Source organism: Spirillospora sp. NPDC000708 (assembly GCF_040299565.1).
Lineage (GTDB): Bacteria > Actinomycetota > Actinomycetes > Streptosporangiales > Streptosporangiaceae > Spirillospora.
Map to the genome: position 1 here is coordinate 4,145 of NZ_JBEPCJ010000066.1, position 53,567 is coordinate 57,711.

57 protein-coding genes and 2 tRNA genes are annotated in these 53,567 nt (G+C 72.6%); 22 read left to right on the forward strand and 37 right to left on the reverse strand.

All coding sequences use genetic code 11. The annotated features are described in order from the left end of the window. Positions 1-112: 112 nt before the first annotated feature. From ABT299_RS35625 to ABT299_RS35640, 4 genes are all read right to left on the reverse strand, one after another. Entirely contained in the window at positions 113-1,528 is a 1,416-nt protein-coding gene (locus tag ABT299_RS35625; protein WP_500253413.1) for an MFS transporter, read from the reverse strand. A 72-nt stretch (positions 1,529-1,600) separates the two neighbouring features. Beyond that, on the reverse strand, positions 1,601-2,200 hold the full coding sequence (locus ABT299_RS35630) for a TetR/AcrR family transcriptional regulator (protein ID WP_387021950.1): 600 nt from the start codon (positions 2,198-2,200) through the stop codon (positions 1,601-1,603). A 95-nt stretch (positions 2,201-2,295) separates the two neighbouring features. After that, entirely contained in the window at positions 2,296-2,880 is a 585-nt protein-coding gene (locus tag ABT299_RS35635) for a TMEM165/GDT1 family protein (RefSeq protein ID WP_500253414.1), read from the reverse strand. Positions 2,881-3,045: 165 nt separating this feature from the next. Further along, the gene (locus ABT299_RS35640; RefSeq protein ID WP_500253415.1) at positions 3,046-6,738 is read right to left on the reverse strand and encodes a tetratricopeptide repeat protein; all 3,693 of its coding nucleotides are present in this window, start codon (positions 6,736-6,738) and stop codon (positions 3,046-3,048) included. A 146-nt stretch (positions 6,739-6,884) separates the two neighbouring features. On the opposite strand from ABT299_RS35640, the gene ABT299_RS35645 reads away from it, so the two are divergent. Beyond that, positions 6,885-7,121, forward strand: a complete 237-nt coding sequence (locus tag ABT299_RS35645) for a hypothetical protein (protein ID WP_500253416.1) — start codon at positions 6,885-6,887, stop codon at positions 7,119-7,121. Here the strand turns inward: ABT299_RS35645 and ABT299_RS35650 are convergent. The 7 genes from ABT299_RS35650 to ABT299_RS35680 form a co-directional block, all read right to left on the reverse strand. Further along, positions 7,111-8,178, reverse strand: coding sequence for a UDP-N-acetylmuramate dehydrogenase (locus ABT299_RS35650; RefSeq protein ID WP_387022257.1), 1,068 nt, complete (start codon positions 8,176-8,178; stop codon positions 7,111-7,113). The two genes, ABT299_RS35645 and ABT299_RS35650, sit on opposite strands and share 11 nt — an antisense overlap. 72 nt (positions 8,179-8,250) lie before the next feature. Next, on the reverse strand, positions 8,251-8,676 hold the full coding sequence (locus ABT299_RS35655; RefSeq protein WP_190863936.1) for a MaoC family dehydratase: 426 nt from the start codon (positions 8,674-8,676) through the stop codon (positions 8,251-8,253). Next, positions 8,676-9,113, reverse strand: coding sequence for a MaoC family dehydratase N-terminal domain-containing protein (locus ABT299_RS35660; RefSeq protein ID WP_190863934.1), 438 nt, complete (start codon positions 9,111-9,113; stop codon positions 8,676-8,678). Before ABT299_RS35660 ends, ABT299_RS35655 begins: the two co-directional genes overlap by 1 nt. 391 nt (positions 9,114-9,504) lie before the next feature. Further along, positions 9,505-9,669 (reverse strand): 50S ribosomal protein L33, encoded by a 165-nt coding sequence (gene rpmG, locus ABT299_RS35665; protein ID WP_026404241.1) that lies wholly within the window; start codon positions 9,667-9,669, stop codon positions 9,505-9,507. A 117-nt stretch (positions 9,670-9,786) separates the two neighbouring features. Then, positions 9,787-9,860 (reverse strand) — tRNA-Met (locus ABT299_RS35670). 319 nt (positions 9,861-10,179) lie between these two features. Beyond that, positions 10,180-10,252: transfer RNA gene (locus ABT299_RS35675), tRNA-Thr, on the reverse strand. Between the two features lie 92 nt (positions 10,253-10,344). Next, positions 10,345-11,472: an acyl-CoA dehydrogenase family protein gene (locus tag ABT299_RS35680; RefSeq protein ID WP_500253417.1), complete on the reverse strand. Its 1,128-nt coding sequence runs from the start codon at positions 11,470-11,472 to the stop codon at positions 10,345-10,347. Positions 11,473-11,538: 66 nt separating this feature from the next. Between ABT299_RS35680 and ABT299_RS35685 the strand changes: the two genes are divergently transcribed. Beyond that, complete coding sequence (locus ABT299_RS35685; protein WP_500253418.1) at positions 11,539-12,573, forward strand: hypothetical protein; 1,035 nt, start codon at positions 11,539-11,541, stop codon at positions 12,571-12,573. 79 nt (positions 12,574-12,652) lie between these two features. Here ABT299_RS35685 and ABT299_RS35690 read toward each other — a convergent pair whose 3' ends face one another. The 4 genes from ABT299_RS35690 to ABT299_RS35705 all read right to left on the reverse strand — a co-directional run bounded on the left by ABT299_RS35690 (position 12,653) and on the right by ABT299_RS35705 (position 16,035). Next, positions 12,653-13,393 carry a protein phosphatase 2C domain-containing protein gene (locus ABT299_RS35690; RefSeq protein ID WP_500253419.1) on the reverse strand — a complete coding sequence of 247 codons (741 nt, stop codon included), beginning with the start codon at positions 13,391-13,393 and terminating at the stop codon, positions 12,653-12,655. A gap of 90 nt (positions 13,394-13,483) precedes the next feature. Further along, a complete protein-coding gene (locus ABT299_RS35695; protein ID WP_500253420.1) occupies positions 13,484-15,181 on the reverse strand; it encodes a TerD family protein in 1,698 nt (565 codons plus the stop codon). 111 nt (positions 15,182-15,292) lie between these two features. Beyond that, positions 15,293-15,658: a hypothetical protein gene (locus ABT299_RS35700; protein ID WP_500253421.1), complete on the reverse strand. Its 366-nt coding sequence runs from the start codon at positions 15,656-15,658 to the stop codon at positions 15,293-15,295. Then, the gene (locus ABT299_RS35705; RefSeq protein WP_500253422.1) at positions 15,637-16,035 is read right to left on the reverse strand and encodes an ATP-binding protein; all 399 of its coding nucleotides are present in this window, start codon (positions 16,033-16,035) and stop codon (positions 15,637-15,639) included. Before ABT299_RS35705 ends, ABT299_RS35700 begins: the two co-directional genes overlap by 22 nt. 202 nt (positions 16,036-16,237) lie before the next feature. On the opposite strand from ABT299_RS35705, the gene ABT299_RS35710 reads away from it, so the two are divergent. The 5 genes from ABT299_RS35710 to ABT299_RS35730 all read left to right on the forward strand — a co-directional run bounded on the left by ABT299_RS35710 (position 16,238) and on the right by ABT299_RS35730 (position 19,174). Continuing rightward, positions 16,238-17,032: a helix-turn-helix domain-containing protein gene (locus ABT299_RS35710; RefSeq protein ID WP_500253423.1), complete on the forward strand. Its 795-nt coding sequence runs from the start codon at positions 16,238-16,240 to the stop codon at positions 17,030-17,032. A gap of 5 nt (positions 17,033-17,037) precedes the next feature. Further along, a complete protein-coding gene (locus ABT299_RS35715) occupies positions 17,038-17,208 on the forward strand; it encodes a DUF397 domain-containing protein (RefSeq protein ID WP_500253424.1) in 171 nt (56 codons plus the stop codon). Between the two features lie 114 nt (positions 17,209-17,322). Next, the gene (locus ABT299_RS35720) at positions 17,323-17,742 is read left to right on the forward strand and encodes a DUF397 domain-containing protein (protein WP_500253425.1); all 420 of its coding nucleotides are present in this window, start codon (positions 17,323-17,325) and stop codon (positions 17,740-17,742) included. Positions 17,743-17,836: 94 nt separating this feature from the next. Beyond that, positions 17,837-18,670 carry an SDR family NAD(P)-dependent oxidoreductase gene (locus ABT299_RS35725; protein ID WP_500253426.1) on the forward strand — a complete coding sequence of 278 codons (834 nt, stop codon included), beginning with the start codon at positions 17,837-17,839 and terminating at the stop codon, positions 18,668-18,670. Positions 18,671-18,748: 78 nt separating this feature from the next. Next, positions 18,749-19,174, forward strand: a complete 426-nt coding sequence (locus tag ABT299_RS35730) for a cupin domain-containing protein (RefSeq protein WP_387021989.1) — start codon at positions 18,749-18,751, stop codon at positions 19,172-19,174. Here ABT299_RS35730 and ABT299_RS35735 read toward each other — a convergent pair. Both ABT299_RS35735 and ABT299_RS35740 read right to left on the reverse strand, forming a co-directional pair. Beyond that, complete coding sequence (locus ABT299_RS35735; RefSeq protein WP_500253427.1) at positions 19,171-19,584, reverse strand: nuclear transport factor 2 family protein; 414 nt, start codon at positions 19,582-19,584, stop codon at positions 19,171-19,173. The genes ABT299_RS35730 and ABT299_RS35735 overlap by 4 nt on opposite strands. An 89-nt stretch (positions 19,585-19,673) precedes the next feature. Then, positions 19,674-20,051: a MerR family transcriptional regulator gene (locus tag ABT299_RS35740; RefSeq protein WP_500253428.1), complete on the reverse strand. Its 378-nt coding sequence runs from the start codon at positions 20,049-20,051 to the stop codon at positions 19,674-19,676. 65 nt (positions 20,052-20,116) lie between these two features. Here ABT299_RS35740 and ABT299_RS35745 point away from each other — a divergent pair, with 65 nt between their 5' ends. After that, the gene (locus ABT299_RS35745; RefSeq protein ID WP_500253429.1) at positions 20,117-21,337 is read left to right on the forward strand and encodes an MFS transporter; all 1,221 of its coding nucleotides are present in this window, start codon (positions 20,117-20,119) and stop codon (positions 21,335-21,337) included. 72 nt (positions 21,338-21,409) lie between these two features. Here the strand turns inward: ABT299_RS35745 and ABT299_RS35750 are convergent, their stop codons facing one another. The 4 genes from ABT299_RS35750 to ABT299_RS35765 form a co-directional block, all read right to left on the reverse strand. Then, the gene (locus ABT299_RS35750; RefSeq protein ID WP_190863905.1) at positions 21,410-21,889 is read right to left on the reverse strand and encodes a VOC family protein; all 480 of its coding nucleotides are present in this window, start codon (positions 21,887-21,889) and stop codon (positions 21,410-21,412) included. 86 nt (positions 21,890-21,975) lie between these two features. Then, entirely contained in the window at positions 21,976-22,215 is a 240-nt protein-coding gene (locus tag ABT299_RS35755) for a hypothetical protein (protein ID WP_500253430.1), read from the reverse strand. Positions 22,216-22,274: 59 nt separating this feature from the next. After that, positions 22,275-22,799, reverse strand: coding sequence for a hypothetical protein (locus tag ABT299_RS35760; protein ID WP_500253431.1), 525 nt, complete (start codon positions 22,797-22,799; stop codon positions 22,275-22,277). A gap of 152 nt (positions 22,800-22,951) precedes the next feature. Then, positions 22,952-25,270 (reverse strand): MMPL family transporter, encoded by a 2,319-nt coding sequence (locus ABT299_RS35765; protein WP_387022003.1) that lies wholly within the window; start codon positions 25,268-25,270, stop codon positions 22,952-22,954. 72 nt (positions 25,271-25,342) lie between these two features. Here ABT299_RS35765 and ABT299_RS35770 point away from each other — a divergent pair, with 72 nt between their 5' ends. Next, the gene (locus ABT299_RS35770; RefSeq protein ID WP_500253432.1) at positions 25,343-25,978 is read left to right on the forward strand and encodes a TetR family transcriptional regulator; all 636 of its coding nucleotides are present in this window, start codon (positions 25,343-25,345) and stop codon (positions 25,976-25,978) included. 49 nt (positions 25,979-26,027) lie between these two features. On the opposite strand, the gene ABT299_RS35775 is transcribed toward ABT299_RS35770, so the two are convergent. The 4 genes from ABT299_RS35775 to ABT299_RS35790 all read right to left on the reverse strand — a co-directional run bounded on the left by ABT299_RS35775 (position 26,028) and on the right by ABT299_RS35790 (position 28,303). Next, entirely contained in the window at positions 26,028-26,762 is a 735-nt protein-coding gene (locus tag ABT299_RS35775; protein ID WP_190863892.1) for an alanyl-tRNA editing protein, read from the reverse strand. 41 nt (positions 26,763-26,803) lie between these two features. Beyond that, positions 26,804-27,169, reverse strand: coding sequence for a DUF2516 family protein (locus ABT299_RS35780; RefSeq protein WP_194737415.1), 366 nt, complete (start codon positions 27,167-27,169; stop codon positions 26,804-26,806). Positions 27,170-27,428: 259 nt separating this feature from the next. Then, the gene (locus ABT299_RS35785) at positions 27,429-27,899 is read right to left on the reverse strand and encodes a hypothetical protein (protein ID WP_190863890.1); all 471 of its coding nucleotides are present in this window, start codon (positions 27,897-27,899) and stop codon (positions 27,429-27,431) included. Continuing rightward, positions 27,896-28,303 (reverse strand): helix-turn-helix domain-containing protein, encoded by a 408-nt coding sequence (locus ABT299_RS35790; protein WP_151540435.1) that lies wholly within the window; start codon positions 28,301-28,303, stop codon positions 27,896-27,898. Before ABT299_RS35790 ends, ABT299_RS35785 begins: the two co-directional genes overlap by 4 nt. 966 nt (positions 28,304-29,269) lie before the next feature. Here ABT299_RS35790 and ABT299_RS35795 point away from each other — a divergent pair. After that, entirely contained in the window at positions 29,270-30,907 is a 1,638-nt protein-coding gene (locus ABT299_RS35795; RefSeq protein ID WP_500253433.1) for a helix-turn-helix domain-containing protein, read from the forward strand. Positions 30,908-31,088: 181 nt separating this feature from the next. Next, the gene (locus tag ABT299_RS35800) at positions 31,089-31,328 is read left to right on the forward strand and encodes a DUF397 domain-containing protein (RefSeq protein ID WP_500253434.1); all 240 of its coding nucleotides are present in this window, start codon (positions 31,089-31,091) and stop codon (positions 31,326-31,328) included. A 77-nt stretch (positions 31,329-31,405) separates the two neighbouring features. Here the strand turns inward: ABT299_RS35800 and ABT299_RS35805 are convergent, their stop codons facing one another. Next, the gene (locus ABT299_RS35805) at positions 31,406-31,702 is read right to left on the reverse strand and encodes a YiaA/YiaB family inner membrane protein (RefSeq protein WP_190863882.1); all 297 of its coding nucleotides are present in this window, start codon (positions 31,700-31,702) and stop codon (positions 31,406-31,408) included. Between the two features lie 106 nt (positions 31,703-31,808). Next, complete coding sequence (locus tag ABT299_RS35810; protein WP_387022021.1) at positions 31,809-32,768, reverse strand: neutral zinc metallopeptidase; 960 nt, start codon at positions 32,766-32,768, stop codon at positions 31,809-31,811. 42 nt (positions 32,769-32,810) lie between these two features. On the opposite strand from ABT299_RS35810, the gene ABT299_RS35815 reads away from it, so the two are divergent. Then, positions 32,811-34,580 (forward strand): DUF2207 domain-containing protein, encoded by a 1,770-nt coding sequence (locus ABT299_RS35815; RefSeq protein ID WP_500253435.1) that lies wholly within the window; start codon positions 32,811-32,813, stop codon positions 34,578-34,580. A gap of 204 nt (positions 34,581-34,784) precedes the next feature. Here the strand turns inward: ABT299_RS35815 and ABT299_RS35820 are convergent, their stop codons facing one another. Continuing rightward, positions 34,785-35,198, reverse strand: coding sequence for a hypothetical protein (locus ABT299_RS35820; RefSeq protein ID WP_387022027.1), 414 nt, complete (start codon positions 35,196-35,198; stop codon positions 34,785-34,787). Positions 35,199-35,410: 212 nt separating this feature from the next. Here ABT299_RS35820 and ABT299_RS35825 point away from each other — a divergent pair, with 212 nt between their 5' ends. From ABT299_RS35825 to ABT299_RS35835, 3 genes are read left to right on the forward strand one after another with little or no spacing between them, the layout of a single operon-like run. Further along, complete coding sequence (locus tag ABT299_RS35825) at positions 35,411-36,121, forward strand: FadR/GntR family transcriptional regulator (RefSeq protein WP_500253436.1); 711 nt, start codon at positions 35,411-35,413, stop codon at positions 36,119-36,121. Next, positions 36,118-37,347: an MFS transporter gene (locus ABT299_RS35830; RefSeq protein WP_190863871.1), complete on the forward strand. Its 1,230-nt coding sequence runs from the start codon at positions 36,118-36,120 to the stop codon at positions 37,345-37,347. The genes ABT299_RS35825 and ABT299_RS35830 overlap by 4 nt, the downstream gene beginning before the upstream one ends. 41 nt (positions 37,348-37,388) lie before the next feature. Beyond that, entirely contained in the window at positions 37,389-37,808 is a 420-nt protein-coding gene (locus ABT299_RS35835; protein ID WP_433142236.1) for a hypothetical protein, read from the forward strand. A gap of 769 nt (positions 37,809-38,577) precedes the next feature. On the opposite strand, the gene ABT299_RS35840 is transcribed toward ABT299_RS35835, so the two are convergent. Both ABT299_RS35840 and ABT299_RS35845 read right to left on the reverse strand, forming a co-directional pair. Continuing rightward, positions 38,578-39,555: an asparaginase gene (locus tag ABT299_RS35840; RefSeq protein WP_433142239.1), complete on the reverse strand. Its 978-nt coding sequence runs from the start codon at positions 39,553-39,555 to the stop codon at positions 38,578-38,580. Between the two features lie 156 nt (positions 39,556-39,711). Next, positions 39,712-40,539, reverse strand: a complete 828-nt coding sequence (locus tag ABT299_RS35845) for a beta-keto acid cleavage family enzyme (protein ID WP_500253437.1) — start codon at positions 40,537-40,539, stop codon at positions 39,712-39,714. Between the two features lie 20 nt (positions 40,540-40,559). Between ABT299_RS35845 and dtd the strand changes: the two genes are divergently transcribed. After that, a complete protein-coding gene (gene dtd, locus ABT299_RS35850) occupies positions 40,560-40,985 on the forward strand; it encodes a D-aminoacyl-tRNA deacylase (protein ID WP_190863862.1) in 426 nt (141 codons plus the stop codon). A 106-nt stretch (positions 40,986-41,091) separates the two neighbouring features. Here the strand turns inward: dtd and ABT299_RS35855 are convergent, their stop codons facing one another. From ABT299_RS35855 to ABT299_RS35870, 4 genes are all read right to left on the reverse strand, one after another. Next, positions 41,092-41,589, reverse strand: a complete 498-nt coding sequence (locus ABT299_RS35855) for a hypothetical protein (protein ID WP_500253438.1) — start codon at positions 41,587-41,589, stop codon at positions 41,092-41,094. An 80-nt stretch (positions 41,590-41,669) separates the two neighbouring features. Continuing rightward, the gene (ygfZ, locus tag ABT299_RS35860) at positions 41,670-42,650 is read right to left on the reverse strand and encodes a CAF17-like 4Fe-4S cluster assembly/insertion protein YgfZ (RefSeq protein WP_500253439.1); all 981 of its coding nucleotides are present in this window, start codon (positions 42,648-42,650) and stop codon (positions 41,670-41,672) included. A gap of 9 nt (positions 42,651-42,659) precedes the next feature. Further along, on the reverse strand, positions 42,660-43,076 hold the full coding sequence (locus ABT299_RS35865; protein ID WP_500253440.1) for a Fur family transcriptional regulator: 417 nt from the start codon (positions 43,074-43,076) through the stop codon (positions 42,660-42,662). Positions 43,077-43,493: 417 nt separating this feature from the next. Next, positions 43,494-43,979, reverse strand: coding sequence for a heme-binding beta-barrel domain-containing protein (locus ABT299_RS35870; protein ID WP_190863853.1), 486 nt, complete (start codon positions 43,977-43,979; stop codon positions 43,494-43,496). A 159-nt stretch (positions 43,980-44,138) separates the two neighbouring features. On the opposite strand from ABT299_RS35870, the gene ABT299_RS35875 reads away from it, so the two are divergent. The 4 genes from ABT299_RS35875 (at position 44,139) to ABT299_RS35890 (ending at position 48,284) form a co-directional block, all read left to right on the forward strand. Continuing rightward, positions 44,139-44,501: a DsrE family protein gene (locus tag ABT299_RS35875; protein ID WP_190863851.1), complete on the forward strand. Its 363-nt coding sequence runs from the start codon at positions 44,139-44,141 to the stop codon at positions 44,499-44,501. A gap of 311 nt (positions 44,502-44,812) precedes the next feature. Then, positions 44,813-46,258 (forward strand): MFS transporter, encoded by a 1,446-nt coding sequence (locus ABT299_RS35880; protein ID WP_500253441.1) that lies wholly within the window; start codon positions 44,813-44,815, stop codon positions 46,256-46,258. After that, on the forward strand, positions 46,255-46,812 hold the full coding sequence (locus ABT299_RS35885) for a cysteine hydrolase family protein (RefSeq protein WP_500253442.1): 558 nt from the start codon (positions 46,255-46,257) through the stop codon (positions 46,810-46,812). The genes ABT299_RS35880 and ABT299_RS35885 overlap by 4 nt, the downstream gene beginning before the upstream one ends. A 152-nt stretch (positions 46,813-46,964) precedes the next feature. Next, positions 46,965-48,284, forward strand: a complete 1,320-nt coding sequence (locus ABT299_RS35890) for a hypothetical protein (RefSeq protein WP_500253443.1) — start codon at positions 46,965-46,967, stop codon at positions 48,282-48,284. Between the two features lie 11 nt (positions 48,285-48,295). On the opposite strand, the gene ABT299_RS35895 is transcribed toward ABT299_RS35890, so the two are convergent. Further along, positions 48,296-48,961, reverse strand: coding sequence for a helix-turn-helix domain-containing protein (locus tag ABT299_RS35895; protein WP_500253444.1), 666 nt, complete (start codon positions 48,959-48,961; stop codon positions 48,296-48,298). A 51-nt stretch (positions 48,962-49,012) separates the two neighbouring features. Between ABT299_RS35895 and ABT299_RS35900 the strand changes: the two genes are divergently transcribed. Continuing rightward, on the forward strand, positions 49,013-50,266 hold the full coding sequence (locus ABT299_RS35900; RefSeq protein ID WP_500253445.1) for an alpha/beta hydrolase family protein: 1,254 nt from the start codon (positions 49,013-49,015) through the stop codon (positions 50,264-50,266). Here the strand turns inward: ABT299_RS35900 and ABT299_RS35905 are convergent. Beyond that, on the reverse strand, positions 50,263-50,898 hold the full coding sequence (locus ABT299_RS35905) for a MarR family winged helix-turn-helix transcriptional regulator (protein ID WP_500253446.1): 636 nt from the start codon (positions 50,896-50,898) through the stop codon (positions 50,263-50,265). The genes ABT299_RS35900 and ABT299_RS35905 overlap by 4 nt on opposite strands. Positions 50,899-50,991: 93 nt before the next feature. Between ABT299_RS35905 and ABT299_RS35910 the strand changes: the two genes are divergently transcribed. Continuing rightward, positions 50,992-52,221, forward strand: coding sequence for an MFS transporter (locus ABT299_RS35910; protein ID WP_500253447.1), 1,230 nt, complete (start codon positions 50,992-50,994; stop codon positions 52,219-52,221). Here the strand turns inward: ABT299_RS35910 and ABT299_RS35915 are convergent. Further along, positions 52,165-53,463 (reverse strand): APC family permease, encoded by a 1,299-nt coding sequence (locus ABT299_RS35915; RefSeq protein ID WP_500253448.1) that lies wholly within the window; start codon positions 53,461-53,463, stop codon positions 52,165-52,167. The genes ABT299_RS35910 and ABT299_RS35915 overlap by 57 nt on opposite strands. Between the last annotated feature and the right edge of the window lie 104 nt (positions 53,464-53,567).

A 53,567-nucleotide genomic window follows, 5' to 3' on the forward strand; every position in this document is an offset into this window, starting at 1 on the left:
GCGGGGTGGGGGGGGGGGGGGGGGGGGGGGGGGGGGTTGGGTTCTGTGTCTTCGTGGGGGGCCGCCCCCCCCCCCCCCCCGCCCCCCCCCCCCCCCCCCGCGCCGGCGGGGTTCAGGCGGGCGTCTCGGCGGGCTCGGGGGCCTTGACCGGGACCTGCTCGGCGTGGGCGGGGAGTGCGGGGACGAGGAGCGCGGCGGCGGTTCCGGCGGCGAGGGCGGCGACGGCGAGCCAGAGGGCGGGCTGGAGGCCGTCGGTGAACGCCTGCGGGGTGGTGAAGTCGCCCCGGGCGGCGAAGACGGCGCCGAGGACCGCGATGCCGAGAACGGTGCCGAACTGGCGCAGCGAGTTGCTCACGCCGGACGCGACGCCGGCCAGTTCGGGCGGGGCGAAGCCGAGGACGGCGCGGGCGATGGGCGGGAAGAACAGTCCCATCCCGATGCCGGCGAGGACGAACGCGGGGACCATCTCGCCGTAGGAGGCGGTCGGCGACAGGACGGCGGCGAGCCAGCCGAGGCCGGCGGTCTGGAACGCCAGCGCGAGGGCCAGCACGTTGCGGACGCCGATGCGGGCGATGAGCGGCGCGGTCAGCGGGGCGACGAGCAGCGGCATGCCGGTCCACGGCAGGGAGCGGACGCCGGCGTCGAGCGGGCTCATCCGCAGGACGCCCTGCATGAACTGGATGAGCAGGAACGTGGCGCCGAACATGGCGAACGACATGATCAGCGAGAGGACGTTGACGAGGCTGAACCCGCGGCTGCAGAACATCCGCATCGGCAGGACCGGCTCGGCGGTGCGCAGTTCGCGGACGATGAAGGCGGCCACCAGCACGCCCCCGCCGATCAGGGAGCCGAGGACCTGCGCGCTCGTCCAGCCGTGCTCGTTGGCGCGGACGAGGCCGAGGACGAGGCCGAGGACGCCGCCCGCGATGAGCACGGTGCCGGCGAGGTCGAGGCGCTTGGCGGCGCCGCGGCTCTCGGTGAGGAACCCGGGGGCGAGGGCGAGCAGCACGGCGCCGACGGGGACGTTGATCCAGAAGATCCACTGCCAGGTGGCGGCCTGGGTGACGGCGCCGCCGAGGACGGGGCCGAGCGCGACGCCGAGGCCGCTCATCATGCTCCAGGCGGCGAGCGCGACGCCGCGCCGGGCGGGCGGCACGGCGGCGGCGAGCAGGGTGAGGGTGAGCGGCAGGACGATCGCGCCGCCGGCGCCCTGGACGGCGCGCGCCGCGATGAGCGTGCCGATGTTGGGCGCGAGCGCCGCGGCGGCGGACGCGGCGGTGAAGACGGCGAGGCCGGCGATGAACATCCGGCGGCGTCCCCACCGGTCGGCGATCGCGGCGGCGGGCAGCAGCAGGACGGCGAACGTGAGCGTGTAGGCGTTGACCGTCCATTCGAGGCCTTCGAGGCCGGTGCCGAGGTCGGTGCGGATGTCGGGGAGGGCGTTGGTGACGATGAGGTTGTCGAGCGCCACCATGAACAGCGCGATGCCGGTGACGATGAAGGTGCGGAGGGGGTGCGGCCGGTTCATTAGTTATCACTCACTAACTTCAGTGGGCAAGAAAAAGGGGATGGGGACGGCGGGTCGCCGATGCCGTCCCTCCTACGACTCCTCCTCCGGGACCGTGGCCGTCGCACCGAGATCGGCCCCGCGCAGACTCTCCGCCCAGTCGCGCAGCGACTCGGGGAGCAGGTGCTCGCCGGGGACGTACGGGACCTTGAACGCGGTGAGCACGTTGATCAGCATCCCGATGGACATGAAACGGGTGACCACCTCCGGCTCCGTGCCGGACACGTCGGCGACCAGCCGCCACAGGCGCGCCCACCGGGCGTGCCCGATCCGGCTGATCTCCTCGTCCTCCACGGCGGCGGCGTAGAGCTGCAACTGGAAGCGCAGGAGGTGCGGGTCCTCCTTGAGGAGGCCCCGGTAGGCGTCGGCCATCGCGGCGGTCGCGTCCTTGCCGCGGCGGCCGCCGGCCGCCTCCCGGAGCAGTTCCTCCAGGTCGGCGAAGCAGCGGTCGGCCGCGGCCAGGAACAGGGCGCGCTTGGTCGGGAACAGCCGGAACATGTACGGCTGCGAGACGCCGACACGCTCGGCGATGGAGGCGGTGGACGTGCCCTCGTAGCCGCCGCGCGCGAACTCGGCCATCGCGGCCTTGATCGCCATCTCGCGGCGCTCGCCGGCGCTCATCCTCGGGCTCATGGAGAGAAAGTTAGTGTCCAATCACTAACTTCGTCAAGGGGTGCCCCGAGAGAATGTCGCGGGAGAGTGTCGCGGGTCCCCCTGGGGACGCGGGCTCAGCCGGCGATGCCCTCGACCAGCAACAGCACGCCGAAGATCGCGAACCCGGCCGCCGCGCCGTATTTGATGACCCGCTCGGGCAGCCGCTTGCCCAGCATCTGCCCGACCACGATGGCCAGCGCGTCCGCCACGACCATCCCGACCGTAGAGCCGAGCCAGATGCCGGTCAGCCCGAGCAGGCCGCCGTGGTCGGCGGCGAGGGTGATCGTCGCCAGCATCGTCTTGTCGCCCAGCTCGGCGAGGAAGAACGCGGTGCCGACGGCCAGGATCGCCGAGCCGCTCGCCTTGCGGGCCTTGTCGCGCTCCTCGTCGTCCAGCTCATCGCCGCGCAGCGTCCACAGCGCGAAGCCGAGGAACGCCAGCCCCGCGAGGATCGAGATGGGACGGGTCGGCAGCGCGGCGCCGAGCACCGCGCCGACCACCACGCTCGCCAGGTGCACCAGCGCGGTCGCGGCGGTGATGCCGATCAGCACGGGCATCGCGCGGAAGCGCGTCGCGAACGTCATGGCCATGAGCTGGCTCTTGTCGCCGAGCTCCGCGACGAAGATCACGGCCAGGCTGACGATGAATGCGGTGACCACCGGGTCCCTCTCGCTCGGATGCCGGGCGGAGGGCGGGGGAGCCGTTTCGGGCGCACGACCTCGGCCCGGCATGGCTGCCGGGCCGAAGGTCTCGTCCGCCTCCTGCGGAGGCCCGCGCGACCAGGCGCCACCTGCGGCGCCAGCATGTCGATCACGCGATTGGGACTACTCCCCCTCGACGTCTCGCAGGCTATCAACCGCCCCGCCGACGACGTCAAAGCGAGGGCTCACGGCCTTCCGCCCTGCTCCCCCGCCTTCTGCCCTGCTCTTCGGCCTTCCGCCCTGCTCCCCCGCCTTCCGGCGGGCCTCGGCGAAGCCTTCGCGGACGCGGGCGGTGGTCCGGTGATCGGGCCCGAGGACCCGCTCGGCCTCGCCGAGGACCCGTTCGTACAGCGGCAGCGCCTCGTCGAGCCGCCCGGCGTCGCGGTAGAGGGCCGCGAGGTGGTTGCGCGCCGCCAGCGTTTTCGGGTGCGTCGCTCCCAGTGCCTCTTCGAGGTCGGTGAGAGTCCCTTCCAGGACGGAGATCGCCTCGGTCGCCCTGCCCGCCTCCTCGTACCCCGTGGCCAGGGTGGCGCGCAGGTGCAGCGTGACGGGGTGCGTTTCGCCCAGCGCGCGCGTGCTCTCGGGGAGGTTCCGTTGAAGGAGCGCGATCGCGTCAGCGCTCCGGCCCGCCTGTGCGTAGGCGGCGGCGAGGTTCGCGCAAGCGGTGAAGGTCTCGGGGTGCGCGCGGTCGAGCGCTGCGGTGCGTTCGGCGAGGGCCTGCTCAAAGAGCGCGACCGCCTGCTCCTTGCGCTCGGCGCGCAGGTAGGCGGCCGCGAGGTTGTTGCGGACGGTCAGCGTCTCCGGGTGCGTCTCCCCCAGCATCCGTTCGACGTCCGCGAGCGTGCGCTCCATCAGCGGGATCGCCTCGTCCGTCCGGTCCGCCTCCACGTACGCCGCGGCGAGGTCGTTGCGGACGCGCAGCATGTCCGGGTGCGCGTCGCCCAGCAGCCGTTCGCCGTCGGCGACGAGCCGCTCGCCCGGTTCGAGCGCCCGCACGGCCTCACCGTTCTCCAGCAGGCACCGCAACGCCCAGGCCCGCAGGCCGAGCATGCTTTCGGCGAGGCTCCGGTCCTCATCGCCGAGGTGAGGCGTCAGGTGCTCGTCGAGTGCGAACGCGTGCCGGGCGATGGCCGCGGCCTGCGGCCCCTGGAACAGAGGTTCGGGCAGGGTCGCGGCGGCGGCCCGCAGCATGTCGCAGGCCGCTCCCCCGAGGACGGTCATTCCGCCCTCGCGCGCGAGCCACTCCCGGACGGCCCGCCTGACCACCGGATGCGCGGTCACGACAGGAGCGCCGTGGTCGCAGTCCAGCAGGGCGGCGTCCGCCAGCCGCCGGATCGCGTCGTCGACCGCTCGCGGAGGGACGGCGTCAGCGGAGAACACGCCCTTCGATCCGGCGAGGTGGAGGAGTTCGCGGGGAACGCCCTCACCGGACGCCAGCGCGAGCACGCCCATCACGCGGACGCACAGGTCCGTGACGCCCGCCGTCGCCGCGGCGTCCAGGGACAGCAGGATCACCTGGCCCGCGCCGCTCAGGTACGGCTCCGGGTCTTCGTCCCCGCGGTCGTCCAGCCGGGCGAGGAACGCGCCGCCCTCGGTCCGCCACGCGTCCACGGCGAAGGCGCGCAGGCGTTGCTCCCTGAGCGTGTCGCCCGTTTCGGCCAGCTGCGTCATGAGCTGCGTGATGGCGTCGAACCGGCCGGCGCGCGCCGCGTCCCGGCACCACCCCCGCAGATCCAGAGCCTTGCCGCGGCCCATGAGGAAGACGGCCAGCGCGAGCAGATCATCCATCTGGCCATGGGCGGCGGCCCGCCGCAGGAGCTCCTCGGCCTCGGCGAGGTCGCCCCGTGCCGCGCGGAGAAGGCCGAGGTAGCGGATGGCGTTCAACGGGCCGCAGCGCTCCTCGACATAGTCGCCCGTGATCCACGAGAGTTTCGTCTCGTACGGTCCGAGCTCGAAGCGGAGGGTGGGGGCGAGCAGCGTCCGCCTCGCTTCTATCGGCCCGCTGTCCGCCGCCTTCCGGTACCACCGTTCGGCTTCGTCGAGGTCGCCCCTCTCCTCGTGGAACTCGCCGAGGCGGGCCATGGACTCGCCGTCCCCGAGCTCGGCCCCCCGCCGGGCCCAGCGTTCCGCCGCCGCCGCGTCCTCCAGCAGGTCGAACATGATCCACAGGTTCCGCGCGGCGTCGGGACGGCCGGCGCCGGCGGCGCGGACGAGCCAGGGCTCGGCGTCGGCCGCGCGCTCGGGGAACCGGTCGCCGGGGCCGTCGAAGAGGAAGAACGAGCCGGTCAGCGCCCACACCGCCGGGTCGTCCACGGACTCGGCCCAGCGCGCCTGCATCCGCCGGAAGACGTCCTCCCGGCCCGCTCTGCGCGCGGCCAGGGCGACGAGGTTGAGTTCTCGCGGGTCGAACCCGTCCAGCAGGGCGGTCCAGACGGCGTCCGGGACCGGTCCGAGGTCGTCGGCCCGGTCACGGGAGTCGGCCAGGTAGTCGAACGCCTTGTAGCGGCCGCCCTCGTGGCCGACCAGGCAGGAGCTCGCGCCGCGGACGCTCTCGGTCGCCCAGGCGAGGCCGTCCGCGACGCTCGCCAGGCCGGGGCGCTGGGCGTCGCGGGGATCGAGGTGGTCCTTGTACAGCCGCTCCAGGACCGCGAGGGGAAGCGGCGCGTGGCAGCCCGCACGGCGGCAGTGCACCGCCGCCGACGTCAGCGCGGCGCCCACGAGGGCCGCGCCGCCCTCGGCGGCCCGCCCGAGGCGCCACCGGTGCAGGATCGCCGGCCCGGCGCACAGGTACTCGCCGAACCCGCTCTCGCCGGCGTGGTCGAGGGCTTCGGCGATGCGGGCGTCATGCCGGAACGGCTCGGCGCCCTCGCGTTCGGCGTCGCTGAGGCCCGCGTCCAGCGTCAGGACGGCCGCCTGCGCCAGCAGCGCGCGGACGCTGCGGGCGAGCGTGTTCCCGGACGGTGACGACGCGGTGGTCAGGTCCAGCAGAGCCTGCGAGCGCGCGGTCGCGACGATCACCACGTCGGAGCGTCCGCCGGGGCACAGCCTGGAGACCAGTTGCTGGTCCGGTTGCTGGTCGACCTCCCCGGCGCCGAGGAAGCCGTCCAGGTCGTCGAGCCAGATGACCGTGTCCCGCAGTGCCGCTCCGGAGTCGGCGAGCGCGCGGAGCGCGGTCGCGTTGCGGGGCACCAGAAGGTCGTGCCCGGGGAACGCCCGGCGCATCGCCTCGAAGGCCGTCCTGGTCTTCCCCGCTCCGGACCGGCCGGAGATCACGATCAGCCCGCCTCGGCGCAGCAGCCCGTTCAGCTCCGGGTCGAGGTCTCTCGGCACGTACGGGGGCAGCTCGCCGGACGTCCGCCGAGACACCTGGATGGCGGGGTGCACCCCGAGGACCTCCGGGTCGGCCTCGTCGACGCGGGGAACGCGCTCGCCGGACGCCAGCAGGAAGCCGTTCCGCAGTACCGCTTCGATCGCGGCGCCACGGTCGTCGTCCCGCGGTTCTGGAACGCGGGCAGGCGCTTCCAGGTCCTGTTCCAGGTCGGTATAGCGCAGCCGCCAGCCGTCACGGTCGGCCAGGTCGGGCGGGAGCACCCGCCCCGCCCCCGCTTTCAGGCAGGCGTCCACGATCGCCTGCACCCGCTCCCACGGCGGGAGCTCCTTGATGTTGCCGTTGAGGAGGTCCGACATCGCCTGCGGGCTCACGTTCACCGCGCGCGCCAAGGCGACCTGTTTGAGCTTGGCCGCTTCTTGCAGCCGCCGCAGCCTCGCGCAGAAGCGGGCCAAGGGCTCCGGCGCGGTTCCCCTGGACGGCCCCACCGCCGAACCCCCTCCGGCGTCCGTCGAATCCGGTGCGCTCCGGAACGAGTGGCCTCCGCATACCACCTGACCTGCGGTGATCCGCAGTTCTCCGGAGTGCTCCGGAGCGGGAGCCGGACGGGGCGCGCTCGTTTCAGGATCGTGGCATGAAGCCTAAGTCGCCGACGGCCGGCCGGGCCAGGGCCGTAGCCGCACTGGCCGCGCTCGCCGCGGTTCCGCATCTGGCCATCGTGATCGCCGCGGCGGCGGCGCTGCTGGCGCTGCTGGTGTACCTCGGCATCGCGCTGCCCGCCGTCTGGTCGTCCAGTCCCGCGCGGCGCAGGGCCGCGAGTGCGGTGCTCGGGGAGGTCCTGGGCGTGCTGGGGCGTGCGTTCAGAGGGTGACGCCGACCATGACGGGCTCGTTCACCAGCTCCACGCCGAACGCGTCGCGGACGCCCGCGCGGACCTCCCGGGCCAGCTCCAGCAGGTCCTCGGTGGACGCGCCGCCGGGGTTCGTCAGCGCGAGCGTGTGCTTGGTGGAGATCCGCACCGGGCCGCGCGCGTGGCCCTTCGCGAACCCCGCCTTGTCGATCAGCCAGGCGGCGGACGTCTTGGTCCGCCCGTCCGGCTCCGGGTAGCGCGGGAACGCCGCGTCCGGGCCGAGCCGCTCGGCGACGCGGCGCTCCAGCGCGGCGAGCTGCTCCGCGGTGAGGATCGGGTTGGTGAAGAACGAGCCGGCGCTGCGCGAGTCGGGGTCGGCGGCGTCCAGGACCATGCCCTTGCCGCGCCGCAGCTCCAGGACGGCGTCGCGCGCCTCCTTCAGCGACACCCGCTCGCCGGGCTTCACACCGAGGCGCCTCGCCAGCTCCGCGTACGCGATCGGCTGCGACTCCTCCGTCTCGCGGAGCGCGTACGTCACGTCCAGCACCACGTACCGGTCGTTGCCCTTGAACACGCTGTGCCGGTAGGTGAAGCGGCACGCGTCGCGGTCGAGGGTGACGCACGCGCGCGCCTGACGGTCATACGCGCGGACTTCCACGATCGTCTCGCTGACGTCCTGCCCGTACGCGCCGACGTTCTGGATCGGGGTCGCCCCGACCCGTCCCGGGATTCCGGACAGGCACTCGACGCCGGCCAGCCCGTCCGTCACGCAGCGCGCGACGAACGGGTCCCAGTCCTCGCCGGCCCGCACCCGGACGAGGACGGTGTCGCCCTCGCCGGCGGTGCGCTCGACGCCGCGCGCGCCGACGTGCACCACGGTCCCGGGGAACCCGGCGTCCGCGACCACGAGGTTGCTGCCGCCGCCGAGCACCAGCACCGGCTCGCCCTCGTCGTCGGCCTTGCGGACCGCCGCGACGAGCTCCGCCTCCGACGTCGCCTCGACGAAGCGCCGCGCCGGACCGCCCAGCCGCAGCGTGGTGTACCCGGCCAGGTTCACCTCTTCCGCGAACACCGCCACCGTGCTGTCCCCTCCCCGTACGTGCACGTCCGCACCGGCCGGACGCCCGGCCGGTGCGTGCCCCGGCGCGCCTCAGGCGAGCCGGACGACGGCCTTGGCGCGCGTGAGGACCTTCTGGTCGTTCGACCGGGCGGTGAGCGCCACGACGACCTTGTTGTCGTCGAGCTTCTCCTCCACCTTGCCGCTGATCTCCAGGGTCGCGCCGCCCTCGTCGGGCACCACGACCGGCGTTGAGAACCGTACCCCGTAGTCCACCACGGCGCCCGGATCGCCGACCCAGTCGGTGACGTACCGGCCGCCCTGCGCCATCGTGAACATGCCGTGCGCGATCACGTCCGGCAGCCCGACGGCCTTGGCGAAGCTCTCCCGCCAGTGGATCGGGTTGAAGTCGCCGGACGCGCCCGCGTACATCACCAGGTTCGCGCGGTCGACCGGGTAGGTCTGCGCGGGGATCTCGGTGCCGACCTCGACGTCTGCGTAGTTCACCTTCGCGGTCATCAGGCCCCCCGCTCCACGATCGTGTTGTAGGACTTGCAGATCAGCTCGCCCTCGACGGTCTTCACGTCCGTCTCGATGACCATCTTCTCGTTGTTGCCGATCGACCTGATCTCGGTGATCGTCGAGGTGCAGGTCACGACGTCGCCGGCGCGCATCGGGCGGGTGTACTCGAAGCGCTGCTCGCCGTGCACGACCATCGCGTAGTTGAGGTTGAGGTCCGGGTCCGCGAGACCGGCGTTGCCGAGCGACACCACGATCGGGAACGTCGGCGGGGCGATGACGTCGGGGTGGCCCGCCGCCTTCGCGGCCTCGCGGTCGCGGTAGATCGGGTTGTGGTCGCCGATGGCGTCCGCGAACTCGCGGATCTTCACGCGGGAGACCTCGTACGGGTCGGTGGGTGGGAAGCTTCGCCCGATGAAGTCGCGGTTGAGTGCCATGCAGTCCGTCCCTCCAGGTCCCGGCGGGGTCGCGCGGCGGCGTCGCCCTCGTCCGAGCACATTTGCAACGTCTCGACGGACCGTAACAGAATGACGTTCAGCCCGCCCCCGCGGGTCTCACTCGCGGGAAACGGGCTGTGTTTCTTGCGATCCCGGCTCAGGGTGCTCGCCTGGCGGCTCGCACCCTGACCGTGCTCGGGCGAGCGCGACCTCGCTTCGCGAGCTTCCCGGCGAGGCTCGCCTTCGGCGTCGCCTCGCCGGTCAGATAACGCGCTCGCGTGCCGGTTCAGGTGTGCAACGGACCTGCGATGACCGGTTCGCCCTGGCCGACGATTCTGCTGCCTTGCCTGCGGACGGCGCGGGCGTGGCCGCGTGCCGTCCGGGCCGCTGGTTAGCGGGTCTCCCGGTGCGGGCGGTGGGTCCGGCAGTTGGGGCAGTACTTCTTGATCTCGAGGCGGTCCGGGTCGTTGCGCCGGTTCTTCCGCGTGATGTAGTTGCGGTGCTTGCACTCCTGGCAGGCCAGCGTGATCTTCGGCCGTACGTCGGTGGCAGCCACGATGGAGTGCCTTTCTGAGCTAGGAACATGGACTACGCATCCCGGCCGCCCGTGGAAGGGCGGCCGGAGATTCGACCCAGCCCTGCTCACCCCCGCGGGGGTGAGAGAGATGGGTAGTAGCGAGGGCCGGACTTGAACCGGCGACACAGCGATTATGAGCCGCTTGCTCTGCCTGACTGAGCTACCCCGCCGCGCTGGTCGGTGTGGACCGGTTAGCAAGGATACCGGATGCTCACCTGACCTCGGAAACGCGAATTCCCGGACCGTGATCGGGGAATCGGTGTTCCGCGGCCCCGCGGGCCGAACCCCAGAGTACCCGGTGGATGTGGGTGACCTGGCGAACGCCCTGCTGGAACCGGTGGGACGGTATCACAGGGCCCCGTTCGGAGCGAATCGGTCCGCGCCCGCCCGTCCCGGCGCGCGCGGAGGTTCCCCCGCGCGGGCGGACGGCGGCCCGGAACGACGAAGGCCGCCCTCCGAGCGTTCCGGATGGCGGCCGTGGTGCCGTTGAGCCCCTTTACGGAATCGAACCGTAGACCTTCTCCTTACCATGGAGACGCTCTGCCGACTGAGCTAAAGGGGCTTGCGTCGTTCGCGCAGGGAAAACGATACACGGACTCGGGACCGCGCGCGAACTGGATTGCCCGGGACTCCGCCGGCAGGCGTCTCCGCTGGTCAGCGCAGCAGGCTCCGGGCGATGACGAGCTGCTGGATCTGGCTGGTGCCCTCGTAGATGCGGAACAGGCGCACGTCGCGGAAGAACCGTTCGACGGACACGCCGCGCATGTAGCCCATGCCGCCGAAGACCTGGACGCCGCGGTCGGCAACGCGTCCGACCATCTCGGAGCAGAAGTACTTGGCGCAGGACGGGCCGAGTTTGGTGTCCTCGCCGACGTCGTAGGCGCGGGCGGCCTCCAGCACCATGGACCGTCCGGCGTACAGCTCGGCCTGGGAGTCGGCGATGAGGCCCTGGATGAGCTGGTACTCGCCGATGGCGCTGCCGCCCTGGCTGCGGTTCTTCGCGTACTCGACGGTGTCGTCCAGGATGCGCTGGGCGAGGCCGACGCAGAGGGCGGCGATGCTGAGGCGCCCGTGGGCGAGGGACGCCATGGCGGTGCGGAAGCCGGTGCCCTCGGGCCCGACCATCGCGGTCGCGGGGACGCGGACGCCGTCGAAGAACACCTCGGCGGTGTGGGCGCCGCGCTGGCCCATCTTCTGGTCGGCGGGGCCGACGCTGAGGCCCGGGGTGCCGCTCTCCACGAGGAAGGTGGAGATGCCGCGGGAGCCGGTGCCGCCGGTCCGGGCGAAGACCATGAAGACGTCGGCCTCGGGGGCGTTGGTGATGAACCGCTTGGCGCCGTCGATCACGTAGTCGTCGCCGTCGCGGACGGCGGCCGTGGACAGCGTGCTCGGGTCGGAGCCGGCCTCGGCCTCGGTGAGCGCGAACGCGCCGACGATCTCGCCGGACGCGAGGCGCGGCAGCCAGGCGGCCTTCTGCTCGTCGGTGCCGGAGTGCACCAGGACCTGCCCGGCGATGCCGTTGCTGGTGCCGAACATGGAGCGGAACGCGGGGCTGGTGTAGCCGAGCTCGAAGACGAGCAGGACCTCCTCGCTCAGCGACAGGCCGAGCCCGCCGTACTCCTCGGGCAGGGCGTATCCGAACAGGCCCATGTCCCGGGAGGTCCGCCGCAGCGGCTCCGGGATCTCGTCGGTCTCCTCGATCTCCTCCTCGCGGGGGACGACCTCGTCGCGGACGAAGCTGCGGACGGCCTTGAGCACGTCGGCGAAATCCTGTGGCTCCATGCCGACATTCTAGAATCAGATTCCACAATGTTCGCGCGGCGCCCCGGCTGTGCCAGGGTGATCTTCATGAGTGCGGCGTTCAACCAGATCGTCGACGAGATCGTCCGTGCGGCGCTCGTCGAGGACCGGTCCTTCGGTGACCTCCTCCCCCGGCTGATGCGGGAGGCGCAGGCGGTGCCCGTCGCCGCGAAGGCGGCGGCGCTGCCCCGGATGGCGGAGGGCATCCGCGAGGCGCCGGTGAACCTCGGCGGGTGGCTCGCGGTCGTGTCCGGCGCGTGGATCGAGGACGGCGCCGACCCCGACCCGGTCGGCCCCGCCGTCGTCCACCGGCTCACCGAGGCGACCGCGGCGGCCCTCGCGTTCGGCAACGCCTGGACGGAGGCGACCGGCGGCAAGCCGCCCGACATGCAGGAGGAGCAGCCCTCCCAGCAGGTCTTCGACACCGTCCGGCCGGTGCTCGGCGACGGCACCGTCACCGCGATGATGTCGTGGTTCGCGCTGCCGCAGTTCGCGATGGCGGCCAGCACCGTCCTGCAGACGTCCCCGGCCACCCGGACCGGCCTGGACGACCGCGACTTCCGCGCGTTCGCCGCCGGAAAGGCCGCCGAGTACCTGCCGCACATGGACCACGTCCAGGCGCTGCTGCGGGTGCTGGACGGCGAGCGGATCCTCGTCCTGGACCGCGCCACCCGGCACGGCTGGACGGTCACCATCGGCGGCATCGGCGACAACTTCCAGCTGCACATGCTGCTCGGCGGCGCTCTCATCGGGCGTCCCGGCTGCATGCCCGGCACCCCGCCGCCGGCCGAGATCGTCGCGTCCTTCCTGGACGCGGACGTCCCGCCGGGCCCGCCGATCGCCTCCAGCCCGTGGAACCTCGTCGACGCCCACGGCGAGTGGATCTACAACGAGGGCGTGCCCGCCGACATCCCGGCGGTCAACGGCACCCGCGTTGTCGTCCTGGACCCGCCGTCCTACGAGCGCACCTTCCCGGCAGGACGCCGGTTCCCACGCATGCCCGCGACCCTGCGCGTCGACGGCATGCACCTGCCGGACGACCTCGCGGGCTGGTGGTCGCACATCGCCCCGGCGACCCGCTGACCAGCCGGGCCGCTGACCAGCCGGGCCGCTGACCAGCCGGGCCGCTGACCCGGCGGGCCGCTGACCCGCTGATCGCGGCCTAGAAGCGGACGAGGACGGCGGTCGCGTCGTCGTGGCGTTTGCCCCGCGCGACCGCCTCCTCCGCCTCCTCCGCGGCCCGGGTCCGCCGGACCAGTTCGCGCGGGCCCTCGTCGTCCAGCACGCGCAGCAGGCCGTCCCAGTCCAGCAGGCCGAACCGCTCCACCAGCCGGGACGCGCCGTCGCTCAGGACCGCCGCCCGCCGCAGCCCCGCGGCGGGCACCTCGCCGGTCAGCCCCTCGTACGCCGCCTCCGGCTTCGTGCTCGCCACCCAGAACCCGCCCGGGCTGTTGCGCGCCTTCCGGACAGCGTCCAGCGTGTAGCTCGGCAGCCGGTCGACGCGGTCGTCCCGGACCACCCGGGCCTCCCCCACGTCCAGCACGATCGGCGAGTCCGCCAGCACGAACCACTCCACCGCGCCGCCGCGCCGCCGCAGCAGCGACACCGTCGCGGACGGGCTGTCCGGGTTCGAAAGGTCGCACGTGCCGGTGTGCGCCTCCCCGGTCACCTTGATCGCCTCGGCGACCAGGTCCGGCAGCGGCTTGCCGTCCTCCAGCGCCATCCGCGCCGCGATCTGCCCGCCGAGCCGCCGCACCAGCCACGCCGGGTCGTGCACGCAGCCGCTGTCCACCCCCGGCGGCGCCGTCGCCCCGTCCAGCAGCACGACCCACCCGGGCCCCGCCGCGACGAAGTCCTCGTTCGGCCGCCCCGGCGTCGCCTCGCTCGCATAACTCACCTGCACGAAGCCAGGTCTACCCGTTCGAACCCGACATGCCCGAAACGTCCACGAAACCCTCACCCTCCGTCCCGTGAACCTTGCCCTGAGCAGGGATCACTCGTCGACGGCGACGCCGAATCCGCGCGCCAGCTCCGCGAGCCCGAACTCGTGCCCCTGGCCGACCACCCGCAGCCGCCAGACGTCGCCGCGGCGGTAGAGCTCTGCGAGCAGCATCGTCCGCTCGCTCGTCCCCGCGTCGAGCGTCGCCTGGACGAACGCGCTCTCCGCGTCGTCCGGGCCCACCACCAGTTCGACGGCGCCGAGGTCGCCGAACGTCGCGTCGCCGTCGATCGCGGCCGCGACGGTGACCGTCCGCACGGCCTCCGGCAGCGCCGCGAGGTCCACGACGACCTGCTGCTCGGCCGGGCCGTCCGCCACGAGCCGCACCGACCCGTCCGGCGTCTCCGCCGCGTTGTAGAAGACGAAGTCCTCGTCGCCGGACACCTGGCCGTCCTCGTCCAGCGCGAACGCCACCACGTCCACCTCGCAGGACGCGTGCCGCACCCACGACGCCTCGACCGTCCACCGCCCGCCGCGAGGCAGGTCGACGGCCCCGCCGCGCGGCAGGACCCGCGGCCCCGCGCGCACCGGCCCGCGCTCGGGCGCCTCCAGCCAGCCCTCCTCGTGCACCGGGAGCTCCAGTTCGGCCACCCGTTCCATGCGGCGGTCGCCCCCGTCGAGGGCCACCACGTCGGTGACGCTCGCCGAAAGGTTGATCGCCGCCGCCCCGCCCAGTTCCACGACCCGTCCCCGCGCCTTGGACGCCTTCGGGTGGGTGCCGCCGAGCACGAGCACCCGCCGCCCGTCCAACGGCCGCGCGGCCTCGGCCTTCGGGACCGGCGCCCTGACCACGGACCGCGTTTCACCGTGCGGTGTGCCCGGACGCACGTCATCGAGCAGCCGCAGGAATGCGCGCTCATCGATGACGGGCACACCGTTCTCCCGCGCCTTGCGGGCCTTGGCCGTCGCGGAACCGCCGTCATTGGTCACGAGCACGCTGGTGAAACGGCTGACCGACGACATGACGTTCAACCCGGCGGCCGCGGCCCGCGCGACGAGTTCCTCGCGCGGAACATCCGTCTCGCCGGTGATGGCGATTTTCATGCCCTGGACGAGCGGCGCCCCGCCTTCGAGACGCCCCGGGCACCGGAACAAGCAGCGGACCTTCGGCGCGGACGGCCGGAAAACCCCGTTCTGCTTGGGCGGACACGCCACCAGCGGCAGCCGGACCCCCAGCCGCGCCGCCTCGTCGAGCGACCCCCGCAGCACCCCGGCGAGCGCCCGGACGTCCTCCCTCGCATCGTGCGCCCGCCCCATCCGCACGCCGTAATGCGCGGCCAGGGTGGCGAGCTTCAGATCGGACGTCGCCGGAGCCAGGCGCCGGTTGAGGGCGAGCGTGCACAACCTCGACTCGACCGGAAGGCTCTTGCCCGCCCGCATGAACTCCTGAGCGAGGAATCCGTAGTCGAAAGGCGCGTTATGCGCCACGAGAACCCGCCCTTTGAGCATTTCCGCGACCCGCTCGGCGACGTCACCGAACTTCGGCGACCCCTTCAGCCGATCGGCCGTCAGCCCATGAATGTGCACCGGCCCCGGATCACATCCCGGATCGAGCAGCGTCGAGAACTCCTCCCCCGGCCTCCCGTCCTTTCCGACCGTCGCCACGGCAATGGAGAGCACCCTGTGCTGGACGGCCCGGAACCCGGACGTCTCCACGTCCACCAACGCCCACTCCTGGGAGAACACGACCATGGCGAAACGCTAGGCATCCCCTCGCGCGAATTCGTTCCCCTGCCCACAACCGGTCACGGAACCCGGGGAAAACCCGGACCCGAAAGCGGCAATTCAGGCCGAGACCTCCGATCACCAGGTGGACGGGAACATGCGGTGTCTCAGGACGGCGTCCACCCGCACGGCCGCCGCTTCCGCGTCACCGCAGCGCGCGAGGAAGCGGCGCCCACCACCCATGTCCTCGAAGTAGCCCCACGCCCCGCCGGACGTGGCGTGGACACCGACCGCCACCCGCACGTGCCGGTGCCCGCGCCCGAACGCGAACACCCACAGCAGCAGCGGCCGGGCCGGCAGTTCCTCGGCGCGGTAGAGCTTCACGAACCGGTAGCCCTTCGCGAGGACGGCGACGGCGAGCAGATCGAGATGATGCGTCGCGGCGGCGCGACGCCCGGTGCGCCGCCGCAGGACGCACGGCCTCAAGGCGCGTAGGCCGCCCATACGACCTTCCCCTCCTCGACGAGCGGCCGGACACCCCAGTCCTGCACGAGCTGCGCCAGCATCAGCAGCCCCCGCCCGCTTGTCGCCTCGTAGTTCTCCGGACGAACTTCGGGCGTGCCCGCGCCCTGGTCCCAGACCTCGATCCGCACGAGCCCGTCCCGCACGTCCGGCAGGACGCGGACGACGATGTGCCCGAACCCCACGTGCTTGTAGCTGTTGGTCACCAGCTCGGTAACCACGACCCGTCCCACGTAGGTCTCCGCGATCCCCAGTTCTTCGAACCGCTCCACGAGGAAGCGGCGTGCCCGGCCCGGCGCCTGATCGGTCGGCGCGAGCACGAGAGCCGGTGACTCCGGCGTGAATGCTGCTGGCTCCATCGGTGTACGCCCTTCGAGCGCGAACGTCGGCGACCTCGGACGGCCCACACCACGAATCGGCAGATCCCGCCCTAAATCACTCTCTGTTATCGAACGAACACCATGAGGCCACAGAAACTCGTACGATGACAGGGCACCAAAAGAGCACTCACAAAACGCTAACTACTGCTGCCCTGACCGCTTACCTCCCGAAGGGGTCACCATGTCGACGCAGAACCGGATCAAGCCCGAGTTCCTGACCTTCGGCGCCGAGGTCAGGCGCCTCCGCAAGGCGGCCGGCCTTAACCAGCAGACCCTCGCCGACATGGTCAGCGTGACGCGCAGTTACGTCACGCAGGTGGAGTCCGGGCGGACGCGCTGCCGCCGCGACTTCGCCGCCCGCCTCGACCGGGCGCTCAAGTCCGGGATGACTCTCGTCGAGGCATGGGACGAGCTACTAGAATCGATCAAGTCGGACAAGTACCCCCAGTTCTTCGTCAACTTTCCCAAGACCGAGCAGTCCGCCATCATGATCCGCGCTTACGAGGAGCGACTGATACACGGCCTACTCCAAAAGGAGACGTACGCTCGCGTCCTATTGAGCGACGAAGATGCAGTCAAGAACAGAATGCGCCGACAGGAAATCCTGGACCGCAAGCCTGCTCCTATGATCTGCATCATTATGGACGAGTCAGTCCTCCACCGCGAGGTCGGAGGCCGGGAGGTGATGAGGGATCAACTGGAGCATCTACTCGAGTTGTCCTTCAAGGAAAATGTTCGGTTGCAGATCGCTCCCATTCGATATATCCGCAACGTCTGGGCATCGTTCGCCATAGCCACCCGGCCTGATCACAAGCAGGTCGGCTACACCATCAAGGCATGGGGAGGCGAGACCACCACAAACCAGGAAGAGATAGCTACGGTCAGCGAAACGTTCGTGATACTTCAATCTGAGGCCCTGAACGTAAGAGACACACGAGACCTTATTAGAAAGGTGATAGACGAGAGATGGAAATAACCGGGATGACGTGGCGTAAGTCCTCTCGCAGCAGCGAGCAGGGTGACAACTGCATCGAGATCGCGGACTTCGTCAAGGCGGTAGCACTGCGCGACAGCAAGGACCCCAACGGCCCCAAAATCATCGTGAGCCGCAGCGACTTCCGACACCTGGCCGAGACCCTCAAAAACATCTAGCCTGCACATAGAACCTTCTCCCGCATTGGCGAGGTGTTGGAGTTGAGTGACGTCGTCTGGCGCAAGGCTTCACGAAGCACGGCCGAGGCCGACAACTGCATTGAGGTTGCATCAATGCCGAGGTCCGAGCTGGCCTGGCGCAAGACGCGGCGAAGCAACGAGTCAGGAGACGACTGCGTCGAGGTCGCGTCCGTATCGGTCGCTGAGGACGCCTGGCGCAAGACGCTTCGCAGCCACGAGGAAGGCGACGCCTGCGTCGAACTCGCTGCGGTGCCGGGCTCCGCACTCACGTGGCGGAAGACGTCCCGCAGCCATGACGATGGGGACCAGTGCGTCGAGGTCGCCATGGTGCCGGGTTCTGAGCCAGGCTGGCGGAAGGCGTCGCGGAGCACTGTGCAGAACGACAACTGCGTCGAGGTGGCGGACGGGACGGGTGTCGTGGCGGTTCGGGACAGCAAGGACCCGGACGGCCCGATGCTCGTCCTCAGCCGCGGCGAGTTCCGGCACCTCACGGACGCCATCAAGCACCTCTAGCCCCCCACGACTCGACGCATGACGGCGGTGGTCGCCGCGCGGTAGACCGGGCGTGGGAACCGATCGGTGCCTGGCTGGGGCAGAGTATGCGGCTATGGGTCGTATCTCTGTTGTCACGGGGGCCAACCAGGGACTCGGGTTCGCTGTCGCCGAAGGGCTGGCGCGAGGTCTCGCCGCCGACGACGTCGTCTACCTGACGGGCCGCGACGCCGCCAAGATCGCGGCGGCCGCGGCACGCATCGCCGCGCCGGTCGCCGAAGTCCGCACCCGCGTGCTGGACGTGACCGAGGACGCGGCGGTGGCCGCGTTCGCCGACGAGGTGCGGGAGCGGCACGGGGGCGTGGACATCGTGTTCTCCAACGCCGCGGCGCGGCTGACCCCCGACACGCCTTGGACCGAGCTGGTGGGGCCGTTCGTGGACACCAACAATCTCGGCACCACGCGCATGCTGCGGTCGTTCTCCCCCATCCTGCGGCCCGGTGGCCGGCTGCTGGTGGTGGCCAGCGACTTCGGCACCCTGCGCAGCCTCCCCGCGAGCCTGCACGGACGGTTCGACACCGAGACGATGTCGCTCGACGACGTCGACGCCGCCATGCTGGCCTGGCGGGACGCGGTGACCGCCGGCACGGCCGCCGCTGAGGGCTGGCCCGACTGGATCAACATCCCGTCCAAGGTGGGGCAGGTCGCCGCCGTGCGGGTGCTGGCCCGCGAGCGCCGCGAGCGGGACGAGGCCGACGGCACGCTCGTCGCGGCGGTGTGCCCCGGACTGGTGGACACCGCGGCGTCGCGGCCCTGGTTCGAGAACATGGCCGAGGCCCAGACGCCCGAAGACGCCGCTGCCGCCCTGCTCCGGCTGGCTCTCGGCCCTTTCCGTCCGGAAGCCTACGGTGAGCTCGTGCAGTTCGGGGAGGTCCGCCCCTGGCGGTGAGGTCCTGCCGCAGAGCTTGATGACGCGAGCTCCCATTCGTCCAAGACTCGGGTGAGCCGGGGTGATTAGCGTCCGGGCATGACGACGAACCCGGACGGGCGGCTTCCCGTTCATCGGGCGCCCGGCGAGGGGCGCCACTACGCGATGGGGCGCATCAACGCGGTGTTCAAGGCGGACGGCGCGGAGACGGCCGACCGCTACTCGATCTCAGAGTGGTGGCTCGAACCGCACACCACGGGGCCTGGGGCGCACCACCATCCGGAGGACGACGTCTTCTACGTCCTCGACGGCACGATGACCTTCCTCATTGGGGACCGCTGGATCGACGCCCCGAAAGGCTCGTTCGTGCTGGCCCCCGGCGGCACGCCCCACGACTTCCAGAACCGCACCGGCGAGCGGGCCGGGGCGCTCAACATCTCCGTCCCCGGAGCGTTCGAGCCGCGGATGCCGGGCATCGTGGAGTGGTTCCTCCAGAACCCGCCCGGCGATCCGGCGGACGTCTAGTTCTCGCGGGTCCAGGCGGGCGTGATCCGCACCTCGCTGAGGCGCCAGCCCGCCGGGGTCCGCACCGCGGTGCAGTCCTGCCGCAGGCCGCCCGTGAAGTGGGGCGCCCGGCCGTCTCGGTAGTAGTACACGATCGAGTTGGACGAGGCGGCCGCCTGGTCGCCGTCGAGGTCCACCAGCAGGTCGGTGGTCGTGTGCTGGGTGCGCTGCCCCTCGACCTCCCCCTGCCGCATGAAGTCGACGACCTTGTCCAGGCCGCGGAGGTCGCCGCCGCGCGGCGAGTGCACCGCCACGTCGTCGGTGAAGACGGTGCCGGCGTCGTCCCAGCGCCCCTCGTCGAGCAGGCGGGCGAAGCGGGTGAACAGGTCGGTGATCTCGATGCGGTCGGCGGTCGGCGCGCTGGTGGGCATGGCGTCCTCATTTCATTGGCACGGCCAACATTGGTAGCACCAACTATATGCCCATTCGTTGGCCGTGCCAACAGTAGGCGCGAGGACGCTCAGGCGACGCCCGCGCGGGCGTGCGCGCGGACCTCGCCCAGGTAGTCGGCGATCGCGTCCCGGTTGCGGGCGAGGCACTCGATCCGCCGGGTCATGCGGTCGAGCTCGGCCTCCAAGGTCGCGAGCATCTCCGGTGTGGCGTCGGAGAAGACGATGTTCCGCGGCTTGTCGAGGCACGGCAGGATCTGCTTGATGATGCGGGTCGGTAGTCCCGCGTCCAGGAGCCCGCGGACCTGGAGGACGCGGTCCACGGTCTGCTCGTCGTAGTCGCGGTAGCCGTTCGCGCAGCGCTGCGAGACGATGAGGCCCTGCTCCTCGTAGTAGCGCAGGAGCCGCCGGGAGACGCCGGTCACTTCCGAGAGCCGACCGATGCGCATATGATCCACCTCACGCGGTGCCGGGTTGACCTTCACATGGATGTGAAGGTTTGACGATACCCGGCATGTCGACCGAGAGCATCGACCGGCCCGCCGATGCGCGGGTGCCGGTCCGCGAAGAGAAGCTTCCGATGGCCGCGCTGGCGGCCCTGGCCACCGCCGTCTTCATCACCAGCCTGACCGAGACGCTCCCCGCCGGGGTCCTGCCCGCCATGAGCGACGGCCTCCACGTCAGCGAGTCCGCGGCGGGCCAGGCGGTGACGGTCTACGCCGCCGGCACCGCCCTCACCGCCATCCCGCTGACCGCCGCCACCGCCGGATGGCGGCGCAAGCGGCTGCTCCTGGCGTCCATGGCCGGGTTCGCCGCGGCCAACACGGTCACCGCCGTCTCGTCCGACTACCCGCTGACCCTGATCGCCCGGTTCGTCGCCGGGGTGGCCGCCGGGCTCGCCTGGGCCCTCCTCGCCGGCTACGCCCGCCGCCTCGCACCGGCCCGCCTCCAGGGCAAGGCGGTCGCCGTCGCCATGTCCGGCATCCCGGTCGCCCTGTCCCTGGGCGTCCCGGCGGGCACCTTCGTCGGCGGGGCGCTCGGCTGGCGGTCGCCCTTCCTGATCATGACGGGCCTCACCGCCGTCCTGCTCGGCTGGATCGTCGCGACCGTCCCCGACCACCCGGGGCAGCCCTCGCAGGAGCGGCCCGGGATGCTGCGGGCGCTGACCGTCCCGGGCGTCGCGCCGGTCCTGTTCGTGACGCTCGTCTTCGTCCTGGCCCACACCATCCTCTACGCCTACATCGCCGCGTTCCTGAAGCATGTCGGCATGGGCGGCTCGACCGACCTGGTCCTGCTGGCGTTCGGGATCGCCTCGCTGGTGAGCATCTGGTTCACCGGGGCCCGCATCGACCGGCGCCTGCGCGCCCTCGCCGTCGCCAGCGTCCTGCTGGTCGGCGCGGCGGCGGGCGTGCTCGCCGTCCCCGCCCACGACGAGGCGCTCGTCTACCTGGCGGCGCTGCTGTGGGGCCTCGGCTGGGGAGGCGTCCCCACCCTGCTCCAGACGGCCGCCGCCGACGCCGGAGGCAGCGCCGCCGACGCCGCCCAGGCCATGCTGGTCACCGTGTGGAACGTCGCGATGGCCGCAGGCGGGATCGTCGGCGGGGTCCTGCTCGACGCGCTCGGCACGGCGTCCCTCCCCTGGAGCGTCCTGCTGCTCCTGGTCCCGGCCTTCGCCGCCGTCGCGGGCGCCCGCGTCCACGGCTTCCCGGCCGTCCGGCCGCGCGCGTCCGAGTGAGGACGCCATGGGCGCGGGCGACCCCGCCCGCGCCCCCGGCGCGCGGTTCGGCGCGCGGTTCGGTGCCGGTGCTCAGGACTTGCCGTCGAAGGCGTCCTGCAGCGCCTGGACGTCCAGCTTCTTCATGGCGAGCATCGCCTTGGTCGCCCTGGCCGCGCCCTCCTGGTCCGGCGAGACGATCATCTCGTGCAGCGCCCGCGAGTCGATCTGCCAGGACAGCCCGAACCTGTCCTTCAGCCACCCGCAGGGGCCCTCCTCGCCGCCGGCCGCGGTGAGGGTGCTCCACAGCTCGTCGATCTCCTCCTGCGAGTCGCAGGTGACGTGAACGGACACCGCCTCGTCGAAGGTGAACTGCGGGCCGCCGTTGAGGCCGATGAACTGCTGCCCGTCCAGCTCGAACATCACGATCATGACCGAGCCCGGCTCGCCCGGCCCGGCCTCGCCGTACGGCACGACGCCGGTGATCCGCGAGTTCTTCACGACGGACGTGTAGAACCGCGCCGCCTCCTCGGCCTGGCCGTCGAACCACAGGCAGGTGCTGACTTTCCCCATGTCCCCGCTCCTGACGGTCGTGGGTGGTCACTACCCAGGCAGACCGTCCCCATCCCCGGAACTCATCGCCGCGCCGCCCGCCCGTCTCACCAGTCCCGCCACCGGTCCGTGAGCGCGGACGGGTCGAAGCCGCCGCCGTCGGTGCCGTCGACCTCGTTCAGCGCGACGACCACGTGCTCGACGGCGGCCATGACGGCCTGGTCGGAGGTGACGTCCAGGGTGCCCAGCTCGGTCTCGAACGCGTGCAGCGCCTGGTCGACCCGCTCCAGGAACGCGTCGGAATGGACGCCGAGCGGCCGCCAGCTCTCGGTGGGGCGGGAGATCATGCCGGAACGGTAGCGACCACCTCCGACAGCGCGCCCGCCCGGACCGGGCCGCGCGGGCGTCAGGCCGGGGAGCCGTACGGGCTGCTCATCAGGGCGAGGACGGCGGCGAGGATCGCCACGGAGAGGACGGCGACGATCCAGGCCACCGCCAGCCGGTCCGGCTTGTCCTTGGCGTTGGGCTGCTGCTCCCGGGTGTCGGACTTCTCCCTGGTGCCGGGCTGCTCCCGGGCGTCGGACTGCTCGCCGGTGTCGGGGCGCTCCCGCTGCGCGAGGTACGCCCTGAGCATCCGGCCGCGCACGGGGAAGATCGCGATCGGGATGGCGGCGAACGCGACGCTGAACAGGAACAGCATCGGCGACGACGGCCCGGGGCGGAGCAGGCTCGTCGCCAGAACGCCCGCGGCGAACAGCGGCGTCCGCACGTAGAACGCCCGCTTGCCGCGGCCGCTCCGCCCGGCCCACTCGGCGCGCACGTCGTCCGGGATGTCCAGCCCGGCGGGCAGGGCGCGGATGCCCAGCATGAAGAACGCCGTCGCGGCGATCGCGATCGCCCACCAGCCGGGCTCGGGGATCGAAAACAGCATGTCGTCTCGTCTTCTGCCGTCGCGGTCGGCGACGGGTGCGGAGGGGCGGATCCGGACGCGCGCGGCCCTCCGGTGGGAGCGGTCCGTGCGATTCGCCCGGTCAGACCTTGATTATCCCGTATTGATCACGGTGCGGGACGGCCGCCCGGCGGTCACGGGATGGCTTCGAGTTCGAGCTGTTCGGCGACGGGCGCAGGGGCCGGGGCGGGCGGGGGCGGCGGGACGGGACGGCCCCGGCCGGGCCACCACCAGTTCGCGTGCCCGAGCAGGCTCATCAGCGCGGGGACCAGGACGAGCCGGACGACCGTGGCGTCCACGGCGACGGCGACGGCGAGGCCGAGCGCCATCATCTTGACGGTCGGGTCCGGCTGCGGGACGAACCCGGCGAACACGAAGATCATGATGAGCGCGGCAGAGGTGATCAGCCGGGCGGTGGCGCCGATGCCGATCACCACGCTCTCGTGCGGGTCGCCGGACCGCTCGTACTCCTCCTTGATCCGGGACAGCAGGAACACCTCGTAGTCCATGGACAGGCCGAAGATCAGCGCGAACATGAACAGCGGCACGAACGACATGATCGGGATGGCCTGGTCGACGCCGAGGAGGTGGACGCCCCAGCCCCACTGGAACACGGCGGTGACGACGCCGAACGAGGCGCCGATCGACAGCAGGTTCATCAGCGCGGCCTTGATCGGCACGACGATCGAGCGGAACGCGATGACCAGGAGCAGCAGCGCGACGCCGACGACGGCGATCACGACGGTCCGCATCCGGGACCCGACGGTGTCGGCGAGGTCGATGATCGCGGGGTTCTCGCCGCCGAGGTAGACCTTCGCGCCGGGGTGCGCGTCGCGGACGGCGGGGATCGCGGTGTCGCGGAGCCGGTGGACGAGGTCGGTGGTCGACTGCTCGTGGGGGGCGTCGCGGGGGACGACCAGCAGCGTCGCGGTGGTGCCGATGACGACGGGCTCGCCGACGGACACCACGCCCGGCACCGCGGAGATGCGCTGCCGGAGCTCCTGGGCGATGAGCGTGGCCTGCTTGTCGGGCTTCTTGCTGAGGTCGGGGGCGCCCTTCACGGCCGGTGCGGCGGGCGCGGGGGACGCGGGCGCCTCCGTGGCCGGGCCGGTGAGGCCGCCGAGGCCCTGGGGGCCCTTCACGACGGGCGGCTTGCGCTTGGCGGTCCGTTCCGGGCCGGGCGCCTCCGCGACGACGACGAACGGGCTGTAGTGGCCGGCGCCGAACTCCCGCGCGACGATGTCGTACGCCTGCCGCGCCTCCAGCTTCTTCGACGACATGCTGTCGGCCATCACGCCGAACCGCAGGCTGAGGGTCGGCACGGCGAGGGCGAGCAGGACGAGGGTCGCGACGATCGCGTACGGCCAGGCGTGCCGGTCGACGTGCCGGCCCCAGGCCGTCCAGCGGGCGGACGAGCGGTCGGGCCGGACGCGCGGCAGCCGGTACCGGTCGATGCGGGGGCCGAGCGCGCCGAGCACGGCGGGCAGCAGGGTCAGCGACGCCGCCACCATGATCGCCACGGCGACGGCGGTGGCGAGCCCGATCCGGCCGATGAACCCGACGCCGGACAGGAACAGCCCGCAGATCGCGAACACGACCGTCCCGCCGGCGAACACGACGGCGTGGCCGGAGTGCGCCATGGCGCGCCCGACGGCGGTCTCGGTGTCGTCGCCCTCGGCGAGCTGCTGCCGGTAGCGGGTGACGATGAACAGCGCGTAGTCGATGCCGGCGCCGATGCCGAGCATCGCGGCGACCTCCGGCGCGGTCGGCGCGACCTGGAAGAGCGACGCGGAGAAGTGGATCAGCGAGTAGGCGACGGCGAGCCCGCACAGCGACACGATGATCGGGATGCCGGCGGCGAGGAACGACCCGAACGCGAGGAGCAGCACCAGCACCGCCAGGAAGAGCCCGGCGCCCTCCTGCGGGCCGGTCTTCGGCTGGTTGAGGAGCATCGCGGCGATGCCGCCGAACTTGACGTCCAGCCCGGTCATCCGGGCGGGCTCGACGGCCTCGCGGAGGCGGCCGAGGTCGGCGGCGGTCAGGTCGCTCATCGTGCCCTTGAAGTTGAGCTGGACGACGACGGCCTTGTCGTCCTTGAGCCCGCCCATGCCGGAGGCGTACGGGTTCTGGACGAACGCGACCCGGTCGAGCCTGCCGATGTTCTCGATCGACTGGCCGATGGTGAGGGCGACGCGCCAGTCCGCCGGGCTCGCCTCCGGCGTCTGGGCGAACACGACCGTCGCGGTGGGCCCGGTCTGCGCCGGGAAGTCCCGGGCGAGGGTGTCGATCGCCTGCTGGGTCTCGGTGCCGGGCAGGCTGCTCTGCTGGACGAACATGCCGCCGTGCATGAGGCCGAGGACGCCGGCGCCGAGCATCAGCGCGAACCAGAGCTCGAAGACGGCGCGCCGCCGGCGCACGCACAAACGCCCCAGAGCGTCCAGGAAACGGGCCATGCTCGCAGAAGAGCATGTCTCCGTGCATATTTGCAATAGATGCAACTTTGCAGTCATGGTAACGTCCGTCACATGGACGAGCGGACCGGCCTGCGCGAGCGCAAGAAGCGCCGCACCCGGCACGCCATCGCGACCGCCGCGCTGCGGCTGTTCGCCGAGCGCGGCTACGAGGAGACGACGATCGCCGACATCGCCGCCGCCGCCGACATCGCGCCCCGCACGTTCTTCGGCTACTTCCCGAGCAAGGAGGACGTCGTCTTCGCCGAGGTCGACGACCGGCTCGCGGAGGTCGCCGAACGCCTCGCCGACCGCATCCCCGACGAGTCCCCCATCCAGACGATCCGGCGCGGCGTCGTCGACGTCCTGGAGGCGATCGTCAGCGAGCACGGCGAGTACGGCGCCGTGCAGGTTTCGCTGGTCCTCGAACGCCCTGGCCTGCAGGCGCGCGCGCTGCAGCGCCTCACCGACACCCAGGAGAAGATCGAGGGCCTCCTCCACGACCTGTGCCCCGACATAGACGAGATCGACGCCGCCGCCGCGGCGGGCATCGCCGTCGGCGGTATGCAGGCCGTCGTGGTGCACTGCCGCCGCCACGGCTACGACCCGCTCTCGATGCGGACGGCCCTGGACCGCGCCGTCACCATCATCGAGAACGGCTTGGTCACCGTGGACACGCTGAACCGGCCCTGGGACGAGCCGTCCCCCTAGAACGTCGGGCACCGGGAGCGGAGGCGCCCGCTCCCGGTGCCCGGCCCCGTCAGTCCTCGATCCTGATGCGCAGGCGGCGGAAGCCGCGCCCCTTGTTCTCCACCTTCGCCACCGTGATCCGGCCGATCTGCCGCGTCGAGCCGACGTGCGTGCCGCCGTCCGCCTGCGTGTCGAGCCCGACGATGTCGACGATCCGGACGTCCTGGACTTCCGGCGGGACCAGGTTCGTCGCCGTCCGGATGATGTCGGGGATCTCGAACGCCTCGTCGCGCGGCAGCGTCCGGACGTCGATGCGCCGGTCCGCCTCGATCTCCTTGTTGCAGGCGTCCTCGACGGTCTGCTTGAACCCCGGCGGCACCTCGCGCAGATCGAAGTCCATCCGCGCGGTCAGCGGCTCCATGTTGCCGCCCGTCACGAGGCAGCCGTAGTCGCGGAACACCACCCCGCACAGCAGGTGCAGCCCCGAATGGGTGCGCATGAGCGCGGTGCGGCGCGCGTCCTCGACCGCGCCGCGCACCACCGTGCCGACCGGCGGGACCGGGTCGTCCTCCACCGGGATCAGCACCAGGTCGTCGCCCTTGCGGACGCCCGCGATCCGCGTCTGCACGCCCTGCCACAGCAGGACGCCGTGGTCCGGCGGCTGCCCGCCGCCGCCCGGATAGAACGCCGAGCGGTCCAGGACGATCCCGTCCGGACCCGCGTCCAGGACGACGGCCTCCCACTCGCGCAGCGCCTGGTCGTCCAGTTCCAGCCGGGTCGTCCGCCCCAGGGTCTCCGTGCTCATGCGATCACCCTAGAACCCCCGCCGCAGCGCGCGCGGCCGGTTCACCAGGGGCCGTACGGGCCCATGTTCGTGCTGCCGCGCCCGCCGCCGCGCTTCTTGAACGGGGCGACGGCCGGCCGGACGTCGGCCAGGTAGACGGCCCCCGCGATGAACGCGGCGACCGGCAGGATGTTCAGCAGCAGAGCGATCGGGTGCACGCCGAGCGCGTAGGGCACGGCCGCGTACGCGCCGCCGACCACCGCCGCGACGATCAGGATGATCATCCACAGCTTCTTGCTCTGCTTGCTCGCCGCCGCGTACGCGCCCTGCGGCACGGTCAGCGCGTCGATCAGCGCCCAGGCCTCCATCACGAACGCGATGATCAGCAGCAGCCAGAAGAAGTAGTCCAGCACACTGAAGTCCGCCATCGGTGATCAGCACTCCCGCTCGTCTCGGACGGCGACCCTCGCGTCGCGCACCTTGCGTCCCAACCCTATGCGGCCCGTCCAGCCCCGGCCCGGAACCGCGGTCGACGGGGCCGGATCCCGTCCACCGGCCCCTGATCCGCGAGCCCGCGACCGGGCCCGGCGGGCCTCCTCGGCCGGGTCCCGTTCACAGTGAAAGACGTCAGGGCCCGCCCGGGTGTTCCCGGACGGGCCCTGAAACCGCTGCTCAGGCGGGTGCGCCTCAGGCGCCGCTCTTCTTGGCGGAGCGGGCCTGCGGGGCCTTCTTCGGCTGCGCGGTGCGCGCCTTCGGCGCGGGCTCGGCGTCCGCCTCGGCGATCGCGGCGACCTCGGCGGCCTCGCGGTGCACGACGCGCTTGCCGCGCTCGGTCAGCTCGTCGATGAACTCGACGGTGCGGGTGCCGACGTGGGTCACGTACGCGACCGCGGCGCCCGGCAGGTCCTTGGCGTCGACGCGCTCCTGCACGCGGCCGACCTCGTCGCGGTAGCGGTCCACGGTCTTGCGGACCTCACCGCGGTAGCGCTCGACGGTCTCGCGGACCTCGCCCTGGTACTTGGACGCGGCCTCGCGGGCCCTGCCCTGGTACCGCGTCACCTGCTCGGGGACCTCGCGGAGCTTCTCCACCGCGAAGTCGCCGGCGCCGGCCACGGCGTAGACGGCCTTGTTCTCACGGAGACTGCTGGCCAGCGTCATCCGACCTCTTCCTTTCCATCCTGCTCTGGGGTGTCGTGCCCGGCTTCTCCGAACACGCCTGCGGCTTCGTTCTCCTTGCGGAACGACTCGTAGATGTCGAGCAGCACCTGCTTCTGGCGCTCCGTGAGGAGGAGGTCGGCCCGGACGGCGGCCTGCACGTCGGTGTCGGCCTCGCGCTCCTCCAGGATTCCGGCCTGCACGTACAGCGCCTCGGCGGAGATCCGCAGCCCCTTGGCGATCTGCTGCAGGATCTCGGCGCTCGGCTTGCGCAGCCCGCGCTCGATCTGGCTCAGGTACGGGTTGGAGATGCCCGAGACGTCCGCGAGCTGGCGCAGCGAGATCTTCGCCCGCGTCCGCTGCTCCCGGATGTACTCCCCGATCGAGCCGACCTTCGAACTTGCCATGTCTCCACCCTGCGTCATCGTGCTTGCTATTGCAAGCACATCAGCTAGCACTCGGCCGTGAGTCCCCTCACAGTCACGCACACCGGCGACGAGGCCGCGCACGCGGGGTGCAGGCACGCGCGGACGGCCGCGCGGAGGGAGATGGGCCGCGCCCGGGGACGGCCGCGCGAAGGGGACTGGCCGCGCCAGGGGCCGGCCGCGCGAAAACCCGGCAAATCGTCCACCCGCACCGATCGGCGCTCGCCCGGAAACGCCCCCCGGAAATGGCGCTCGCCGCACACCGGGACCACCACAGGACATCGCGCCCGGACGGACCGACACGAGGGCACAGCGCTTCTGCACCAGTGATCGGAACCTCGAGGGCGACAACGGATTCCCGGCGCCAATCGCCGTTCCGGGGTGAAAAAGGGATGCGCCGATTGGAGAATCCGGCGCGGCGCGCCCCGGAACGGCTTTCCGCCGGAGGAACCGGAGGAAAGCGCGGACCCGCGTTGTCCGCAACCCCCGGCACGGCCACCGGCCCCGGAGTTCGCACCATGACCTGTGTGAACGGGAGGAGTACACGGTTGTCCCGCGTTCGCCGGGAACCGGGGTTGTCCACTCGTTCACCCCCTGACAAGCAGACTGACCGAGGCTGTCGCGGACAATAGGTCCTTGACACCCGCCTCGGGCCTCGCTGATAGTCATCGAGTTGACCATTGACGGCGTGCGGCGGCCGGCCGGCCACCGGGATCCGCCCGTCGAAAAGGCACGGTCGAGAGTCGTCCCGGTGCCGCGGACGCCCGTTATGGGAATGGCGGGAAACGCGCGCCGCCCGTCGACGCCATCGCCGACCGAGTCGAATTCCATTCAGTGACGCGAAAGGGGAAGAACGACGTGCGCACCTTACCGCCGGCGCGGCGGAGCGCGCCGCCGGGGGCGGCAGGGCCGCTCTCGGCGGCGGTGCGCTCCTAGCCGGGCGCGGCGATGCCGCGACCCGAGACTCCCCTCGATCCCTCGGCCGGCCCGGTCCCCGCGTTCGCGCAGGGCCTGCGGCACCTGCGGGCCGAGGCCGGGAGCCCGAGCTACCGCGCCCTGGAATCGGTCTCCCACTGCGGACGCACGACCCTGGCCAAGGCCGCGTCCGGGCGGTGGTTCCCGAGCTGGGAGGTCACCCGCGCCTACGTCGAGGCCTGCGAGGGCGACGTCGAGGCGTGGCGCCGGAAGTGGCGGGCGACGGCCGACCTGCTGGAGGCGGAGGGCCGCGCGTCCGGTGATCCCGTCCCCGCGCGGGAACTGACCAGGACCGCCGTCGGCCGCCGGTCGCCCGGCCCGCCACCGCAGGCCGACGATCCGCTCCAGGCCGCGACACCGGACGAGCTGGTGGGCATGCTCCGGCGGCTGTGCAGGCGGAACCGGATCGAGCCGCACCAGCTTCCGCGCCTGTCCGCCAAGGCCAAGGGCACCGACGCGTACGCGGGTCTGTCGGGAGCGCAGATGTCCGGCCTGTTCTACGGGCACCGCGCGCCGCGGGCTCACGAGATCCTGCGGATCGTCGAGCTCTGCCGCGTCGACACCGGCCAGATGCGCCTCTGGGCGATCGCCTGCGCACGCCTGCTGGACGCTCCGGCGGCCCGGCCGGAGGAGGCGGGGAGCGGTCATCCGCACGGGGACGGCCGCACGAGGGACCTCGCACAGCGACCGGCGGGCGCCGCCTACCCGGAGCGCGTCCTGCTCGGGATGATGCTGCACCGGCTCCGCGAGGCGCGCGGCGTGCCCGCGCGGGAGGCCGGCGGCGCGATCGGCGCGTCCCCCGCCAAGATCAGCCGCATGGAGCTCGGCCAGGTGAGCCTCCGGGAGCCGGACGTCGCCGCGCTCCTGACCCTCTACGGCGTGGAGGACGGCGCGCTGACCGCCTCGCTGCTCGAACTGGCCCGAGGCGCCCCGTCCCCCGGCTCGGGGAACCGGCGGGAGGACGGCCCCACCGCCTGGCTGCGCGCCTACTCGGGGCTGGAGGAATCCGCCTCGCTGATCCGGACCTGCGGGATCCGCTTCATCCCGAGCCTCCTGCAGACCGAGGCGTACGCCCGTACCGTCACCGCCCGGAACGGCCCGCACCTCGCGGCGCACGACGCCGATGAGCTCGTCCGCCTGCGGACGGCGCGGCAGCGGCGATTCACCGCGGACGGCGAGCGCCGGCTGTGGGCGATCGTGGACGAGAGGGCGCTCCGGCGGCCGGTGGGACCCCGGCCCGTATGGCAGGAGCAGATCGCGCACCTGATCAGCATGAGCACGTGGCCGAACGTGACCCTGCAGATCCTGCCGTCGGAATCGCGGCCCCGCCGGGCGTCCCGGGGGCAGATCACCATGCTCCGCTTCAGCGACGGCGCCCTGCCGGACGTCATGTGCCGCGAGGGGCTGACCGGAATCGACTACCTGACGGAACCGGCGGACTTCATTTCGCACATGGACGCGCTGAACACGCTGGGCATTCTCGCGCATTGGCCGGAGAGGAGCCTGGAGATCCTCACCGAGATCCTCCGCGATCCCACCCCCGAGGCCCCCGGCTGGTTCACCGGCCGGCCGACGCTGCCGCCGCCCGGCGGCGACCGGAAACGGCGGTGAGGGTGGCCGTTCCGCGCATTCCGCGAGCACCGCCGCAGGACCGGACCGCGAACGCGACGAGCCCCCGCGACCCGGCGGGTCGTGGGGGCCTGCCGCGGGCGGCGTCCTGATTGCGGCAGGACGCCGCCCACCGTGGCGAGCAGCCCCACTGAAGAAACCCACAACAGGAAGGTCCACTCGTATGGGCAGCGTAGTACGCGCAATTCCCGGAGGGATTTCGGACACGCTCGAATGGCGTAAGAGCCGCTTCTCGCGGGACGGCAACGAATGCGTCGAGGTGTGCCGTCCGGCCGGCGGGCTGGTCGCGTTCCGCGACAGCAAGGCCCCCGGCGCCGGCGTCCTCGTCATCAGCAGCGACGAGGGCCGTGCGCTGATGGCGCGGATCCGGGACGGGGCGTTCGGCCGGTCCGCGCGCCGCTGACCGGGGACGTCCATGCGTCCGGCCTCCGCGCGCCGCGCGGAGGCCGGAACCGGCCATGCGGCCCGGCGGGCGCCGGGTCACGCGGACGGGGTGGCGAAGGGGTCGTGCTCGGCGAGCAGCTTGTCGAGCCGCGCCTGGTCGACGCGGCTGGTGACCGCCTGGCTCTCCTGGCGGTCCCGGACGCACTTGGCCAGGGTGAACGTCGAGGTGATCACGTACAGCAGGCCGACCGCCAGGAACGCCCGGACCCACGCGCTCACCGGCAGGTAGACCACGCCGGCGGCGACGGCGACACTGGAGACCACGAACGAGATCGCGGCCTGGACGAAGAACGCGGTGCTGCCCGCCTGCGCGGGCGGTGTGGAGTTCGTCATGGCCCGAGTCTGCGGCGGCGCGGCGCGGCGGGCATGAGTACCGAGGCTCAATTACCCATGAGTAGCCCGCGCCCGGCCCACACGGGCCGGCGGGCGGGGCCGGAGGTCAGCTGACGTCGGAGGGCGGGACCGTCCAGGTGTTGCAGACCGACAGGTCGCGGCCCCTGAAGCCGGCGATCACCCAGCCCGCGTAGTGCCGTCCGGACCCGTGGTCGCGCTGGTCGGGCGGCAGCCGCTCGTCGCCGCGCCCCCGCACGTCGATGATCATCGCGGTGTACTGGGCCTGCGTCATCGGCAGCGTCGCCCGCTCCGAGCTGAGGAACGTCCCGGCGAAGCACTGCGCCTGCAGCTCGATGCGGCGGCTCGCCTCCGTCCGGGTCGCGGTGTCGCCCTTCTCCATCTCGGCGTCGCCGTACAGCAGGATGCCCGCCCGGTCCTGGACGTGGTGGCCGTACTCGTGCGCGATGACCCGCGCGAACACCGCGTAGTGCGACAGCGGCTCGCCGCCGGACGTCTCCACCACGTTCGTCAGACCCACGTACATCGTGTTGTTCGCCGGGCAGTAGAACGCGGACGCGCCCGGCGCCGGGTAGCTGCCGCACGGGCTCGACCCCGGCGTCTGCCAGAAGACCCGGTTCGGGGTGTCGAACCGTATCCCGGCCTTCTTGAACTGCTTGCTCCACGACGCGTCCAGGCAGTCGCTCAGGACGTTCATGAACCGGCGCATGGACGCCGGGCCCGGCACGAGCCGGGGCAGGACGCACCGCACCGGCGTCAGCGCACCCGTCGCGTACAGCTTGTTGTCGGTCGCCGTGCTGCGCGACGCCGTCCGCGGCGCGGCGGAACGGACGTGGGTGCCGATGCCGCCCTCGCCGCCGAACAGCGAGAAGCCGAGGATGCCGAGGACGACGAACGCCGTCAGCCCGCCGAAGATCCCCGCGATCGTCCCGCCGGCGCTGCGGCGCGGCGGCCTGCGCGCCGGGACGTACCGGTACTGCGGCGGCGGGCCGTAGGCAGGCGGACCGTACGGAGGCGCCGGCCGAGGCGGGGGGTAGTGACCTGCCATAGCGAAGAATCATCGCACGCATAGCCGATACCATTTGCGGCCATGTCTGCTCTTGCGGCGTTGTGTCGTTTGCGACCGGTGGTGCTCGCGCTGGCGGCCGGTTCCCTCCTCCCCCTGGCGACCGGCGTATCCGCGGCGGCGGCGGCGGACGTGCGTTCCGCGGCCGCGCCCGGGCGGGCCGCCGGGGCCGAGCGGGTGCTGAAGGACGACGTGGCCCTGGCCCCCGGCAAAGGCGGCGTGATCCGGGTCAAGGAGACGATCGTCTACCAGTTCGCGGGGCGTTCCCGGCTGCAGCGGACGTTCCCGACGCGCAGCCACGAGAGCATCACCCAGGACCGCGTCTACGAGATCGGCTCCCTGCGCGCCACCAGCCCGGACGGCGGCCCGACCCGCGTCTCCACGTCCGCCGGCGACACCGACACCACGGTCAAGGTGACCGGAGGCGGCAAGCTGACCGGCGCGCACACTGTCGTCCTCGAATACGACCTGCGCGGCGCCATCGACCAGCTCGGCTCCGCCGAGGAGCTGCGCTGGCCCGCCGCGGGCGGCTGGAAGGTCCCCGTCGACGCGGCCACCGCGACCGTCGACGCCACCGCGATGATCCGCAGCGTCAACTGCTTCGCCGGACCGCTGAAGAGCACCATCGGCTGCACGCAGTACTACACCAACCACGCCCACACGCAGGGCGTCTACAGCCAGCGCGAGATGCTGCCCGGCGAGTACCTCACCGTCGTCGCCGGGCTCCCGCCCGGCACCACCGGCGGCCGCGCGATCTACGAGCGGCGGCACACCGTCGCGACCGCGTTCTCCGTCAACGCGGTCACCGGCGGCGTCCTGCTCGGCCTGCTGGTGCTGCTCGGCGGCGGCGTCGCCGCGCTGTACCTGCTGCGCGGGCGCGACGCCCGCGTCGTCGGCAAGCACGCCTCCGTGGGCGACCAGGCGCCGGTCGTCGGCGCCGAGTTCGAGCCGCCGAACGGGGTGCGGCCCGGCCAGATCGGCACCCTGATCGACGAGCAGGCCGACGTCATCGACGTGACCGCGACGATCGTGGACCTCGCCGTCCGCGGCTACCTGCTCATCGAGGAGGAGGACCGGGCCCGCACCGGCCGCCTCGACTGGACGCTGCGCCGCCTCGGCCGGCCCCCCGTCGACCTGCTCCCCTACGAGCGGATCCTGCTGGACGCGCTGATGACCGGCCGGGACGGCGCGCCCCGCGACGCGGTGAAGCTGTCCGAGCTCGGCGGCACGTTCGCCACGAAGCTCGCGCAGGTGCGCGCCGCGATGTACGACGACGTGGTGAAGCAGGGCTGGTTCGCGCGGCGGCCCGACACCGTCCGGTCCCGGTGGACCGTGTTCGGCATCGCGCTGACCGTCCTCGGCATCGCCGCGACCGTCGCGCTCGCCCTCACCACCGAGTGGGCGCTCGCCGGCCTCGCGCTGATCATCGCGGGCGCCGCCCTCGCCTACGGCGGCCAGTACATGCCCGCCAAGACCGCGCGCGGCTCCACCGTCCTCGCGCACACGATCGGCTTCCGCGCGTTCCTGGAGCGCGGCGCGATCCCGGACGGCGAGGCCGTCGCGTCCCAGCAGCGCATCGCGCTGTTCTCCCGCTTCCTGCCGTACGCGGTCGTCTTCGACGTCGTCGGCAAGTGGGCCGAGACGGTCAAGGACGCCGGCGAGCGCGCCGAGGGCGCCGACAACCTCTACTGGTACGAGGGCCCCGCCGAGTGGGACCTGTCCAACTTCGCCGAGTCGATGCGCACCTTCACCCTCGCGACGTCCGGCTCGATCTCCCAGTCCCGCGGCCTCTGACCTGGCGGAACCGTCCCCGGCCCGTCTCGGCCGGGGACGGATCGGGCACGGACGAACCCGCGAGGGCGGATCGGACCCGCGACGGGCGCCGGGATGGGTCCCGGCGGCCGCCGCGGGGTCGGACGGCGCCTGCCGATTCGGGGGGTGGGTGGGTGGCCGTTCCGGCAGGCGCCGCGTCGGGGGGAGATGCGGTCCGGGCTCGCATCACCTGACCTGGCGGATGTCGCCCGCGTGCCTCTTGTGGATCCAGCGGAGCGGACCGAACTTGCGCCGCGTCGCGGCGGCGCGGGCTTTCGCGGCGCGTTCCCGTTCGGCGGCGTCGCGTGCGGCGGCCTCCCGGCGCGCGGCCTCCTCGCGCTCGGCCTCCAGCCGCGCCAGCTCCCGCTCGGCCGGGGTGAGCGCCGGGTCGCGGCGGTTGCGCTGCGACGGGCTGCCGCGCAGGACGCCGCCGGTCACCTCGCCGCGGTGCGGCATCTGCGCGTCCCGGCCCGTCGACCGCCGGGGATCCTTGGACGCGAAGATCGTGAGGAAGAGCCAGCCCGCGATCGCCAGGAAGATCACCACGGGGGCGATCGTGTACAGGTAGATGTCCCCGATGTGAACGGAACTGCCGAGCATGTGGCGACACCTCCTCGCCACGGGTGGGTACCCGGTGTCCGCGTTTCAACCATCCGACCGCGCACGCCCCGCACCACGAACGCCCCCGCACCACGAACGCCCACGCACCACGAGCGGGCGCGGCACCAGGCGAGCTTCTTTGAGACCGTCCCCCACCTCTCGAAGGCGCAAGGGCATTTCGTAAGATGTCTGACATCTTACAGAGGGAGGTCATGGTGGCGCTGAGTCCCGTCCCGAGCGGGTCGACCGTCGACGCCGTGCTCGACCAGCTCCAGCGGCAGGTCAGCGGCGGCTCCTGGCCGGTGGGCGAGCGCATCCCCGGCGAGCTGGACCTCGCCGCGCAGCTCGGCGTGAGTCGGCCCGCCGTCCGCGAGGCGATCCGCGCGCTGTCGCACTGCGGCGTGCTGGAGGTGCGGCGCGGCGACGGCACCTACGTGCGCAGCAGCGCGGACCCGCGCCCGCTGCTCGGCGGGGTCGCGCACGCGTCGGTCCGGGACGTCTTCGAGGTGCAGCTCGCCTACGACGTCCAGGCGGCGCGGCTGGCCGCGCGGCGGCGCACCCCCGCCGACCTGGAGCGGCTCGAGGAATTGCTGCGCGCCCGCGACGAGGCCACCGGCGCGGACGAGCACGGCGCCGCCGAGTTCGGCGCCGCGGACGCCCGCTTCCACCTCGGCGTCGCCGAGGCCAGCGGCAACCCGGTGCTCATCGAGGCGATGCGGTTCTTCATCGTCCGGCTCGGCGAGGCGATGCGCGCCGTCCGGCTCGACCACGAGATCCCGGAGGCCGGCCCGGCCAGGCACCGGGCCGTGCTCGACGCGATCGCCGCGTCCGACCCGGACGCGGCCGCGCGGGCCGCCGCCGAGGTCGTCGAACCGACCCTCGCCGTGCTGGACGCCCTCCTCGGCCGCGAGGAGGACCGGTGACGGCGCGGCGGACCGGACTGCTCGGATCGGTGCTGCTGATCGTCCTGGTCGCGGTCAACCTACGCCCGGCGATCTCCGCGGTCGGGCCGGTGCTGACCGAGATCCAGGACGCCTTCCACCTGTCCGGGACGGCGGCGGGCGCGCTCACCACGCTGCCGCTGGTGTTCTTCGGCTCCTACGGCCTGGTCGCCCCCTTCCTGCGGCGGCCCCCGCGCAGCGAGACGCTGCTGGTCATCGCGATGGGCCTGCTGATCGCCGGGCTGCTGCTGCGGCTCGTGGACGCCCCCTTCCCGCTGTTCGCCGGGTCGCTGGTCGCGGGCATCGCGATCAGCGTCGGCAACATCGCGATGCCCGCCATCATCAAGCGCGACCACCCGGACTCGATCACCACCGTCACCGCGGTGTACACGCTCGCCGTCAGCGGCGGCGCGTCGATCTCGTCCGGGCTGGCCGTGCCGGTCGAGGACGCGTTCGGCTCCTCGTGGCGGCTGCCGCTCGGGCTGCTGGCGGTGCCCGCCGCGATCGCGGGCCTGATCTGGCTGCCGAAGGCGGTGCGGGCCTCCCGCGCCGCGCGGTCGGCGCCGTCCGCGCCCCCCTCCCGCGCCTCCGCGGCGCTGGTGTGGCGCACGGGTCTGGCCTGGCAGGTCACGGTCTTCATGGGCCTCCAGTCGCTGCTGGCGTACGTGGTGCTCGGCTGGCTGCCGACGATCTGCCAGGACCGCGGGATGACCGACACCGCCGCCGGCTACGTCCTGGCCCTGACCGCGGCGATCCAGGCGGTCGGCTCGCTGGGCGTGCCGCTGCTGGAGCGCCGGATGCGCGACCAGCGCCCGCTGGTGACGCTGACGTGCTCGCTGTGCGTGGTCGGCTTCGCCGGGATCGCCTGGGCGCCGATCGCCACGGTGTGGCTGTGGGCGATCGTCCTCGGCATCGGCCAGGGCCTCGGGTTCGCCACCGCGCTGTCGTTCATCGGCCTGCGCGCGCATGACGCCGGGGTCGCCGCGCAGCTGTCCGGCATGGCACAGGGCGTCGGCTACGTGATCGCGGCCCTCGGTCCCCTCGTCATCGGCGCGCTGCACGACGCCACCGGCGGCTGGACCGTTCCGATGATCGCCGTGCTGGCGGTCTGCGGGGCGCTCGCCGTCCCCGGCCTGCCCGCCGGACGCAACCGGACGCTCGGCTCGACGGTACCGATACCAGCACCTGAGGTTAATGCGGCGAATTAGCGGACACACCCCTAGGCGTCGCAACGGCCGACCATCGGGAGGTGGACGGGATGCTCGCCATGGTCTACGCCAACACCGATCCCATCGGACCGATCTTCTGGGCCTGGATCATTCCCCTGATCGGCACGGTGGCGCTGTTGGCCTGGCTCTACGTCACGATCAGCGCGTCGTCCCGGAAGGTCCATCCGGAGCGCCGCAACGACCAGACGAACCATCGCGGCATGGAGCAGGGCGGGCTGTACTACTACCGTCCCGGCATGTTCTCGCACAGCTACCCGCCGACCTCCGAGCAGGAGGAGGAGTTCCTGTACGAGAACCCGCAGCCGGGCCGCGAGCCCCGTGTCCAGACCGGACCGGGCCTGGCCAACAAGACGCTCAAGGAGCGCGCCAAGATCGTCAAGGATCGGCAGGCCCTGAAGAACGAGGTCGACTCCCTGAAGCGCCCCAAGCGCAACACCTGACCACACCCCCAGCCCCATCCAGGCCCCGGCCCACCCGCCGGGGCCTCCCCCTTTCCACCCCCCTTTCGCCCCCTATCCACCCTCGCCCACCCCAGCCCCCAGTCGCCACCCCCGCCAACTCCCAGCCCCCCACGCCCGCAACTCCCAGCTCCCCACACCGGCAGCCTCCCGGGCCTACGGGCTCCCTGCCCCCGCACCAGCAGCCTCCCCGCTCCACATCGACAGGCTCCCCGCCCCTGCACCAGCAGGCTCCCGATCCCCACACCAACAGGCTCCCCACCACCACACCGGCAAGCGCCCGACCGCACACCGCCAGCCTCGCCGCGCTACACCGACAGGCTCCCCGCCCCTGCACCAGCAGGCTCCCGGTCCCCACACCAACAGGCTCCGAGCACACCCACACAAGCTCCCCACCACCACACCGGCAGGCTCCCACCCCCGGCACGGACGGGCTCTCGGCCCTCGCATCGGCAGGCCCCCGGCCCCATACCAGCAGGCTCCGAGCACACCCAGGCAAACTCCCAGCCCACGCGCTGACGGGCTCCCAGCCCATGCATCGGCTGGTTCTCGACCCCGCGCCGGCAGGCTGCTGGCACACCCACGCAGGGGGACACGGCCCGCGTTCCTCGCACGCCGTACGGCCACGCTGGGCAGTGCCACGGGTCGGCGTGGCTGGGGTCACCTGAGCGGTGGGCTCGGGGTTACGTCGGCGGTGAGGCCGGGGTTACGTGAGTGGTGGAGCCGGGGGTGCGTGAGCGGTGGAGCCGGGTTACGTGGGTGGTTGAGTGAAGACTTCGGGGGCTGGGCGGATGGCTCCTACCTGCGCTTCGCCGCCGTGGAGGGGGACGGTCGCCAGGTCGTCCAGGGCGCTCGGAGCGTCCTGGTCGATGCCCAGGGCGCGGACCAGGGCGACGGTCACCGGTGTGCGGGCCCGCATGGCGCCGTCGTCGATCTTGACGGCTCCGGCGCGGCCGTCGGTGAAGGCGAACGCGTCCACGCCCTCGGCGCCGCACTTGACGAGCAGGCCCGGGACGGCGTCCATGAGCAGGCGCTCCTCGCGGCGCGTCCCGGACGTCCACTGCGGGTGCGCGCGCATCGCGTCGGCGACGCGGCGCTCGGGGGTGCCGGGGCCGGCGAGGACCAGGGCACGGAACGCGCGGGCGACGCCCGCCACGGACACGGCGAACAGCGGTGCACCGCAGCCGTCCACGCCGACGGCACCGACGGGCTCCTCCGCGAGTTCCTCGACGACGGCGCGGACCGCGAGCTGGAGCGGGTGGCCGTGGTCGAGGTAGCCCTCGGTGGGCCATCCGGCGGCGACGCAGGTCGCGAGCATGGCGGCGTGCTTGCCGGAGCAGTTCATCCGCATCCGGGACGGGCCGCCGCCCGTCCGCGCGACCTCCTGCTGGGTCTCGGGGTCCAGCGGCCACTGCTCGGGGCAGCGCAGGTCGGCGGTACCGAGGCCGGCTCCGGCGAGGATCTTCTCCACGCCCTCGACGTGGAAGTCCTCGCCGGAGTGGCTGCCGGCGGCGAGGGCGAGCAGCTCGCCGTCGAGGTCGAGCCCGGACCGGAGCATCGCGACGGCCTGCATCGGCTTGTTCGCCGAGCGCGGGAAGATCGGCTCCTCCGGCGCGCCCGCGCGCACCGCCGGTTCGCCGCCGGTGTCGAGGCCGATCGCGGCGCCGCGGTGCCGCGACTCCACGAACCCGGACCGCTCGACCTCCACGAGTACGGGATTGATCTGCACTGCGCCCCCTGTCGTCGGTGAACGCGGGCCGCCCGAGCCCGCGTGTCACCATGGTGGTTACCCACCGCACCGAAGTGAATCCGAACTGTGTTCTGTGGATAACCGTCCAGCGCCGCCCCCGCCGGTATTCGGCGGGACGGACGGTGTCCGCGCAGGTCAGCGGCGTTTGACGGCCAGGAGGGCGCGGGCGTCGGCGACGGGCATCGCGGGCCGCTGCGCCAGCGCGGCGGCGGACGCGGCGCGCTCCACGAGTTGGACGTTGGCGGTCACCGGCTGCCCCTTGGCGAAGGTGACGGTGTCCTCCATGCCGACCCGCAGGTGCCCGCCGGCCGACAGTGCGGCGAACATGACGGGCAGGGACGTCCGGCCGATGCCGGTGGCCGACCATGTCGCCCCTTCGGGGAGCGCCTCCACGGCCGCGACCAGCGAGCGCGCGTCCCCGGGCATCCCACCGGGGACGCCCATGACGAGGTCGCAGTGCACATGGCCGCCGTACGGCAGTCCGTGCTTGTCCAGGAGGCGGTTCAGGGCCGCCACCTGTCCGAGGTCGAACAGCTCGAACTCGGGCACGACCTCCAGTTCCTGCGTGCGCTGGTACAGCTCCACCATGAACGGCCACGGGTTCATGAAGACGTCGTCGCCGAAGTTGACCGTGCCGCAGGTGAGCGAGCACATGTCCGGTTCCGCGTCCAGGACGCGGAGGCGGTCCTCATAGGGGTCGGTGACGGCGCCCCCTGTGGACAGTTGGACGATCAGTCCCGTGCTCTCCCTCAGCGCCGCGACCGTGTCCCGCAGCCGGGACGGGTCGAGGGTGGGCCGCGCGTCGTCGTCGCGGATGTGCACGTGGATGACGGCCGCGCCGGCCGCCTCGCATTCCTTGGCCGTCTGGACCAGTTCATCCAGGGTGACGGGCAGGGCGGGGACGTCCGCCTTGGCGGACTCCGCGCCCGTGGGCGCCACCGTGATGAGCGTCGTTGCTCCCATAGGCGGCAGAATGCATGGTCATGCGTGCCGTAGTCCAGAGGGTGAGTCAGGCGAGCGTGTCCGTGGAGGGGCGCGTCGTGGGCCAGATCGACGGGCCGGGACTGATGGTCCTGGTGGGGGTGACGCACGACGACGACGAGGCGAAGGCCCGGAAACTGGCGTCCAAGCTGTGGGGCCTGCGCATCCTCAAGGACGAGAAGTCGTGCTCGGATTTGAACGCGCCGCTGCTCGTCGTGAGCCAGTTCACACTGTACGGAGACGCGCGGAAGGGCCGACGCCCGACCTGGACGGCGGCCGCGCCGGGCCCGGTCGCGGAGCCGCTGGTGGACGCGGTGGTCCAGGAGCTCCGGACGCTGGGCGCCAAGGTGGAGACGGGCGTCTTCGGCGCCGACATGGCCGTCTCGCTGGTGAACGACGGCCCGATCACCCTCGTCGTCGACATCTGACCCGCGGCGCCGACGCCCCCGGAACGCCAGAACGCCCCCGGCGGCCCCGATCGGCGCCCCGGCGCCCCGGAACGGCGTGCCTGACGCCGGGAAACGGCGTCCGGGGTCAGCCGAAGCCGTAGACCATCCCGACGAGCGTGATGATGGTTCCGGCGCCCGCGAGCAGGATCAGGGCCCGGTCCGCCGGGGCGAGCCGTCCGCGCACGCTGGCGGAGTGCACGACCACGCCGGTGCCGCCGTCCGCCTCCTCCGGGTCGGGCTTCCTGCGGGACGGGTTGCGCATCCCGATGAGCCTCCACAGCGCGTCGTTCTTCACGTGCTGGTGGCTGGACGAGCACGCGAACAGCCGTCCGCGCGCGCGCTCGATGCAGGGGGCTCCCTGACGCGTCAGCACCCGGCACAGCGTCGGGACGAGCAGGAACTCGTACAGGCACCAGCCGAGGAGTCCGAGCAGCGCGACCCGCCACGAGTGCAGGTACCAGGCGGCACCGGCGACCACCGCGAACAGGGCCCACCACACCAGCGCGGACTCCCGGCGGGGACGGCGGCGGCGGGTGCCCCTGCGCGCGGCCGGCGGCTTCTCTCTCCCCAGGTTCGCGACCATCGGTAGGAATCCACCTTCCCCGGGCGGTGGCCGGTCAGAAATCGTCTATATCAGACGATATTGCCCCGCGGGTCGCCGCTTTACCCGCGATTTGCGGGCCGCCTCCGGAGATCGATCTGCGCGTTGGCCCCGGTGTCCGGCGACACCACGACCTCCTGCGCCGCGGCCACGCCGCCCGCCAGCAGCTCCGCGTCGACGGGCACGTTCCGCTTGACCAGCGCCAGCGCGATCGGCCCCAGCTCGTGGTGGCGCGCAGCGGACCCGACGAACCCGATCGTCCGCCCGCCGGGGACCTCGACCGGGTCGCCGTGCGCGGGCAGGCGGTCGACGCTGCCGTCCAGGTGCAGGAACACCAGGCGGCGGGGCGGGCGCCCCAGGTTGTGGACGCGCGCGACCGTCTCCTGGCCCCGGTAGCAGCCCTTGTTCAGGTGGACGGCCGTCTCGACGTACCCGACCTCGTGCGGGATCGTCCGGTGGTCGGTGTCGAGGCCGAACCGGGGGCGCCGCTCGGCGATCCGCAGCGCCTCGTACGCCCAGATCCCGGCGGGGCGCAGGCCGTCCGGGAAGCCGTCCGACCTCGGGACGATCCGGGTGAACGTCCCGGCGACGTCGGGCCAGGCGAGACCGCCGCCCTCCGGCCCGGTGATCACCGCGTACTCGTCCGACACGTCCGCGACCTCGACGCGCAGCATGAACCGCATCCGGTCGAGGAACTCCGCGAGCGCGGGCGCCCGGCCCGGCTCGACGTGCGCCCACACGGCCTCGCCGTCGTCGATCAGGAACATGTGGTGCTCGATGTGGCCCTGCGGGCTGAGCAGCAGCGCCTCGGTCGGCTCGAACGGCTTCAAAGCGTCCAGATGCTGGCTCAGCAGGCTGTGCAGCCAGCTCAGGCGGTCCGGCCCGGAGACCCGCACCACGCCGCGGTCGCCGCGATCAACGAACGCCGTGCCGCGTTCGAGCGCGCGTTGCTCCTGCGACGGCTCCCCGTAGTGCGCGGCGACTTCCTGGTCGGGCTCATCGGCGGCGACGGCTCCGGGCGACTGCAGCAGCGGGCTCTCCATGGAGCCAGACTATGTCGCGCGGCAGTCCTTGCACCGCCCGTAGACCGTGAGGTGGTGCACGTCCGTCTCGAACCCGAAATCGTGCTCCAGCAGGTCCGCGAGACCGGCGGCGGCCTTCGGGGCGACGTCCTGCACGGTGTGGCAGCCGCGGCACACCAGGTGGATGTGCTCGGCCTCGGCGGCGAGGTGGTAGTTCGGCGGTCCGTGGCCCAGGTGGGCGTGCTTGACGAGCCCCAGCTCCTCAAGCAGCTCCAGCGTCCGGTAGACGGTGGAGATGTTCACGCCGCGGGCGGTGCGCTGCACCTCGGTACAGATGTCCTCGGGTGTCCCGTGTTCGAGGTTGGTGACGGCCTCGAGCACCAGCTGGCGCTGGGGGGTGACCCGGTACCCCTTGGCCCGCAGCTCCTCCTGCCACGACTCGACCATGCCCCGAGTGTATGCCGGACGGGGTCGCCGAAAACTCGTTTGCCTCCATGCCGGGGGCTCGCATAGCGTGCGGGGTACGCGCGAAAGGAGGTGGTCCAAGAAATGGTTGATTCTGGGACTCGCGAGGTGGCTGTCCGCTAGTCGCCGTTCCGCCTCGGCGCCGCCGCCCTCGGGCGGTGGCCACCGGTCGCGACGGTGACCGGCGAATACCAGGCAGTTACCCGATCCCCGGACCGATGGACCAGTCCTGTCCATCGCCCCGCACCCGCGGGAAGGTCCGGGGATCGTTCCATGTCCGGGCCCGGAGCGTCTCCGGGCCCGTTCGCATGCCCGCCCGTTCCCGTGCCCGGGCCTCTCGTGCCCGCCGGCACGGGCGCCGGCACCGGCACCGGCCCCGGCGACGCGCGGTCCGGGCCGTCAGCCGACGCGCTTCAGCTGCGCCGAAAGGTGCGACTGGAGCGGCTGCCCCATGGCGGCCATGTCGTAGGCCCAGCCGAGGTCCTCGCCGATGAGGCCGTACAGGCGCGAGCCCCCGGTGACCTCCTTGGCCGACTCGGTCCGCGCCACCACGTCGGTCTGGAGCTCGACGCGGTTGAAGGCGACGTTGCCCACGTAGATCTCGACGATGCCGGTGGGGTGGGCGAGCGTGACCTCGACCTCGTGGTTCGGCCGCGGACGCCAGTAGCCGGTCTCCACGGCCAGCGGACGGCCCAGCGTGCCGTCCGGCTCGATCAGCCAGCTGCGGCTGGCGTAGACGAGGAACGGCTTGCCGATGTGGGTGAAGGAGATCTCCTGCCCGAAGTTGAAGCCCTCGATCGTGGGATAGCCGCCGACGCCGGCGCCCTCCCACGTGCCCAGGAGGAACTTCAGCGGCTCAAGGTCGGGGTGCAGCTCAAACTCCATGGGCACCGAGCGTAGCGGTCACTTCAGCCGCCCGAGCCGCACCACCAGCAGGACGGCCGCCACCGCCACCAGCGCGAGAGCGAGGACCAGGACACCCGCGTTCACCATGCCGCTCACGCCGCACGATGCTACGCGGGCTCGCGGGACTAGAGTGCGGCTATGGCGAGACCTCTGGTTATCAAGGTGACGGCGGGGGCCGACGCGCCGGAGCGCTGCAACCAGGCGTTCACGGTAGCGGCGGCCGCCGCGGCCAGCGGCGTGGCGATCTCGCTGTGGCTGACGGGCGAGTCCGCGTGGTTCGCCCTGCCGGGCCGCGCCGCGGGCTTCGAACTGGAGCACGCGACGCCGCTGGACGACCTGCTCGCCGTGATCCTCGCCGCCGGACGCGTCACGCTGTGCACGCAGTGCGCGGCGCGCCGGGGCATCGGCCCGGACGACGTCCTGCCGGGCGTCCGGATCGCCGGCGCCCCGACGTTCGTCGAGGAGATCACCGCACCGGACGTGCAGGCGCTCGTCTACTGAGGACGCCCCGTCCGGCCCGTCCGGCCCGTCGGCGGAAGCCGATCAGGCGTTCACGCCTGCCCTGAAACGGCCTGCCCTGAGCAGCGCGCACGCCCGGCCTGCCCCGAGCGACCGCGCACGCCGGAGCTGCCCCCCGAGCGGCGCGCACGCCGGCAACACCGCGCGATTCAGCCAGCCCGGCCTGCTCAGCTCCATTTGTTCAGTTTCAACTGGACAGCTCAGCCTGATGAACCTACTGTGGAAGGCATGGACGAAACGGGCGGAACGGAACGAGGACGGGAAGGGACCGCGCCGCGGGGACGGCGAGGCCGATGACCTCGGTGCTCACCCGGGTCACGGGCTCGCTGCGCCGGCGCCGCCCCGGGCGGGACGGCCCGCCGGACGGGTTCGACCGGCGGCTCCTGGCGCCGATGATGCTCGGCAGCGTCCTGAACCCGGTGAACTCGTCGATCATCTCGGTCGCGCTGGTGCCGATCGGCGCCGCGTTCGGAGCGCCACCGTCCCGCACCGCCTGGCTGATCTCCGCGCTGTACCTGGCGACGGCGATCGGGCAGCCGGTGGTCGGGCGGCTGATCGACCTGTTCGGGCCGCGCCGGCTGTTCCTCGCCGGGACGGCGCTGACCGGCCTCGCGGGCGTGGTCGGCGTGCTCGCGCCGAACCTGTGGGTGCTCATCGGGGCGCGGGTGCTGCTCGGGTTCGGGACGTGCGCCGGCTATCCGGCGGCGATGTCGCTGATCCGGAGCGAGGCGCGGCGGACCGGGCACGACAGCCCCGCCGGCGTCCTCACAGCGCTCGCGGTGACCACGCAGACCATCGCGGTCATCGGGCCGTCCCTCGGCGGGCTGCTGATCGGCCTCGGCGGATGGCGCACCACGCTCGCGCTCAACATCCCGCTGGCGCTGGCCGGGATCGCGCTGGGCCTGCTGCGCCTGCCCAGGACGCCGCTGCCTGAACGCGCCCGCGGCGAGCGCCGCCTGGCGGGCCTGGACCTGACGGGCATGGGCCTCTTCGCCGTCATGCTCATCTCGCTGCTGGTGTTCCTGATGGAGCCCGCCATAGGGCACCTGTACCTGCTGGGTGTCGTGGCCGTGGCGGCGGCGGCCTTCGCCGTCCGCGAGCTGCGGGTGGAGGCACCGTTCATCGACCTGCGCATCCTCGGCGGCAATAAGCCGCTGCTCATCACCTACGGGCGCGCGCTCCTCGCCTACATCGTCACGTACGCGTTCCTCTACGGCTACACGCAATGGCTGGAGGAGGGACGCGGCCTGTCGGCGTCCCAGACGGGCCTCGCGCAGCTCCCGCTCTTCGGCACCGCGATCATCGTCTCCACCCTCACGGGACGGCGCGCGGAGATCCGCGGGAAGCTCCTCGCGGGCGCCGTCGGGCAGGTCGCCGCGTGCGCGCTGCTGCTGGTGCTGCACTCCGCCAGCCCGATCTGGCTGATCGTGGCCGTGGCGGTCGTCGTCGGCGTCCCGCAGGGGCTGAACAGCCTCGCCCTCCAGAACGCCGTCTACCACCAGGCCGACCCGGAGCGGCTGGCGTCGTCCGCCGGGCTGCTGCGCACCTTCGGCTACCTCGGCGCGATCGTCGCGTCCGCGGCCGACGGCGCGTTCTTCGGGCAGCGCGCCGGCACCCCCGGGATGCACCACCTGGCCTGGTTCATGCTCGCCATCTCCGTCGCGTTCCTGCTGGTGACGGTGGTGGACCGCTCGCTGGGCCGCATCGGCCCCGCCTCCCGAGAGATTGGACAGTCATGACGAACACCGCCCTGCTCGCGATGGACCTGCAGAACGGGATGGTCGGGCGCGTCGAGGACGACGCCTACCTGCCGCGCGTGGTCGGCGCCGTGGACGCCGCGCGCAAGGCCGGTGTGCCCGTGCTGCACGTCGTCGTCGGCTTCCGCGAGGGCCACCCCGACAAGAACCCCCGCAACAAGGCGTTCGGGGCGCTGCCGGACGGCGCCTTCACCCCGTCCGACCCGAACGCCGCGATCCACCCCGACCTCGGCCCGCGGCCCGACGAGCCGGTGATCACCAAGAAGCGGGCGAGCGCGTTCGCGGGCAGCGACCTGGACCTCGTCCTGCGCTCGCGCGGCATCGACCACCTCGTGCTGGCGGGGATCGCGACGAGCGGCGTCGTCCTGTCCACCCTGCGGCAGGCCGCCGACCTCGACTTCCAGCTCACCGTCCTCGCCGACGGCTGCGCCGACCTCGACCCCGAGGTCCACCGCGTCCTCACTGAGAAGGTCTTCCCCCGCCAGGCCGACGTCGTCTCCGTGGACGCCTGGACGAGGACCCTGACCGAAGCCTGAAAGAAGGCTGGGTGAACGGGGAAGAGCGCGTTAACCCTGCGCTAACCTTCGCCCGCCCGCCTTCTACCCCCGCCCCGAACCCGCCTATGGTGCGATGACCAGGGAAAACGCCAGGTTCTCAGCACTCTCGGGTTCGGGGAAGGGGCGGGTCCATGGCAGCGAAGGTCATCCTGCACATCGGGCAGCAGAAGTCGGGCACCACCTACCTGCAGGACGTGCTCGGCCACATCGCGGAACCGCTCGCGCGGGAGGCGGGCATCCTCTACCCGGACTCGATCAGGGAGGTCCTCCCGGACGCGATCGAGAACCACGAGCGCGCGACGCGGGGGCTCCTCGGCGACGAGTACCCGTGGGTCTCGGCCGACGACGCCGCCGGAGAGCGCGACAAGTGGCTGCGGCTGATGGAGAAGGTCCGCGCCTGGCCGGACACCGTGCTGATCTCCGCCGAGGCGCTGTCGGTGATCCGGTCGGCGGCGGTGGCCCGGCTGCTCGCGGAGTTCGACGGCGCGGACGTCGAGATCGTGATCACCACCCGGCGGCTGGACCGGTCGCTGCCGTCGCTGTGGCAGCAGCACGTCCGCAACGGCCGGCACTCCACGATCGAGGAGTACTTCGCGGCGCTGGTCGAGCAGCGCGAGCGCGGCCCGGAGGCGATCGAGGAGGAGCTCGACCTGCACCTGTGGCGGGCCTTCGGGCTCGGCGGCCTGGTCCGGCGGTGGGCCGCCGCGGTGGGCCCGGACCGGGTCCGCGTCGTGATCAACCCCGGTTCCCCGGCGGACCTGCTGTGGCGCCGCTTCGCCGCCGCCGTCGGCGCGCGCGGCTGCTCCGGCCGGCCGTCCGCCGACGTGCGGGCGCGCCGCACCCACGGCGGGCTGACCAGCGAGGAGACCGAGCTGATGGTCGCGCTGAACCGGCGGCTGGAGGACTCGGGCTGGAGCACCTTCGAGTGCCGGGCGCTGCGCGAGGAGATCCTGCTGAACGGCCTGCTCGTGCGCGGCGAGCGCGGCGGCCCGGTCGCCGTCCCCGACTCGGCGCGGGACCTCGTGGCGGCGTGGGCGGAGGAGGACGTGGCCGCGCTGCGGCGGAGCGGGGTCGAGATTGTGGGGCGGCCCCGCGAGCTGCGGCCCGCGCCGGAACCGCCGGACGGCCCCGACAGTCTGGCGTCGTCGGAGCGGGTCGCGGAGGCCGCCGCGGCGGCGATCATGGCGGTGGCGCCGCGCGGCCGGTACGGGCCGGAGCCCCGGCGCAAGTCGCTGCCGGCCTGGATCCGGACCCGTGTGCGGCCCGAGCAGGGGATCCCCGGGCCGCCGAGTCCGGACGCACCCGACGCGCCCGACGCGCCCACCGCAACTGCCGTGCCTCGCGGAGCGGCCCTGCCCAACGCACCCGAGGCGCCCGACGCACCGGACTCTTCGAACGCCTTCGGCGCGCGGGACCCGCAGGAGGCCCGCGACGCGGGATCGCCGCAGTAGCCCCCCGCCCGTCAGGCGGGTCCGGAATCCGCTGCCGGGGGCTCCGCCGCCGAGGGGTCCGCTGCTGAGGGGTCCGCCGACGCGGGTTCCGCCGACGTTGGTTCCGTTGCCGGGGGTTCCGTTGCCGGGGGTTCCGTTGCTGGGGGTTCTGGTGGTGCGGGTTCGATCGGGAAGAGGATGGGGCTCAGCAGGTACTGGGCGCGGCCGGGCGCCGGGCCGTTCGCGAGCCGCGGGGCGATCGCGGCGCGCATCCCGGCGATCAGTTCGAGCAACTCCTCCTCGCTGAGCCAGACGGCGTGCTGCCGGTATCCGACCAGGTCGGCGGCCGGGTCGCTGCCGTCGCGGTCGAGGTAGGCGCCGAACGCGGCGATGAGGGCGGCGGTCGCCGCCGCGAACCCGCGCCGGTGGTCGTCCCGGGACAGCGGCGCGGCCGGGTCGATCACCGCGCGCTCCTGGCGGAGCCGGTAGCGGCGCTCGACCGCACCGCGCACCCGGCGCTCCTCGGCGACCTCCAGGACGCCGCCGTCGAACAGCAGCTCGATGTGCCGGTAGACGGTCGCCTTCGAGACGTCCGGGATCCGCTCGCGGAGCTCGGACGTGCTGAGCGGCCGGCCGCCGCGCAGCGCGTGGACGACGCGCAGCCGGACGGGGTGGGCGAGCAGCTCCAGGGTGTCCATCGCCCTACGATCTCATCCGTGTTACCTTTCTCAAACTTGAGAGGGGTTGGCATGGGAGACGCGGGAGCCATCGCCGCCGGGGTCGCCCGGGCGCTGCGGGACGGGCGGTTCGCCGAGGTCGAGGCGCTGTTCGCCGCTCCGCTGCGGGCCGTCGCGCCCACCGGTGCGGTGGGCGCCGCGTGGGCGGCGGAGATCGCGCGGCACGGCGCGGTGACCTCCGTCGGCGACCCTGCGGCCGAGCCGCTCGGCACGGACCTGACCCGGGTGAGCGTCCCGGTCGCCTGCGAGCGCGGGGCGCTGACCGTCGTCATGTCCGTGGACGGCGCGGGCCTGCTGAACGGCCTCCGGCTCGCGCCCGGCGGTGCCGAGGCGTGGAGCCCGCCGCCCTACGCCGACCCGTCCGCCTTCGAGGAACGCGAGGTCACCGTCGGCTCCGGCCCGCTGGCCGTCCCGGGGACGCTCACCCTCCCACGGGGCACCGGGCCGCATCCGGGCACCGTCCTGCTCGCCGGCGGCGGGCCGTTCGACCGCGACGCGACCAGCGGCCCCAACAAGCCGCTCAAGGATCTCGCCTGGGGCCTCGCCACCAGCGGCGTCGCGGTCCTGCGCTTCGACAAGGCGACCTGCGCCCACCCCGCCGAAGTGGCCGCCGACCCCGCCTTCACGATGGCGGACGAGTACGTCCCGCACGCCGTCGCGGCCGTCCGCCTGCTCCGCGACGATCCGGCCGTGGACGCCGAACGCGTCTTCGTGCTCGGCCACAGCATGGGCGGCAAGGCGGCCCCACGCGTCGCCACCGCCGAGCCGTCCGTCGCCGGCCTGGTGATCATGGCGGGGGACGCGCAGCCGATGCACGAGGCCGCCGTCCGCGTGACACGGTACCTCGCGTCCCTGGACCCGGGCCCGGACGCGGACGCCGCCGTCGCGGCGATCACCCGGCAGGCCGCCAGGGTCGCGGACCCGGCGCTGTCCCCGGCGGATCCCGCGGCGGACCTGCCGTTCGGCCTCTCCGCGCCGTACTGGCTGGACATGCGCTCCTACGACCCCGTCGCGACCGCCCTCGCGGTCGGCAAGCCCATGCTGATCCTGCAAGGCGGGCGCGACTACCAGGTCACCGTCGAGGACGACCTGTCCCGCTGGCGGGCGGCCCTGGAGGGGCGTCCCGGCGTGACCGTCCGCGTGCACGCCGCCGACGACCACCTGTTCTTCCCGGGCACCGGACCCTCGACGCCCGCCGGCTACGACCGCCCCCAGCACGTCGACCCGGCCGTGCTGGACGACATCGCCGCCTGGCTGAACGCCTAGGACCGGCCCGCGGCACGCGCCTCGTCGCGGGCCTCGGCACCGGGGTCGGCGCCGGGGTCGGCGCCGGGGTCGGCGGAGGCTGCGGCACCCCGCGCCTCGCCGCCCGCGGCATCCGGCTCACCGCCGGCCTCGTCGCCGGCTTCGTCGCCGAGGCTGAGCAGCAGCGTGCGCAGGGTCGCGGCGAGACCGTCCCGCTGGTCCCGGTCGAGCGCGGCGAGGATGCGCCGCTCGTTCTCGAGGTGCGCGACCACGGCGCGGTCGATGAGGTCGCGGCCGGCGGGCGTGAGGGCGACGATGACGCTGCGCCGGTTGGCGGGGTCGACGTCGCGGGTGACGTGGCCCTTGGCGACGAGCCGGTCGAGCCGGTTGGTCACCGCCCCTGACGTCACCATCGACGAGCGGGCCAGGTCGCCCGCCGTCATGCCGCCGTCCGCGCCCGCCCGCCGGAGGGTGGCGAGGACGTCGAACTCGCCGCGCTCCAGCCCGAACTCGCTGAACAGCGCCTTGAGCTCGCGTTCGGCGATGCGCGCCACCCGGGACAGGCGGCCGAGCACGCCCATCGGGGACGCGTCGAGGTCAGGGCGCGCGCGGGCCCACTGCTCCAGGACGAGGTCGACGGCGTCACGTCCCACGAGAAACTCCTCAACGTTGAACTGTTTGACACAAAGGTATCACCGGGTTACCTTCCTCAACGTTCAACATTTCAACGTTGAAAGGTCACTGCGATGGTCGCACGCACCGCGCGCCCGCACTCGCTCCTGCGGGCCTGGCTGGGCGTGGCCGTGATCACGGCCAGCCTCTTCACCTTCCTCACCACCGAGCTGATGCCCGTCGGCCTGCTCACCCCGCTCAGCTCCAGCCTGGACGTCCCCGTCGGCGTCGCCGCGCTGATGGTCACCCTCTACGGCGTCTCCGCCGGCCTCGCCGTCACGTTCATCGTCGCCTGGACCCGGCGCGTCGACCGGCGCGTCCTGCTGTCCGCGCTGCTGGCCGTCCTCACCGTCGGGAACCTCGTCACCGGCGTCTCGCCGAACTTCCCGCTCGTCCTCGCGACCCGGCTCGTCATGGGCTTCGCCAGCGGAGTGTTCTGGGCCATCGGCGTCAGCATGGCGATGCGCCTCGTCCCGGAACGGCACGCCAGCCGCGCGTCCGCGATCGTCATGTCCGGCATCTCGATCGCCACGGTCGTCGGCATCCCCCTCGGCACCCTCCTGGAGGACCTCACCGACTGGCGGACCACCTTCCTCATCTGGTCCGGCCTCAGCCTTCTGGTCTTCCTTTTGGTCGCCGCGATCGTGCCTTCGCTGCCGTCCGACAACGCGGTCTCGGTCCGCGAGGTGTTCGGTCTGCCGCTCCGGAACGTCCCCCTGCGATCCGTGCTGATCATCGTCGTGCTGTTCGTGCTCGGCCACTTCGGGGCGTACACGTTCGTCCGCCCCTTCCTGGAGGACCACACCTCCGCGACGCCCCTGTTCATCACCGTCGTGCTGATCATCTTCGGGATCGGCGGCGCCGCCGGGAACTTCATCGCCGGCTACACCGTGAACAAGAGCCTGCGCGGCAGCTTCGTCATCGGCTGCACGGGCCTCGTCGCGTCCCTGCTGCTCCTGCTCGCCGTCGGCGACGCGAAGGCCGGCGCGATCGCCGCGCTGGTGCTGTGGGGGCTGTCGTTCGGCGTCGTCCAGCTCTCCCAGGTCAACATGACCCTCGCCGCCGCCCCCGAGACGTTCGAGGCGGCGATGTCGCTCAACACCATGGCCTACAACACCTCCATCGCGCTCGGCGCGCTCTTCGGCGGCCAGCTCGCCGACAACCTCGGCGTCACCAGCGTCGTCTGGTTCGGCGTCGCGCTGACCGCCGGCTCCCTGCTCCTCGCGCTCGGCACCGGCCGGCGGGCCTCACGCGCCGTCGCCCATGACGCGTCCGCCGCGCCGTCGCCGCTGCTGAAGGACTGAACGCCGGGCCCCCTCGCTCGCCGCCGCCGTCACCGCGACGGCGGCGGCGAGCAGCGCCGCCCACCCCGAGAACAACAGCAGCTGGACGACCGCGACGCACGCGACCGCCGCCGCGACCCGCACCGGACCGCTCAGGATCCGCACCGCCGCCGCCATGCACCCGAGGTAGACGACGAGGAACAGCGCCGTCGGGACGGCGACGAACTGCGCGGTGCCGACCAGTCCGCTCCCCGCCAGACCGAGCAGCAGCCCGCCGGTCGCGGCGATCGCGGCGACGAGCCCCGCCGTCCGCCCCCGCCCCGTCCCGTCAGCCGTCCCGGCAGACGTCCCGCCGGACCGGCCTCGCCTCGTCCCGGCCAGCGCGGACGCCATCGCCGTCGCACCCGTCAGGTAGGCGTTGGTCGCCGCCAGCGTCAGGACGACCGCGCCGGCCGCCGCGATCGCCCGCCCGCTCCCGCCGACGGCGACCTCCAGCAGGCCCGCCAGCGGCACCGAACTCCCCGCCCGCGGACCGAGCACCCCGACCGTGGCGGCCGCCAGCGCCAGGTACAGGACGGCGGTCACGGCGAACGCGGCGCCCACGACCCGCGGAAGCTGCCGCCGAGGATCCCGCAGCCGCGCCGTCAGCGGAGCCGCCGCCTCCCACCCGACGAACGCCAGCATCAACGGCGACGCCGCCCGCGCGATCGACCCCCACCCGTGCGGGGCGAACGGATGCCAGTACGCGGCGCGTGCCGACGGCGCAGCCCCGCCCACGGCGAGCACCACCAGCGCCACCAGCAGCCCGACCAGCGCCAGCTGCACCCGCACACCCGTCCTCGCACCGGCGAGGCGCATCGCCAGCACCAGCGCCAGCAGGGCCCCGGCCGCCAGGAACGCCGTCCGGTCCCCCGCCCGCAGCAGCTCCGCCACGTACGCGCCGCCGATGAGGCACACCACGGGCGCCCCCGTGACGACCCCGCCGAGGAAGCACCAGGCCGCCGCGCGCCCAGCACGCGACCCGAGCCCGGCGGCCGCGTATCCCGCGACACCGCTCGTCGAGCCCACCGTGGTCCCGAGACGGCTGAACACCACCGCGATGAGGCCGGACAGCACCAGCAGGGCCGCCCACGCCAGCAGGGAGGCGGGCCCGGCGGCACGCGCGGCGAGACCCGGCAGCAGCAGCAGGCTGGGGCCGAGCAGGGCCCCCACGTACAGGGCCGTGGCGCCCATCGTGGACAGATCGTTCCGGTTCGAAGTCATGCCAGGAGCATCGTCCGAAACGCGCGGCACGCGATGGCATGTTGTGGCTCGTATGACGTCTATGGCGCAATGCCGTGCCGCTGCGAAGTCAATATGCTGCACGG

Bases quoted from the DNA above. Each gene is read 5' to 3' on its own strand.
- ABT299_RS35755 (WP_500253430.1), bottom strand. From the start codon at position 22,215: ATGATCTCCCGCCCCACCGAGAGCTGGCGGCCGCTCGGCGTCCATTCC.
- ABT299_RS35740 (WP_500253428.1), bottom strand. From the start codon at position 20,051: ATGCGCATCGGTCGGCTCTCGGAAGTGACCGGCGTCTCCCGGCGGCTC.
- ABT299_RS35785 (WP_190863890.1), bottom strand. From the start codon at position 27,899: ATGACGCTGGCCAGCAGTCTCCGTGAGAACAAGGCCGTCTACGCCGTG.
- ABT299_RS35660 (WP_190863934.1), bottom strand. From the start codon at position 9,113: ATGGCACTCAACCGCGACTTCATCGGGCGAAGCTTCCCACCCACCGAC.
- ABT299_RS35895 (WP_500253444.1), bottom strand. From the start codon at position 48,961: ATGGACACCCTGGAGCTGCTCGCCCACCCCGTCCGGCTGCGCGTCGTC.
- ABT299_RS35765 (WP_387022003.1), bottom strand. From the start codon at position 25,270: ATGGCCCGTTTCCTGGACGCTCTGGGGCGTTTGTGCGTGCGCCGGCGG.
- ABT299_RS35695 (WP_500253420.1), bottom strand. From the start codon at position 15,181: ATGGTCGTGTTCTCCCAGGAGTGGGCGTTGGTGGACGTGGAGACGTCC.
- ABT299_RS35710 (WP_500253423.1), top strand. From the start codon at position 16,238: ATGTCGACGCAGAACCGGATCAAGCCCGAGTTCCTGACCTTCGGCGCC.
- ABT299_RS35700 (WP_500253421.1), bottom strand. From the start codon at position 15,658: ATGGGCGGCCTACGCGCCTTGAGGCCGTGCGTCCTGCGGCGGCGCACC.
- dtd (WP_190863862.1), top strand. From the start codon at position 40,560: ATGCGTGCCGTAGTCCAGAGGGTGAGTCAGGCGAGCGTGTCCGTGGAG.
- ABT299_RS35770 (WP_500253432.1), top strand. From the start codon at position 25,343: ATGGACGAGCGGACCGGCCTGCGCGAGCGCAAGAAGCGCCGCACCCGG.
- ABT299_RS35845 (WP_500253437.1), bottom strand. From the start codon at position 40,539: ATGGGAGCAACGACGCTCATCACGGTGGCGCCCACGGGCGCGGAGTCC.
- ABT299_RS35815 (WP_500253435.1), top strand. From the start codon at position 32,811: ATGTCTGCTCTTGCGGCGTTGTGTCGTTTGCGACCGGTGGTGCTCGCG.
- ABT299_RS35715 (WP_500253424.1), top strand. From the start codon at position 17,038: ATGACGTGGCGTAAGTCCTCTCGCAGCAGCGAGCAGGGTGACAACTGC.
- ABT299_RS35825 (WP_500253436.1), top strand. From the start codon at position 35,411: ATGGTGGCGCTGAGTCCCGTCCCGAGCGGGTCGACCGTCGACGCCGTG.
- ABT299_RS35805 (WP_190863882.1), bottom strand. From the start codon at position 31,702: ATGACGAACTCCACACCGCCCGCGCAGGCGGGCAGCACCGCGTTCTTC.
- ABT299_RS35705 (WP_500253422.1), bottom strand. From the start codon at position 16,035: ATGGAGCCAGCAGCATTCACGCCGGAGTCACCGGCTCTCGTGCTCGCG.
- ABT299_RS35855 (WP_500253438.1), bottom strand. From the start codon at position 41,589: ATGGTCGCGAACCTGGGGAGAGAGAAGCCGCCGGCCGCGCGCAGGGGC.
- ABT299_RS35910 (WP_500253447.1), top strand. From the start codon at position 50,992: ATGGTCGCACGCACCGCGCGCCCGCACTCGCTCCTGCGGGCCTGGCTG.
- ABT299_RS35760 (WP_500253431.1), bottom strand. From the start codon at position 22,799: ATGCTGTTTTCGATCCCCGAGCCCGGCTGGTGGGCGATCGCGATCGCC.
- ABT299_RS35645 (WP_500253416.1), top strand. From the start codon at position 6,885: ATGAAGCCTAAGTCGCCGACGGCCGGCCGGGCCAGGGCCGTAGCCGCA.
- ABT299_RS35800 (WP_500253434.1), top strand. From the start codon at position 31,089: ATGGGCAGCGTAGTACGCGCAATTCCCGGAGGGATTTCGGACACGCTC.
- ABT299_RS35795 (WP_500253433.1), top strand. From the start codon at position 29,270: ATGCCGCGACCCGAGACTCCCCTCGATCCCTCGGCCGGCCCGGTCCCC.
- ABT299_RS35780 (WP_194737415.1), bottom strand. From the start codon at position 27,169: ATGGCGGACTTCAGTGTGCTGGACTACTTCTTCTGGCTGCTGCTGATC.
- ABT299_RS35775 (WP_190863892.1), bottom strand. From the start codon at position 26,762: ATGAGCACGGAGACCCTGGGGCGGACGACCCGGCTGGAACTGGACGAC.
- ABT299_RS35870 (WP_190863853.1), bottom strand. From the start codon at position 43,979: ATGGAGTTTGAGCTGCACCCCGACCTTGAGCCGCTGAAGTTCCTCCTG.
- ABT299_RS35745 (WP_500253429.1), top strand. From the start codon at position 20,117: ATGTCGACCGAGAGCATCGACCGGCCCGCCGATGCGCGGGTGCCGGTC.
- ygfZ (WP_500253439.1), bottom strand. From the start codon at position 42,650: ATGGAGAGCCCGCTGCTGCAGTCGCCCGGAGCCGTCGCCGCCGATGAG.
- ABT299_RS35900 (WP_500253445.1), top strand. From the start codon at position 49,013: ATGGGAGACGCGGGAGCCATCGCCGCCGGGGTCGCCCGGGCGCTGCGG.
- ABT299_RS35890 (WP_500253443.1), top strand. From the start codon at position 46,965: ATGGCAGCGAAGGTCATCCTGCACATCGGGCAGCAGAAGTCGGGCACC.
- ABT299_RS35680 (WP_500253417.1), bottom strand. From the start codon at position 11,472: ATGGAGCCACAGGATTTCGCCGACGTGCTCAAGGCCGTCCGCAGCTTC.
- ABT299_RS35655 (WP_190863936.1), bottom strand. From the start codon at position 8,676: ATGACCGCGAAGGTGAACTACGCAGACGTCGAGGTCGGCACCGAGATC.
- ABT299_RS35730 (WP_387021989.1), top strand. From the start codon at position 18,749: ATGACGACGAACCCGGACGGGCGGCTTCCCGTTCATCGGGCGCCCGGC.
- ABT299_RS35725 (WP_500253426.1), top strand. From the start codon at position 17,837: ATGGGTCGTATCTCTGTTGTCACGGGGGCCAACCAGGGACTCGGGTTC.
- ABT299_RS35880 (WP_500253441.1), top strand. From the start codon at position 44,813: ATGACCTCGGTGCTCACCCGGGTCACGGGCTCGCTGCGCCGGCGCCGC.
- ABT299_RS35750 (WP_190863905.1), bottom strand. From the start codon at position 21,889: ATGGGGAAAGTCAGCACCTGCCTGTGGTTCGACGGCCAGGCCGAGGAG.
- ABT299_RS35720 (WP_500253425.1), top strand. From the start codon at position 17,323: ATGCCGAGGTCCGAGCTGGCCTGGCGCAAGACGCGGCGAAGCAACGAG.
- ABT299_RS35625 (WP_500253413.1), bottom strand. From the start codon at position 1,528: ATGAACCGGCCGCACCCCCTCCGCACCTTCATCGTCACCGGCATCGCG.
- ABT299_RS35875 (WP_190863851.1), top strand. From the start codon at position 44,139: ATGGCGAGACCTCTGGTTATCAAGGTGACGGCGGGGGCCGACGCGCCG.
- ABT299_RS35810 (WP_387022021.1), bottom strand. From the start codon at position 32,768: ATGGCAGGTCACTACCCCCCGCCTCGGCCGGCGCCTCCGTACGGTCCG.
- ABT299_RS35885 (WP_500253442.1), top strand. From the start codon at position 46,255: ATGACGAACACCGCCCTGCTCGCGATGGACCTGCAGAACGGGATGGTC.
- ABT299_RS35735 (WP_500253427.1), bottom strand. From the start codon at position 19,584: ATGCCCACCAGCGCGCCGACCGCCGACCGCATCGAGATCACCGACCTG.
- ABT299_RS35915 (WP_500253448.1), bottom strand. From the start codon at position 53,463: ATGACTTCGAACCGGAACGATCTGTCCACGATGGGCGCCACGGCCCTG.
- ABT299_RS35685 (WP_500253418.1), top strand. From the start codon at position 11,539: ATGAGTGCGGCGTTCAACCAGATCGTCGACGAGATCGTCCGTGCGGCG.
- ABT299_RS35820 (WP_387022027.1), bottom strand. From the start codon at position 35,198: ATGCTCGGCAGTTCCGTTCACATCGGGGACATCTACCTGTACACGATC.
- ABT299_RS35790 (WP_151540435.1), bottom strand. From the start codon at position 28,303: ATGGCAAGTTCGAAGGTCGGCTCGATCGGGGAGTACATCCGGGAGCAG.
- ABT299_RS35865 (WP_500253440.1), bottom strand. From the start codon at position 43,076: ATGGTCGAGTCGTGGCAGGAGGAGCTGCGGGCCAAGGGGTACCGGGTC.
- ABT299_RS35630 (WP_387021950.1), bottom strand. From the start codon at position 2,200: ATGAGCCCGAGGATGAGCGCCGGCGAGCGCCGCGAGATGGCGATCAAG.